The organism is Streptomyces sp. NPDC087263 (assembly GCF_044744645.1).
Lineage (GTDB): Bacteria > Actinomycetota > Actinomycetes > Streptomycetales > Streptomycetaceae > Streptomyces.
Window position 1 is genome coordinate 458,594 of sequence record NZ_JBIUYT010000008.1, and the last position, 57,362, is coordinate 515,955.

Annotated in this window: 51 protein-coding genes and 1 riboswitch; of the genes, 44 read left to right on the forward strand and 7 right to left on the reverse strand. The window is 70.5% G+C overall.

The window, feature by feature from the left end; translation table 11 throughout:
• Window positions 1–139 precede the first annotated feature (139 nt).
• Window positions 140–640 (reverse strand): transcriptional regulator BldD, encoded by a 501-nt coding sequence (gene bldD / locus ACIPC1_RS27185; RefSeq protein ID WP_067366005.1) that lies wholly within the window; start codon window positions 638–640, stop codon window positions 140–142.
• 244 nt (window positions 641–884) lie between these two features.
• Between bldD and pyrR the strand changes: the two genes are divergently transcribed.
• From pyrR to ACIPC1_RS27255, 14 genes are all read left to right on the forward strand, one after another.
• Window positions 885–1,475 (forward strand): bifunctional pyr operon transcriptional regulator/uracil phosphoribosyltransferase PyrR, encoded by a 591-nt coding sequence (gene pyrR, locus ACIPC1_RS27190; protein WP_402521296.1) that lies wholly within the window; start codon window positions 885–887, stop codon window positions 1,473–1,475.
• 92 nt (window positions 1,476–1,567) lie between these two features.
• The gene (locus ACIPC1_RS27195; protein WP_402521298.1) at window positions 1,568–2,545 is read left to right on the forward strand and encodes an aspartate carbamoyltransferase catalytic subunit; all 978 of its coding nucleotides are present in this window, start codon (window positions 1,568–1,570) and stop codon (window positions 2,543–2,545) included.
• A gap of 4 nt (window positions 2,546–2,549) precedes the next feature.
• On the forward strand, window positions 2,550–3,836 hold the full coding sequence (locus tag ACIPC1_RS27200) for a dihydroorotase (RefSeq protein WP_402521301.1): 1,287 nt from the start codon (window positions 2,550–2,552) through the stop codon (window positions 3,834–3,836).
• Window positions 3,833–4,420, forward strand: a complete 588-nt coding sequence (locus ACIPC1_RS27205; protein ID WP_402521305.1) for a hypothetical protein — start codon at window positions 3,833–3,835, stop codon at window positions 4,418–4,420. Before ACIPC1_RS27200 ends, ACIPC1_RS27205 begins: the two co-directional genes overlap by 4 nt.
• The gene (gene carA, locus ACIPC1_RS27210; protein WP_402521309.1) at window positions 4,417–5,553 is read left to right on the forward strand and encodes a glutamine-hydrolyzing carbamoyl-phosphate synthase small subunit; all 1,137 of its coding nucleotides are present in this window, start codon (window positions 4,417–4,419) and stop codon (window positions 5,551–5,553) included. The genes ACIPC1_RS27205 and carA overlap by 4 nt, the downstream gene beginning before the upstream one ends.
• A complete protein-coding gene (gene carB, locus ACIPC1_RS27215) occupies window positions 5,546–8,854 on the forward strand; it encodes a carbamoyl-phosphate synthase large subunit (protein ID WP_402521311.1) in 3,309 nt (1,102 codons plus the stop codon). Before carA ends, carB begins: the two co-directional genes overlap by 8 nt.
• A gap of 66 nt (window positions 8,855–8,920) precedes the next feature.
• Window positions 8,921–10,027, forward strand: coding sequence for a quinone-dependent dihydroorotate dehydrogenase (locus tag ACIPC1_RS27220; protein ID WP_402521313.1), 1,107 nt, complete (start codon window positions 8,921–8,923; stop codon window positions 10,025–10,027).
• Complete coding sequence (gene pyrF, locus ACIPC1_RS27225; RefSeq protein ID WP_402521316.1) at window positions 10,024–10,866, forward strand: orotidine-5'-phosphate decarboxylase; 843 nt, start codon at window positions 10,024–10,026, stop codon at window positions 10,864–10,866. The genes ACIPC1_RS27220 and pyrF overlap by 4 nt, the downstream gene beginning before the upstream one ends.
• A 309-nt stretch (window positions 10,867–11,175) precedes the next feature.
• Window positions 11,176–11,499, forward strand: coding sequence for an integration host factor (locus ACIPC1_RS27230; RefSeq protein ID WP_384389499.1), 324 nt, complete (start codon window positions 11,176–11,178; stop codon window positions 11,497–11,499).
• A gap of 37 nt (window positions 11,500–11,536) precedes the next feature.
• Window positions 11,537–12,094, forward strand: a complete 558-nt coding sequence (gene gmk / locus ACIPC1_RS27235; RefSeq protein WP_384389496.1) for a guanylate kinase — start codon at window positions 11,537–11,539, stop codon at window positions 12,092–12,094.
• Between the two features lie 36 nt (window positions 12,095–12,130).
• A complete protein-coding gene (gene rpoZ, locus ACIPC1_RS27240) occupies window positions 12,131–12,403 on the forward strand; it encodes a DNA-directed RNA polymerase subunit omega (RefSeq protein ID WP_003982715.1) in 273 nt (90 codons plus the stop codon).
• A 148-nt stretch (window positions 12,404–12,551) separates the two neighbouring features.
• Entirely contained in the window at window positions 12,552–13,754 is a 1,203-nt protein-coding gene (gene coaBC, locus ACIPC1_RS27245) for a bifunctional phosphopantothenoylcysteine decarboxylase/phosphopantothenate--cysteine ligase CoaBC (protein WP_402521322.1), read from the forward strand.
• A 351-nt stretch (window positions 13,755–14,105) separates the two neighbouring features.
• Entirely contained in the window at window positions 14,106–15,314 is a 1,209-nt protein-coding gene (metK, locus tag ACIPC1_RS27250) for a methionine adenosyltransferase (RefSeq protein WP_384389490.1), read from the forward strand.
• A 120-nt stretch (window positions 15,315–15,434) separates the two neighbouring features.
• Window positions 15,435–17,582, forward strand: coding sequence for a primosomal protein N' (locus ACIPC1_RS27255; RefSeq protein ID WP_402521324.1), 2,148 nt, complete (start codon window positions 15,435–15,437; stop codon window positions 17,580–17,582).
• Window positions 17,583–17,659: 77 nt separating this feature from the next.
• Here the strand turns inward: ACIPC1_RS27255 and ACIPC1_RS27260 are convergent, their stop codons facing one another.
• Window positions 17,660–18,208 (reverse strand): hypothetical protein, encoded by a 549-nt coding sequence (locus ACIPC1_RS27260; RefSeq protein ID WP_384389485.1) that lies wholly within the window; start codon window positions 18,206–18,208, stop codon window positions 17,660–17,662.
• Window positions 18,209–18,624: 416 nt separating this feature from the next.
• Here ACIPC1_RS27260 and fmt point away from each other — a divergent pair, with 416 nt between their 5' ends.
• Entirely contained in the window at window positions 18,625–19,557 is a 933-nt protein-coding gene (gene fmt / locus ACIPC1_RS27265; RefSeq protein WP_402521329.1) for a methionyl-tRNA formyltransferase, read from the forward strand.
• A gap of 359 nt (window positions 19,558–19,916) precedes the next feature.
• Window positions 19,917–21,341: an RsmB/NOP family class I SAM-dependent RNA methyltransferase gene (locus tag ACIPC1_RS27270; protein WP_402521331.1), complete on the forward strand. Its 1,425-nt coding sequence runs from the start codon at window positions 19,917–19,919 to the stop codon at window positions 21,339–21,341.
• A 278-nt stretch (window positions 21,342–21,619) separates the two neighbouring features.
• Here the strand turns inward: ACIPC1_RS27270 and ACIPC1_RS27275 are convergent, their stop codons facing one another.
• Window positions 21,620–23,791, reverse strand: a complete 2,172-nt coding sequence (locus ACIPC1_RS27275; RefSeq protein WP_402521333.1) for an MMPL family transporter — start codon at window positions 23,789–23,791, stop codon at window positions 21,620–21,622.
• Window positions 23,792–23,925: 134 nt separating this feature from the next.
• On the opposite strand from ACIPC1_RS27275, the gene rpe reads away from it, so the two are divergent.
• The 8 genes from rpe to ACIPC1_RS27315 all read left to right on the forward strand — a co-directional run bounded on the left by rpe (window position 23,926) and on the right by ACIPC1_RS27315 (window position 31,528).
• Window positions 23,926–24,612 carry a ribulose-phosphate 3-epimerase gene (rpe, locus tag ACIPC1_RS27280; RefSeq protein WP_385740903.1) on the forward strand — a complete coding sequence of 229 codons (687 nt, stop codon included), beginning with the start codon at window positions 23,926–23,928 and terminating at the stop codon, window positions 24,610–24,612.
• A gap of 78 nt (window positions 24,613–24,690) precedes the next feature.
• The gene (locus tag ACIPC1_RS27285; RefSeq protein WP_402521337.1) at window positions 24,691–25,734 is read left to right on the forward strand and encodes a sugar-binding transcriptional regulator; all 1,044 of its coding nucleotides are present in this window, start codon (window positions 24,691–24,693) and stop codon (window positions 25,732–25,734) included.
• Between the two features lie 149 nt (window positions 25,735–25,883).
• Window positions 25,884–26,540: a maleylpyruvate isomerase N-terminal domain-containing protein gene (locus ACIPC1_RS27290; protein WP_402521340.1), complete on the forward strand. Its 657-nt coding sequence runs from the start codon at window positions 25,884–25,886 to the stop codon at window positions 26,538–26,540.
• A gap of 135 nt (window positions 26,541–26,675) precedes the next feature.
• A complete protein-coding gene (locus ACIPC1_RS27295) occupies window positions 26,676–27,101 on the forward strand; it encodes a barstar family protein (protein WP_402521342.1) in 426 nt (141 codons plus the stop codon).
• A 168-nt stretch (window positions 27,102–27,269) separates the two neighbouring features.
• Window positions 27,270–28,709 (forward strand): GuaB1 family IMP dehydrogenase-related protein, encoded by a 1,440-nt coding sequence (locus ACIPC1_RS27300; protein WP_402521345.1) that lies wholly within the window; start codon window positions 27,270–27,272, stop codon window positions 28,707–28,709.
• A 120-nt stretch (window positions 28,710–28,829) separates the two neighbouring features.
• A complete protein-coding gene (locus ACIPC1_RS27305) occupies window positions 28,830–29,225 on the forward strand; it encodes a hypothetical protein (protein WP_402521348.1) in 396 nt (131 codons plus the stop codon).
• A gap of 373 nt (window positions 29,226–29,598) precedes the next feature.
• On the forward strand, window positions 29,599–31,065 hold the full coding sequence (locus ACIPC1_RS27310) for an amino acid permease (protein WP_402521351.1): 1,467 nt from the start codon (window positions 29,599–29,601) through the stop codon (window positions 31,063–31,065).
• Window positions 31,066–31,075: 10 nt separating this feature from the next.
• Window positions 31,076–31,528, forward strand: coding sequence for an Lrp/AsnC family transcriptional regulator (locus ACIPC1_RS27315; protein WP_365438506.1), 453 nt, complete (start codon window positions 31,076–31,078; stop codon window positions 31,526–31,528).
• Between the two features lie 89 nt (window positions 31,529–31,617).
• On the opposite strand, the gene ACIPC1_RS27320 is transcribed toward ACIPC1_RS27315, so the two are convergent.
• Entirely contained in the window at window positions 31,618–32,358 is a 741-nt protein-coding gene (locus ACIPC1_RS27320) for a GntR family transcriptional regulator (RefSeq protein WP_402521353.1), read from the reverse strand.
• Window positions 32,359–32,569: 211 nt separating this feature from the next.
• Between ACIPC1_RS27320 and ACIPC1_RS27325 the strand changes: the two genes are divergently transcribed.
• From ACIPC1_RS27325 to ACIPC1_RS27355, 7 genes are all read left to right on the forward strand, one after another.
• Entirely contained in the window at window positions 32,570–33,724 is a 1,155-nt protein-coding gene (locus ACIPC1_RS27325; RefSeq protein WP_402521356.1) for an ABC transporter substrate-binding protein, read from the forward strand.
• Window positions 33,721–34,617, forward strand: a complete 897-nt coding sequence (locus tag ACIPC1_RS27330) for an ABC transporter permease (RefSeq protein ID WP_402521358.1) — start codon at window positions 33,721–33,723, stop codon at window positions 34,615–34,617. The genes ACIPC1_RS27325 and ACIPC1_RS27330 overlap by 4 nt, the downstream gene beginning before the upstream one ends.
• Window positions 34,605–35,429 carry an ABC transporter permease gene (locus tag ACIPC1_RS27335; protein WP_384389450.1) on the forward strand — a complete coding sequence of 275 codons (825 nt, stop codon included), beginning with the start codon at window positions 34,605–34,607 and terminating at the stop codon, window positions 35,427–35,429. Before ACIPC1_RS27330 ends, ACIPC1_RS27335 begins: the two co-directional genes overlap by 13 nt.
• 4 nt (window positions 35,430–35,433) lie before the next feature.
• Window positions 35,434–36,525, forward strand: coding sequence for an ABC transporter ATP-binding protein (locus ACIPC1_RS27340; RefSeq protein WP_402521361.1), 1,092 nt, complete (start codon window positions 35,434–35,436; stop codon window positions 36,523–36,525).
• Window positions 36,526–36,584: 59 nt separating this feature from the next.
• Window positions 36,585–38,060 (forward strand): HAD-IA family hydrolase, encoded by a 1,476-nt coding sequence (locus ACIPC1_RS27345; RefSeq protein WP_402521363.1) that lies wholly within the window; start codon window positions 36,585–36,587, stop codon window positions 38,058–38,060.
• A 306-nt stretch (window positions 38,061–38,366) separates the two neighbouring features.
• Window positions 38,367–39,155 (forward strand): carbon-nitrogen hydrolase family protein, encoded by a 789-nt coding sequence (locus ACIPC1_RS27350; RefSeq protein WP_402521366.1) that lies wholly within the window; start codon window positions 38,367–38,369, stop codon window positions 39,153–39,155.
• Window positions 39,156–39,207: 52 nt separating this feature from the next.
• Window positions 39,208–40,902, forward strand: a complete 1,695-nt coding sequence (locus tag ACIPC1_RS27355) for a flavin monoamine oxidase family protein (protein ID WP_402521368.1) — start codon at window positions 39,208–39,210, stop codon at window positions 40,900–40,902.
• 17 nt (window positions 40,903–40,919) lie between these two features.
• Here the strand turns inward: ACIPC1_RS27355 and ACIPC1_RS27360 are convergent, their stop codons facing one another.
• Window positions 40,920–41,603: a DUF5995 family protein gene (locus tag ACIPC1_RS27360; protein ID WP_402521370.1), complete on the reverse strand. Its 684-nt coding sequence runs from the start codon at window positions 41,601–41,603 to the stop codon at window positions 40,920–40,922.
• Between the two features lie 173 nt (window positions 41,604–41,776).
• Between ACIPC1_RS27360 and ACIPC1_RS27365 the strand changes: the two genes are divergently transcribed.
• The gene (locus tag ACIPC1_RS27365; protein WP_402521447.1) at window positions 41,777–42,901 is read left to right on the forward strand and encodes a glycoside hydrolase family 6 protein; all 1,125 of its coding nucleotides are present in this window, start codon (window positions 41,777–41,779) and stop codon (window positions 42,899–42,901) included.
• Here ACIPC1_RS27365 and ACIPC1_RS27370 read toward each other — a convergent pair.
• Window positions 42,883–44,274: a uracil-xanthine permease family protein gene (locus tag ACIPC1_RS27370; protein ID WP_402521372.1), complete on the reverse strand. Its 1,392-nt coding sequence runs from the start codon at window positions 44,272–44,274 to the stop codon at window positions 42,883–42,885. The two genes, ACIPC1_RS27365 and ACIPC1_RS27370, sit on opposite strands and share 19 nt — an antisense overlap.
• Window positions 44,275–44,395: 121 nt before the next feature.
• Between ACIPC1_RS27370 and ACIPC1_RS27375 the strand changes: the two genes are divergently transcribed.
• Together ACIPC1_RS27375 and ACIPC1_RS27380 are read left to right on the forward strand one after the other, a co-directional pair.
• Window positions 44,396–45,661, forward strand: a complete 1,266-nt coding sequence (locus ACIPC1_RS27375) for an alginate lyase family protein (protein ID WP_402521374.1) — start codon at window positions 44,396–44,398, stop codon at window positions 45,659–45,661.
• A gap of 97 nt (window positions 45,662–45,758) precedes the next feature.
• Window positions 45,759–46,220, forward strand: a complete 462-nt coding sequence (locus tag ACIPC1_RS27380; RefSeq protein WP_402521376.1) for an acyl-CoA thioesterase — start codon at window positions 45,759–45,761, stop codon at window positions 46,218–46,220.
• Here the strand turns inward: ACIPC1_RS27380 and ACIPC1_RS27385 are convergent.
• Window positions 46,180–47,391 carry an MFS transporter gene (locus ACIPC1_RS27385; RefSeq protein WP_402521379.1) on the reverse strand — a complete coding sequence of 404 codons (1,212 nt, stop codon included), beginning with the start codon at window positions 47,389–47,391 and terminating at the stop codon, window positions 46,180–46,182. The genes ACIPC1_RS27380 and ACIPC1_RS27385 overlap by 41 nt on opposite strands.
• Window positions 47,392–47,529: 138 nt before the next feature.
• On the opposite strand from ACIPC1_RS27385, the gene ACIPC1_RS27390 reads away from it, so the two are divergent.
• The 10 genes from ACIPC1_RS27390 to ACIPC1_RS27435 all read left to right on the forward strand — a co-directional run bounded on the left by ACIPC1_RS27390 (window position 47,530) and on the right by ACIPC1_RS27435 (window position 57,213).
• On the forward strand, window positions 47,530–48,801 hold the full coding sequence (locus tag ACIPC1_RS27390) for an ROK family transcriptional regulator (RefSeq protein ID WP_402521381.1): 1,272 nt from the start codon (window positions 47,530–47,532) through the stop codon (window positions 48,799–48,801).
• 773 nt (window positions 48,802–49,574) lie between these two features.
• Window positions 49,575–49,705: riboswitch (FMN riboswitch) on the forward strand.
• A gap of 153 nt (window positions 49,706–49,858) precedes the next feature.
• Window positions 49,859–50,461 carry a riboflavin synthase gene (locus ACIPC1_RS27395; protein ID WP_384389423.1) on the forward strand — a complete coding sequence of 201 codons (603 nt, stop codon included), beginning with the start codon at window positions 49,859–49,861 and terminating at the stop codon, window positions 50,459–50,461.
• Entirely contained in the window at window positions 50,458–51,102 is a 645-nt protein-coding gene (locus ACIPC1_RS27400; RefSeq protein WP_402521385.1) for a nicotinamide riboside transporter PnuC, read from the forward strand. Before ACIPC1_RS27395 ends, ACIPC1_RS27400 begins: the two co-directional genes overlap by 4 nt.
• On the forward strand, window positions 51,099–52,388 hold the full coding sequence (locus ACIPC1_RS27405) for a bifunctional 3,4-dihydroxy-2-butanone-4-phosphate synthase/GTP cyclohydrolase II (protein ID WP_402521387.1): 1,290 nt from the start codon (window positions 51,099–51,101) through the stop codon (window positions 52,386–52,388). The genes ACIPC1_RS27400 and ACIPC1_RS27405 overlap by 4 nt, the downstream gene beginning before the upstream one ends.
• A 28-nt stretch (window positions 52,389–52,416) precedes the next feature.
• Window positions 52,417–52,902, forward strand: a complete 486-nt coding sequence (ribH, locus tag ACIPC1_RS27410; protein WP_402521390.1) for a 6,7-dimethyl-8-ribityllumazine synthase — start codon at window positions 52,417–52,419, stop codon at window positions 52,900–52,902.
• Between the two features lie 34 nt (window positions 52,903–52,936).
• Window positions 52,937–53,209: a phosphoribosyl-ATP diphosphatase gene (locus ACIPC1_RS27415; protein WP_402521392.1), complete on the forward strand. Its 273-nt coding sequence runs from the start codon at window positions 52,937–52,939 to the stop codon at window positions 53,207–53,209.
• 57 nt (window positions 53,210–53,266) lie between these two features.
• A complete protein-coding gene (hisG, locus tag ACIPC1_RS27420) occupies window positions 53,267–54,124 on the forward strand; it encodes an ATP phosphoribosyltransferase (RefSeq protein WP_384389411.1) in 858 nt (285 codons plus the stop codon).
• A 14-nt stretch (window positions 54,125–54,138) separates the two neighbouring features.
• Window positions 54,139–54,594, forward strand: coding sequence for a PH domain-containing protein (locus ACIPC1_RS27425; protein WP_402521394.1), 456 nt, complete (start codon window positions 54,139–54,141; stop codon window positions 54,592–54,594).
• 199 nt (window positions 54,595–54,793) lie between these two features.
• Window positions 54,794–56,119 carry a hemolysin family protein gene (locus ACIPC1_RS27430; protein ID WP_402521397.1) on the forward strand — a complete coding sequence of 442 codons (1,326 nt, stop codon included), beginning with the start codon at window positions 54,794–54,796 and terminating at the stop codon, window positions 56,117–56,119.
• Complete coding sequence (locus ACIPC1_RS27435) at window positions 56,116–57,213, forward strand: hemolysin family protein (RefSeq protein ID WP_402521399.1); 1,098 nt, start codon at window positions 56,116–56,118, stop codon at window positions 57,211–57,213. Before ACIPC1_RS27430 ends, ACIPC1_RS27435 begins: the two co-directional genes overlap by 4 nt.
• Window positions 57,214–57,362: the final 149 nt, after the last annotated feature.

Consider the following 57,362-nt stretch of genomic DNA (forward strand, 5'->3'; position numbering starts at 1 on the left):
GCGCGGGGGCCCCCGCGGCAGGGGGGCCCCCCCCGGCCCCCCCCCCCCGCCCGGGGCCCCCAAACCCGCCCGGGGGGGGCCCTAATGTTTGTTTCCCCCCCCCCCGGGCGCCACGTTTCTGCTCAAGTGTCGGTTGGGATCAGCCCTCGTCGTGGGAGACGGCGCGGCGCGCATCCGCGTCCAGGACGCCCCAGCTGATGAGCTGCTCGGTGAGGACCGAGGGCGACTGGTCGTAGATGACGGCGAGCGTGCGCAGGTCGTCCTGGCGGATCGACAGCACCTTGCCGTTGTAGTCACCGCGCTGCGACTGGATCGTCGCCGCGTAGCGCTGCAGGGGGCCTGCCTTCTCGGCCGGCACGTGGGCCAGGCGCTCAAGGTCCAGGACCAGCTTCGGCGGCGGCTCGGCGGCCCCGCCCGGAGTGGTGCCCGGCAGCAGCTCCTGCACCGGAACCCCGTAGAAGTCCGCGAGCTCGGCAAGACGCTGCACGGTGACGGCGCGGTCTCCGCGCTCGTACGAACCGACCACGACCGCCTTCCAGCGTCCCTGGGACTTCTCCTCGACGCCGTGGAGGGAAAGGCCCTGCTGGGTGCGGATGGCCCGGAGCTTGGCCCCGAGCTGTTTGGCGTATTCGCTGGACATATAGCTCCCCGGACGCTGTATCAACGTGCGGCTCGGCCGCGCGGCTGGTGACTCACTGTGAGGTTACGCAGCGTTACTCTCCCCCGTCAAGCCGAATGGTCCGGACCGACCCTTCTGTGGGAGTCACCGGCCATGGCTTGAAGGGGGGTGATCAGGCGCGTTGCCGGGCTGGTAGCGTGGATGGCGCAATTCCGACGTCCTTTAATGATCCGTCCCGTGAGGCGGAGAAGGAGGTCCGTTTCCTATGGACACCGAGCATGACAAGCAGCAGTACGAGACCGATGCGCGGCCCGTTCTCGAAGGCCCCGACATCGCGCGGGTGCTGACCCGCATCGCCCACGAGATCGTCGAGCGCGCCAAGGGCGCCGACGACGTGGTGCTTCTCGGCATCCCGACCCGGGGCGTCTTCCTCGCCCGGCGGCTCGCCGTGAAGCTGGCGGAGATCACCGGCCGCAAGATCCCGGTCGGCTCCCTCGACATCACCATGTACCGCGACGACCTGCGCATGCATCCGCCGCGCGCGCTGGCCCGCACCGAGATCCCCGCCGACGGCATCGACGGCCGCCTGGTCGTCCTCGTCGACGACGTGCTCTTCTCCGGCCGCACGATCCGCGCGGCGCTCGACGCGCTGAACGACATCGGCCGCCCGCGCGCCGTGCAGCTCGCGGTTCTCGTCGACCGCGGTCACCGTGAACTGCCCATCCGCGCCGACTACGTCGGCAAGAACCTCCCCACGTCGTTGCGGGAGACGGTCAAGGTCCAGCTCGCCGAGGAGGACGGTCGCGACACCGTGCTGCTCGGTGCGAAGCGGACCTCCACGGGCGGCGAGCAGTAGCCACGCGCAGGCGTACGTCCCTTTCGTACGCCCTCGCACAGCCGCGCGCCCGAAATCTCCCGCGAACTGAACTTCCTTACGGAGCCTGAAAGATGCAGCGTCATCTCATCTCGGCCGCCGACCTCACCCGCGACGACGCCGTCCTGATCCTCGACACCGCCGAGGAGATGGCCCGGGTCGCCGACCGGCCGATCAAGAAGCTGCCGACCCTGCGCGGCCGCACCGTCGTCAACCTCTTCTTCGAGGACTCGACCCGGACCCGGATCTCCTTCGAAGCCGCCGAGAAGCGTCTCTCCGCGGACGTCATCAACTTCACGGCCAAGGGGTCGAGCGTCTCCAAGGGCGAGTCCCTCAAGGACACCGCCCAGACACTCGAAGCCATGGGCGTCGACGCCGTCGTCATCCGGCACGGCGCCTCCGGAGCCCCCTACCGGCTCGCGACGTCCGGCTGGATCGACGCGGTCGTCATCAACGCCGGTGACGGCACCCACCAGCACCCCACCCAGGCCCTGCTCGACGCCTTCACCATGCGCCGTCGGCTCGTCGGGCGGGACGCGGGGATAGGGCAGGACCTGGCCGGCAAGCGGATCACGCTCGTCGGCGACATCCTGCACAGCCGCGTCGCCCGCTCCAACGTCGACCTGCTGCACACCCTCGGCGCCGAGGTCACCCTGGTCGCCCCGCCCACCCTGGTGCCGGTCGGCGTCGAGGCCTGGCCCTGCGAGGTCTCGTACGACCTGGACAGCACGCTCTCCAAGTCCGATGCCGTCATGCTGCTGCGTGTGCAGCGCGAGCGGATGAACGCGGCGTTCTTCCCGACCGAGCGCGAGTACTCGCGGCGCTACGGCCTGGACGGAGACCGCATGGCGCGGATGACGGAGCACGCCATCGTGATGCACCCCGGCCCCATGGTCCGCGGCATGGAGATCACCGCCGAGGTCGCCGACTCGGACCGCTGCACCGTCGTCGAGCAGGTCACCAACGGCGTCTCGATCCGAATGGCCGTCCTGTACCTGCTCCTTGGCGGCAACGAGCCCGCCGTCACCCACACCCGTACCGAGGAGAAGTAAGCACATGAGCAAGATCCTTATCCGCGGGGCGCGGGTGCTCGGCGGCGAGCCGCAGGACGTACTCGTCGACGGCCCGGTCATCGAGGCGGTCGGCACCGGGCTCTCCGACGAGGGCGCGGAGGTGGTCGAGGCCGAGGGCAAGGTGCTGCTGCCGGGGCTCGTCGATCTGCACACCCATCTGCGTGAGCCGGGCCGCGAGGACTCCGAGACCGTGCTGACCGGCACGCGGGCGGCGGCGAGCGGCGGCTACACCGCCGTGTTCGCCATGGCCAACACCTTCCCGGTAGCCGACACCGCCGGCGTCGTCGAGCAGGTCTACCGACTCGGCCAGGAGCATGGCTACTGCGACGTACAGCCCATCGGCGCCGTCACCGTCGGCCTGGAGGGCAAGAAGCTCGCCGAACTGGGCGCCATGCACGAGTCCGCCGCCGGGGTCACGGTCTTCTCGGACGACGGCAAGTGCGTGGACGACGCGGTGATCATGCGCCGGGCGCTGGAGTACGTGAAGGCCTTCGGCGGGGTCGTGGCGCAGCACGCGCAGGAGCCGCGGCTGACCGAGGGCGCCCAGATGAACGAGGGCGTCGTCTCCGCCGAACTGGGGCTCGGCGGCTGGCCGGCGGTGGCCGAGGAGTCGATCATCGCCCGGGACGTCCTGCTCGCCGAGCACGTCGGCTCCCGCGTCCACATCTGCCACCTGTCGACCGCCGGATCCGTCGAGATCGTCCGCTGGGCCAAGTCCCGCGGCATCGACGTCACCGCCGAGGTCACCCCGCACCACCTGCTCCTTACCGACGAGTTGGCGCGCACGTACAACCCGGTCTACAAGGTCAACCCGCCGCTTCGCACCGAGCGTGACGTGCTGGCTCTGCGGCAGGCGCTCGCCGACGGCACGATCGACATCGTCGCCACCGACCACGCCCCGCACCCGCACGAGGACAAGGACTGCGAGTGGGCCGCGGCCGCCATGGGCATGGTGGGGCTCGAAACCGCGCTGTCCGTCGTCCAGCAGACGATGGTCGAGACCGGACTGCTCGACTGGGCCGGCGTCGCGGACCGGATGTCCGCCAAGCCCGCCGAGATCGGCCGGGCCACCGGTCACGGCCGTCCCGTCTCGGCAGGTGAGCCCGCCAACCTCACGCTGGTCGACACGGAATACCGTGGGACCGTGGACCCCGCGGGCTTCGCCTCGCGCAGCCGCAACACCCCGTACGAGGGCCGTGAGCTGCCGGGCCGTGTCACGCACACCTGGCTCCGGGGCAAGGCCACCCTCGTGGACGGGAAGCTCGCGTGACACCTCAGATGATGATCGCCGCCGAACAGAAGTCGGCGGAAGTGACCGACTGGGCCGCCCGCGTCGGCTGGCTCGTCGGACTCGCCCTCTTCGTCGCGCTCCTCTACTGGCTGATGCGCGAGGGCTGGAAGTGGCGCGGCACCCTCCAGGGCGACCTGCCCGAGCTGCCCACCGCGCCGTCGGACCTCGGTCCGGTGAGACTTGAACTGACCGGTCGCTACCACGGCTCCACCACCGCCGGGCAGTGGCTGGACCGCATCGTCGCGCACGGCCTGGGCACCCGCAGCAGGGTCGAGCTCACGCTGACGGACGCGGGCCTTGACGTCGTACGCCCGGGAGCGGCCGACTTCTTCGTCCCGGCCGCGCAGCTCCGCGAGGCCAGGCTGGACAAGGGCATCGCGGGCAAGGTCCTCACCGAGGGCGGCCTGCTCGTCGTCACCTGGGCGCACGGCGACCGGCTGATCGACTCGGGGTTCCGCTCCGACCGCGCGGCCGAGCACAACGAATGGGTCGACACCCTGAACGACATGATCGACAAGAGCCACAAGGGCGACATGAGCAACGACACGGAAGGCGCACGATGACGACCTCCACCAAGGGAACCGTGAAGGTTCCCGCCGTACTCGTCCTGGAGGACGGCCGGGTCTTCCGCGGCCGTGCCTACGGGGCCGTGGGGGAGACCTTCGGCGAAGCGGTGTTCTCCACCGGCATGACCGGCTACCAGGAGACCCTCACCGACCCGTCGTACCACCGCCAGGTCGTCGTGATGACCTCCCCGCACGTCGGCAACACCGGCGTGAACGACGAGGACCCGGAGTCGCAGCGGATCTGGGTCGCCGGTTATGTCGTACGGGATCCCGCGCGCGTGTCCTCCAACTGGCGCTCCCGGCGCTCGCTGGACGAGGAACTGCGCAACCAGGGTGTCGTCGGCATCAGCGGCATCGACACCCGTGCCCTGACCCGCCACCTGCGTGAGCGCGGCGCCATGCGCGTCGGCATCTTCTCCGGCAACGCGCTGCCTGACGAGGGCACCATGCTCGCGGAGGTGCGGCAGGCCCCTGAGATGGTCGGCGCCAGCCTCTCCGAGGAGGTCGCCACCAAGGAGTCGTATGTCGTCCCGGCGATCGGTGCGAAGCGCTTCACCGTCGCCGCCCTGGACCTGGGGATCAAGGGCATGACCCCGCACCGGATGGCCGAGCGTGGCATCGAGGTGCACGTGCTGCCCGCGACCGCCACGGTCGAGGATGTGTACGCGGTGAATCCGGACGGCTTCTTCCTCTCCAACGGCCCGGGCGACCCGTCCACCGTGGACCTGAGCGTCGTCAAGGCGGTGCTGGCCCGCAAGACCCCGCTCTTCGGCATCTGCTTCGGCAACCAGATCCTGGGCCGCGCGCTCGGCTTCGGCACGTACAAGCTGAAGTACGGCCACCGCGGCATCAACCAGCCGGTGCAGGACCGTACGACCGGCAAGGTCGAGGTCACCGCGCACAACCACGGCTTCGCCGTCGACGCGCCGCTCGACAAGGTGTCCGACACCCCCTACGGCCGCGCCGAGGTCTCCCACGTCTGCCTGAACGACCAGGTCGTCGAGGGGCTTCAGCTGCTCGACCAGCCGGCCTTCAGCGTCCAGTACCACCCCGAGGCGGCGGCGGGCCCGCATGACGCGGCCTACCTGTTCGACCGCTTCGTAGAGCTCATGGAGGGCCAGCGTGCCTAAGCGCACCGATATCCAGTCCGTCCTGGTCATCGGCTCCGGCCCGATCGTCATCGGCCAGGCCGCCGAGTTCGACTACTCCGGCACCCAGGCGTGCCGCGTCCTGCGCGCCGAGGGCCTCAGGGTCATCCTCGTCAACTCCAACCCGGCGACGATCATGACCGACCCGGAGATCGCCGACGCCACCTATGTCGAGCCGATCACCCCGGAGTTCGTCGAGAAGATCATCGCCAAGGAGCGGCCGGACGCGCTGCTGCCCACCCTGGGCGGCCAGACGGCCCTGAACACCGCCATCTCCATGCACGAGCAGGGTGTCCTGGAGAAGTACGGCGTCGAGCTGATCGGCGCCAACGTCGAGGCGATCAACAAGGGCGAGGACCGCGAGCTCTTCAAGGGGGTCGTCGAGGCCGTCCGCGCCAAGATCGGGCACGGCGAGTCCGCCCTGTCCGTGATCTGCCACTCCATGGACGACATCCTCAAGGGCGTGGAGACGCTGGGCGGTTACCCCGTCGTCGTGCGGCCCTCCTTCACCATGGGCGGCGCGGGCTCCGGCTTCGCGCACGATGAGGAGGAGCTGCGCCGGATCGCGGGGCAGGGCCTCACGCTTTCGCCGACCACCGAGGTGCTCCTGGAGGAGTCCATCCTCGGCTGGAAGGAGTACGAGCTGGAGCTGATGCGCGACAGACACGACAACGTCGTGGTCGTCTGCTCCATCGAGAACTTCGACCCGATGGGCGTGCACACCGGCGACTCGATCACCGTCGCGCCCTCGATGACGCTGACCGACCGCGAGTACCAGCGGCTGCGCGACATCGGCATCGCGATCATCCGCGAGGTCGGCGTCGACACCGGCGGCTGCAACATCCAGTTCGCGGTGAACCCCGAGGACGGCCGGATCATCGTCATCGAGATGAACCCGCGTGTCTCGCGTTCCTCGGCCCTGGCCTCCAAGGCGACCGGCTTCCCGATCGCCAAGATCGCGGCCAAGCTCGCCGTCGGCTACACGCTCGACGAGATCCCGAACGACATCACGGAGAAGACCCCGGCGTCCTTCGAGCCGACCCTCGACTACGTCGTCGTCAAGGCCCCGCGCTTCGCCTTCGAGAAGTTCCCGAGCGCCGACTCCACCCTCACCACGACCATGAAGTCGGTCGGCGAGGCCATGGCGATCGGCCGCAACTTCACCGAGGCACTCCAGAAGGCGCTGCGCTCGCTGGAGAAGAAGGGCTCGCAGTTCACGTTCGTGGGCGAGCCCGGTGACAAGGCTCTCCTGCTGGAAGAGGCGGCCCGGCCGACCGACGGGCGTATCAACTCCGTCATGCAGGCCATCCGCGCGGGCGCCACTCCCGAGGAGGTCTTCGAGTCGACGAAGATCGACCCGTGGTTCGTGGACCAGCTGTTCCTGATCAAGGAGACCGCGGACGAGCTGGCGGCCGCCGACAAGCTGGATCCCCAGCTGCTGGCCGAGGCCAAGCGGCACGGCTTCTCCGACGTCCAGATCGGTGAGATCCGCGGGCTGCGCGAGGACGTCGTCCGCGAGGTGCGGCACGCGCTCGGCATCCGTCCGGTCTACAAGACGGTCGACACCTGCGCCGCCGAGTTCGCGGCCAACACGCCGTACTTCTACTCCTCCTACGACGAGGAGACCGAGGTCGCCCCACGTGTGAAGCCCGCGGTCATCATCCTGGGCTCAGGACCCAACCGCATCGGCCAGGGCATCGAGTTCGACTACTCCTGCGTCCACGCCTCCTTCGCGCTGAGCGACGCGGGCTACGAGACCGTGATGGTCAACTGCAACCCGGAAACGGTGTCGACCGACTACGACACCTCCGACCGCCTCTACTTCGAGCCGCTGACGCTGGAAGACGTGCTGGAGATCGTCCACGCGGAGACGCTGGCCGGCCCGGTCGCGGGCGTGATCGTGCAACTCGGCGGCCAGACCCCGCTGGGCCTGGCACAGGCCCTCAAGGACAACGGCGTCCCGATCGTGGGCACTTCGCCCGAGGCCATCCACGCCGCCGAGGACCGCGGCGCCTTCGGGCGGGTCCTGGAGGAGGCCGGCCTGCCGGCTCCCAAGCACGGCACCGCCACCACCTTCGCCGGGGCCAAGGCCATCGCCGACGAGATCGGCTACCCCGTCCTGGTGCGGCCGTCGTACGTCCTCGGCGGACGCGGCATGGAGATCGTGTACGACGAGACACGGCTGTCCTCCTACATCGCCGAGTCGACCGAGATCAGCCCCTCCCGTCCGGTGCTGGTCGACCGGTTCCTCGACGACGCGATCGAGATCGACGTCGACGCCCTGTACGACGGCGAGGAGCTGTACCTCGGCGGCGTCATGGAGCACATCGAGGAGGCCGGTATCCACTCCGGCGACTCGGCGTGCGCGCTGCCGCCGATCACCCTCGGCGGGTTCGACATCAAGCGGCTGCGAGCCTCGACCGAGGCCATCGCCAAGGGCGTTGGCGTACGCGGACTCATCAACATCCAGTTCGCGCTGGCCGGGGACATCCTGTACGTCCTCGAAGCCAACCCGCGTGCCTCGCGCACCGTCCCCTTCACCTCGAAGGCGACCGCGGTACCGCTGGCGAAGGCCGCCGCCCGCATCTCGCTCGGCGCGACCGTCGCCGAACTGCGGGCCGAGGGGCTGCTGCCCGCCAACGGTGACGGCGGCACGCTGCCGCTCGACGCGCCGATCTCCGTCAAGGAGGCCGTCATGCCGTGGTCGCGCTTCCGCGACATCCACGGGCGCGGCGTCGACACGGTGCTCGGCCCGGAAATGCGCTCCACCGGCGAAGTCATGGGCATCGACTCGGTGTTCGGCACGGCGTACGCCAAGTCCCAGGCGGGCGCGTACGGTCCGCTGCCGACCAGGGGCCGCGCCTTCATCTCCGTCGCCAACCGCGACAAGCGCTCAATGATCTTCCCGGCGCGTGAACTGGTCGCCCACGGCTTCGAATTGCTCGCCACATCCGGTACGGCCGAGGTGCTCAGGCGCAACGGCCTCAACGCCACGGTCGTGCGCAAGCAGAGCGAGGGCGTGGGTCCCAACGGCGAGAAGACCATCGTCCAGCTCATCCACGACGGCCAGGTCGACCTCATCGTCAACACGCCGTACGGCACCGGCGGCCGCCTCGACGGCTACGAGATCCGTACGGCGGCCGTGGCGCGGTCCGTCCCGTGCCTGACGACGGTTCAGGCGCTCGCCGCCGCCGTCCAGGGCATCGACGCACTCAACCGCGGTGACGTGGGCGTGCGTTCATTGCAGGAACACGCCGAGCATCTGACCGCGGGCCGCGACTAGCAGCCCTGAGGGGGACACCGGAAACGGTGTCCCCCTCTTCATGAGGCCCTTCATGAGGACATGATCATGTACAGGATTTTCTTCCGGCTCGTCTTCCAACGGATGGACCCGGAGCAGGCCCACCACCTGGCCTTCCGCTGGATCCGCCTCGCCGCCCGCATCCCGGTGCTCCGCACCTTCGTCGCGGCTGCCCTCGCGCCCCGCTACGACGAACTGCGCACGGAGGCGTTCGGGCTGCGGATGCACGGCCCGTTCGGGCTCGCCGCCGGCTTCGACAAGAACGCCGTCGCCATCGACGGGATGTCGATGCTCGGCTTCGACCACATCGAGATCGGCACCGTCACCGGGGAGCCGCAGCCCGGCAACCCCAAGAAGCGGCTGTTCCGGCTTGTGCCGGACCGGGCGCTGATCAACCGTATGGGGTTCAACAACGAGGGCTCCGCGGCCGTCTCCGAGCGCCTGGCGGCCCGTACGCCCGTCTTCAGGACCGTCGTCGGCGTCAACATCGGCAAGACCAAGGCCGTCCCCGAGGCGGAGGCCGTCGGTGACTACGTGAAGTCGACCGAGCGGCTGGCCCGCCACGCCGACTACCTCGTGGTCAACGTGAGCTCGCCGAACACCCCCGGCCTGCGCAACCTCCAGGCCACCGAGGCGCTGCGGCCACTGCTGAGCGCCGTCCGTGCGGCCGCCGACCGCGCGGTCACCGACCGGCGGGTGCCGCTCCTCGTCAAGATCGCGCCCGACCTCGCCGACGACGACATCGACGCGGTCGCCGACCTCGCCGTCGAACTCGGCCTGGACGGAATCATCGCCACGAACACCACCATCGCGCGCGAGGGACTCGGTCTGAAGTCCCAGCCCTCCCTGGTCAAGGAGACCGGCGGACTCTCGGGAGCGCCGCTGAAATCGCGCTCCCTGGAGGTGCTGCGCCGCCTCTACGCGCGCGTGGGCGACCGCATCACCCTGGTGGGCGTCGGCGGCATCGAGAACGCCGAGGACGCCTGGCAGCGCATCCTGGCCGGCGCCACGCTGGTCCAGGGCTACAGCGCCTTCATCTACGAGGGCCCCTTCTGGGGGCGCGCCATCCACAAGGGGCTCGCCGCGCGCCTCCGTACGAGCCCGTACGCCACTCTCGCCGACGCCGTCGGCGCCGACGTGAGGAAGTCCGCATGAGCCTGGAACCCTTCGGTGCACGTCTTCGCCGTGCCATGGACGACCGTGGTCCGCTGTGCGTCGGCATCGACCCGCACGCCTCGCTGCTCGCCGACTGGGGCCTCAGCGACGACATCGCGGGCCTGGAACGCTTCAGCCGCACCGTCGTGGAGGCGCTGGCCGACCGGGTCGCCGTCCTGAAGCCGCAGAGCGCGTTCTTCGAGCGCTTTGGGTCGCGCGGCATCGCCGTCCTGGAGAGGTCGGTCGAGGAGGCGCGGGCGGCCGGTGCGCTGGTCGTGATGGATGCCAAGCGCGGCGACATCGGCTCGACCATGGCCGCGTACGCGGAGACCTTCCTGAGCAAGGACGCGCCCCTGTTCTCGGACGCGCTGACCGTGTCGCCGTACCTGGGGTACGGCTCGCTGAAGCCCGCCGTCGAACTGGCCCGCGAGAGCGGCGCCGGTCTCTTCGTCCTCGCGCTCACCTCCAACCCGGAGGGCGGCGAGGTGCAGTACGCGGTCCGTGCGGACGGCAGGAACGTCGGAGCGACCATGCTGGCCCACCTCGCCGCCGAGAACGCGGGAGAGACGCCTCTGGGCTCCTACGGTGCGGTGGTGGGCGCCACGCTGGGCGACCTCTCCTCGTACGACCTGGACATCAACGGGCCGATCCTCGCGCCCGGGATCGGCGCTCAGGGGGCCACCGCGGCCGATCTCGCGGGTGCCTTCGGCGCGGCGGTGCGCAATGTCGTCCCGAATGTCAGCCGGGGTGTTCTGCGTCACGGTCCCGACGTCGTCGCGCTGCGGGAGGTCGCTGAGGGCTTCGCGGAGGAGATCAGGGCCGCTGTGGGGGGCGCCTGAGCCGTCCGAAGTCCTCGCGGCGGTCCTTGGGAGTGCGTTTAGGTGCCTCGGAGGCACTCCGACGAGGGTCTTCGGAGGGTGCCGAGCCTGAATACATCCTCAAATCCGGGGCGATATGTCGGAAATGTTCGACTCCGGAGAGGCTGACCAGGACTTTTCCGCTGTTCTCGCTGACTCTGGCGCACTTGCCCGCTAGTCTCCGACGCAGAGGGAGCGGGCAAGCGTGTTGCTCGTAGCTCCCCAGGTGTGGGGCGACTAGGTTCCTCACCGGTCCGTATCCGACAGTTCGACATCCGAGGTGACGTAGGCGTGGCTCTTCCGCCCCTTACCCCTGAACAGCGCTCAGCCGCGCTCGAAAAGGCCGCCGCGGCTCGCCGGGAGCGGGCCGAGGTCAAGAATCGACTCAAGCACTCCGGCGCCTCCCTTCACGAGGTCATCAAGCAGGGCCAGGAGAATGACGTCATCGGCAAGATGAAGGTCTCCGCTCTCCTGGAGTCCCTGCCGGGCGTGGGCAAGGTCCGCGCCAAGCAGATCATGGAGCGACTGGGGATCTCCGAGAGCCGTCGTGTACGCGGCCTCGGTTCGAACCAGATCGCCTCCTTGGAGCGTGAGTTCGGCGGCGCGGGCGCCTGAGTTCTGGGCACCCCGTGATTGCTGGAATAATCGCTGCATGAGTGAACGTCCGCGGCTGACCGTGCTCTCCGGCCCCTCAGGGGTCGGTAAGAGCACGGTCGTCGCTCATATGCGCAAGGAACACCCCGAGGTCTGGCTCTCGGTGTCGGCGACGACCCGTAAGCCGCGCCCCGGTGAGAAGCATGGAGTCCACTACTTCTTCGTCAGTGACGAGGAGATGGACAAGCTGATCGCCAACGGTGAGCTGCTGGAGTGGGCCGACTTCGCCGGCAACCGTTACGGGACGCCGCGTGCGGCTGTTCTGGAGCACCTGGAAACGGGTGTGCCGGTCCTCCTGGAGATCGACCTCCAGGGCGCCCGACAGGTCCGCGAGTCCATGCCGGAGGCCCTGCTCGTGTTCCTGGCCCCTCCCTCCTGGGAGGAACTGGTGCGCAGACTCACCGGCCGGGGCACCGAACCGCCCGAGGTGATCGCGCGCCGTCTGGAGGCCGCCAAGATCGAACTGGCGGCCGAGACCGAGTTCGATGTCACCCTTGTCAACACCTCCGTCGAGGATGTAGCGCGTGAGCTGCTAGCCTTGGTCGAAGTTGTTTGATCTTTCAGGTCTTTTTCCCTTTTCGGAAGGCAGAGCGTGTCCTCTTCCATCACCGCTCCCGAGGGCATCATCAACCCTCCGATCGACGAGCTCCTCGAGGCCACCGACTCGAAGTACAGCCTGGTGATCTACGCGGCCAAGCGCGCCCGCCAGATCAACGCGTACTACTCGCAGCTCGGTGAGGGTCTCCTTGAGTACGTCGGTCCCCTGGTGGACACCCACGTCCACGAGAAGCCGCTTTCTATCGCCCTGCGCGAGATCAACGCGGGCCTGCTGACGTCCGAGGCCGTTGAGGGCCCCGCTCAGTAGCCGTTGTTTTCATCGTTCTCATCGTTCTTCGTCATCCCAGGCCTGGCAGCGCGACTGTCGGGCCTGTGGTGTGTCATGGAGTCGTTCGGCTCGGATTTTTCGGCTCGAGTCGTTCGGCGTCGTACGTTCTCGAGTGTGGGGAGACCCGGTGGACAAGCCCAAGGTCGTGCTGGGGGTCAGCGGTGGCATCGCCGCGTACAAGGCCTGTGAGCTGCTGCGCAGGCTGACCGAGTCCGGTCATGACGTACGCGTCGTACCGACAGAGTCCGCCCTGCACTTCGTCGGCGCCGCCACCTGGTCCGCCCTCTCCGGCCAACCGGTCGCCACCGAGGTCTGGTCGGACGTCCACGAGGTGCCGCACGTCCGCATCGGCCAGCACGCCGACCTGGTCGTCGTGGCCCCGGCGACGGCCGACCTGCTGGCCAAGGCGGCCCACGGCCTCGCCGACGACCTCCTCACGAACACCCTTCTCACCGCCCGCTGCCCGGTCGTCTTCGCGCCCGCCATGCACACCGAGATGTGGGAGCACCCGGCGACACAGGAGAACGTGGCGACGCTGCGCCGCAGGGGCGCCGTCGTCATCGAGCCGGCCGTGGGGCGGCTGACCGGCGTCGACACCGGCAAGGGGCGGTTGCCCGACCCCTCGGAGATCTTCGAGGCCTGCCGACGGGTGCTCGCACGGGGCGTGGCCGAACCGGATCTCGCCGGCCGTCATGTCGTGGTCAGCGCGGGCGGCACCCGCGAGCCGCTCGACCCCGTCCGCTTCCTCGGCAACCGCTCCTCCGGGAAGCAGGGCTACGCCCTCGCCCGTACGGCGGCCGCGCGGGGCGCCAGGGTCACACTGATCGCCGCCAACACCGGACTGCCGGACCCGGCCGGGGTGGACGTCGTACAGGTCGGAACCGCCGTGCAGCTGCGCGAGGCGGTGCTGAAGGCGGCCCCGGACGCCGATGCGGTGGTCATGGCCGCGGCCGTGGCGGACTTCCGCCCGGCGACGTACGCGACCGGAAAGATCAAGAAGAAGGACGGCCGGGAGCCGGACCCGATCGTGCTGGTCCGCAACCCGGACATCCTCGCCGAGATCTCGGCGGACCGGCCCCGTCCCGGCCAGGTGGTGGTCGGTTTCGCCGCCGAGACGGACGACGTACTGGCCAACGGACGTACGAAACTCGAGCGCAAGGGCTGCGACCTCCTCGTGGTGAACGAGGTGGGGGAGCGGAAGACCTTCGGTGCCGAGGAGAACGAGGCCGTGGTGCTCGGCGCCGACGGCAGCGAGACCCCGGTGCCGTACGGGCCGAAGGAGGCGCTGGCCGACATCGTGTGGGATCTGGTGGTGCCCAGGCTCGGGTAATGGTGGCGCCCCGGCTCGGGTAATGGTGGCGGCCCGGTTCGAGTGGAGGTGGTTGCCCCGGTTCGGGTGAAAGGGGAACATCTCAGTCACGTGAAATCTCAGCCACGGGGGAACGCCACAATTGCCTCAACAGGCGCCACAAGACGCGCAAAAACGGGCGTGGCGACCCTGGCGGAGACCGAGCGTCATAGCGGAGAATGCCCGTGCCGCAGGTCACAGCGCTTCCGCGAAGCGAGACAGATGGGCCTATAGGCGAGTGCGACCGATAAACTGTTCGCGGACGACGCCGGGCGCAGCCCCCGGCCGTCCACCAATGATCAGCCAGCAGCCGCTGCAACCTCAGGGAGCGTTGTGTCCCGTCGCCTGTTCACCTCGGAGTCTGTGACCGAGGGTCACCCCGACAAGATCGCTGACCAGATCAGCGACACCATTCTCGACGCGCTTCTGCGCGAGGACCCGAAGTCCAGGGTCGCCGTGGAAACGTTGATCACGACCGGCCTGGTGCACGTGGCCGGAGAGGTCACCACCAAGGCGTACGCGCCGATCGCGCAGCTCGTCCGCGACAAGATCCTCGAGATCGGGTACGACTCCTCGAAGAAGGGCTTCGACGGCGCGTCCTGTGGCGTTTCGGTGTCCATCGGCTCGCAGTCGCCCGACATCGCGCAGGGCGTCGACACGGCGTACGAGAAGCGGGTTGAAGGCGATGAGGACGAGCTCGACAAGCAGGGCGCGGGCGACCAGGGCCTGATGTTCGGCTACGCGACGGACGAGACGCCCGCGCTGATGCCACTCCCGATCCACCTCGCGCACCGCCTCGCGCGCCGCCTCTCCGAGGTCCGCAAGAACGGGACGATCCCGTACCTGCGCCCCGACGGCAAGACCCAGGTCACCATCGAGTACGACGGCGACAAGGCGGTCCGTCTGGACACGGTCGTCGTCTCCTCGCAGCACGCGTCGGACATCGACCTGGAATCGCTGCTGGCCCCCGACATCCGCGAGTTCGTGGTCGAGCCGGAGCTGAAGGCCCTCCTGGACGACGGCATCAAGCTGGAGACCGAGGGCTACCGTCTCCTGGTCAACCCGACGGGCCGCTTCGAGATCGGCGGCCCGATGGGCGACGCCGGCCTGACCGGCCGCAAGATCATCATTGACACGTACGGCGGCATGGCCCGCCACGGCGGCGGTGCCTTCTCGGGCAAGGACCCGTCCAAGGTCGACCGCTCCGCCGCGTACGCCATGCGCTGGGTCGCCAAGAACGTCGTCGCCGCGGGCCTCGCCACCCGCTGCGAGGTCCAGGTCGCGTACGCCATCGGCAAGGCCGAGCCCGTCGGCCTCTTCGTCGAGACCTTCGGCACCGCCAAGGTCGACGCAGAGAAGATCGAGACCGCCATCACCGAGGTCTTCGACCTCCGCCCGGCGGCCATCATCCGCGACCTCGACCTGCTGCGCCCGATCTACGCCCAGACCGCCGCGTACGGCCACTTCGGACGCGAGCTGCCCGACTTCACATGGGAGCGGACGGACCGTGTGGAAGCGCTGCGCAAGGCTGTTGGCCTGTAAGGCTGGTTGTGCGGCGAGGCCCGGCCCCCTTGGGGGGTGCCGGGCCTCGGTGTTTCTCGGTGGTTCATCACCATCTCGGGGCACGCGGCGCTGTCAGTGGGGTCTGGTAGGAATGTTGCTGTGAGCAGCGCGGATGGGGATGGTGAAGGTGGTGCGGAGGGTGCGCCGCCCGAGCAGCTTGCGTTGATTCGGGAGAGTGTGCGGAAGGCCGCGGCGCCCAAGGCGAAACCGCGGACGTGGCGGGGGGCCGCGCTTGCCAAGGAGCTGCCTGTCGCGCGTGTGCTCGTCGACAAGGGCGTGCTGCATCTCGACCGGTACTTCGACTACGCCGTGCCTGAGGAGCTCGATGCGCAGGCGCAGCCCGGCGTGCGGGTGCGGGTGCGGTTCGGGGCCGGGCGGCATCGGGTGCGGGAGGGGCGGCGTGAGGGCGGGGGGCTGATCGACGGGTTTCTCGTCGAGCGGCTTGCCGAGTCGGAGTACGCGGGGCCCTTGGCCGCGCTGGCTCAAGTCGTTTCGCCCGAGCCGGTGTTGAGCGCGGAGTTGCTGGGGCTCACGCGCGCGGTCGCCGACCGTTATGCGGGCAGCCTCGCCGATGTACTGCAGTTGGCTGTCCCGCCGCGCAACGCTCGGGCGGAGGGCAAGGCTTCGCCTGCGCCGCTGCCGGTTCCCGGGGTGCCCGAGGTGGGGTCCTGGGCGCGGTACGGGCGGGGGGCGGCCTTTCTGGAGGCGCTCGCGGCGGGGGGAGCGCCGCGTGCGGTGTGGAATGCGCTGCCCGGGCCCGGTTGGGCCGAGGAGCTGGCGCGGGCCGTGGGTGCGACGCTCGCCTCGGGGCGGGGCGCGCTCGTGGTCGTGCCGGACGGGCGGGCCGTCTCGCGCGTCGATGCCGCGCTGACCTCGCTGCTGGGGGAGGGGCGGCACGCCGTGCTGACCGCGGAGGCCGGGCCGGAGAAGCGGTACCGGGAGTGGCTTGCCGTGCGGCGTGGGTCCGTACGGGCCGTCGTGGGAACCCGGGCCGCCATGTTCGCGCCCGTGCGGGATCTGGGACTCGTCGCCATCTGGGACGACGGGGACGGCAGCCACAGCGAGCCGCACGCGCCTCAGCCACATGCGCGAGAGGTGCTTCAGCTGCGGGCCGCTCATGACAAGTGTGCCTTTCTGCTGGGGAGTTGGAGCTGCACGGTCGAGGCCGCGCAGCTGGTCGAGAGTGGCTGGGCGCTGCCGCTGGTCGCGGAGCGCGAGCAGGTGCGGGGGGCCGCGCCGCTGGTGCGGACCGTGGGGGACGGGGATCTCGCGCGGGACGAGGCGGCTCGGGCCGCCCGGTTGCCCACGATCGCCTGGCAGGTGGTGCGGGAAGGGCTGCGCCACGGGCCGGTGCTGGTGCAGGTGCCGCGGCGGGGTTACGTTCCGCGGATGGCCTGCGCCCAGTGCCGGGCCGCCGCGCGGTGCCGGCATTGCGCGGGGCCGCTGGAGTCACAGGACGCGGGGGCGCTGCGGTGTACGTGGTGTGGGCGGGACGAGGCGGCCTGGCACTGTCCCGAGTGCGGTGGGTTCCGGCTGCGGGCACAGATCGTGGGCGCGCGGCGGACCGCGGAGGAACTGGGACGGGCGTTTCCGGCCGTCCCCGTGCGGACGTCGGGGCGGGAGCAGGTCCTGGACACCGTGGCGGGTGCGCCCGCGCTCGTCGTGAGCACGCCGGGGGCCGAGCCCGTCGCCGACGGGGGATACGCGGCCGCGCTGCTGCTCGACGGTTGGGCGATGCTCGGGCGGCCCGATCTGCGGGCCGGTGAGGAGGCGCTGCGGCGCTGGATCGGCGCGGCTTCGCTGGTGCGTCCGCAGAGCGCCGGGGGGACCGTGGTCGTCGTCGCCGAGCCGACGTTGCGGCCCGTCCAGGCGCTCGTACGGTGGGATCCCGTCGGGCACGCCGTCCGCGAACTCTCCGAGCGCGCCGAGCTCGGGTTTCCGCCGGTGTCGCGGATGGCGGCCGTGTCCGGTACGCCGGAGGCGCTGGCGGGGTTCCTCGCCGCGGCCGAACTGCCCGCAGACGCCGAGGTGTTGGGGCCCGTGCCGATGCACGTCACGGAGGTGGGGCGGCCTCGGCGGGTCGGGGGGCCGCCCCCGGGCGAGCACTGGGAGCGGGCCCTCATCCGGGTGCCGCCCGGCAGCGGGGCCGCGCTCGCCGCGGCGTTGAAGACCGCACAGGCGACGCGGATGGCTCGTGGGGGGAGCGAGCCCGTACGGATTCGGATCGATCCGCCGGACATCGGGTGAGCGTGTGCCGGGAAGGGGCGTCGGTTTGGGCTGCCTCCCAGGCCTGGTGGCGCCGGGAGGCAGACGGGGACAGGGGGTCAGCCGTTGCGCGGCCCCGGGAACGCGGTGGGCCGCACTTCCTCACGGAAAGTGGAGCTGCCCGCCGTCGGCTGGGTCGGCATGGAGCGGGCGGCGGGAACCGTCGGTACCGGCACCGTGGGGATGCCGGTGTTGACGGCGACGGTGTGGTTGCCCGCAGGCTCCGTGGCGCGCTCCGCCTCCGCGGCGGCCTGCGCGGTGGCCCGGCGGGCGCCGTAGCGGCGGTGCACCGCCTGCTTGGTGACCCCGAGGGCCGAGCCCACCGCGTCCCACGAGAAACCCAGTGAGCGGTCGAAGTCCACGGCGGCCGTGACCAGGGTCTCGACGCTGTCCCGCAGCTCCTGGGCGAGGCGGACGGTCGGGGCGGGGGCGCGTCCGTAGACGACGAAGCCCGCGGAGGGGCCGGAGCGGCGCGGGCGGTAGACGTTGCCCAGCTGGGCGGTCAGCGTGCGCAGTGCGTCCACCTGCCGGCGGACCCGCTCGATGTCCCGCACCAGCAAGTGCAGGCTGGCCCGAGCCTGGGCGTCGTGGGTTGCGTGGTCGGCCATGAACAAGCCTCTCGAACAGGCGTTGAAAAGGATCGGGCCGCGATTGCGGCCCGTTGTGTCAACTCTTTCTTGACCAACGCGTTGAGGGGTGAGTGGTAACGCTGCGGGGGCGTAAGGGCATATGCACGGGGCGCGAGGTGGGACGTACGCCCCCGGTGGATTGTTGACCCGTCAAGGGACTTTGCTCGGCACGTGTGTTCCCTCCCGGACTGCCTGTGCGAGTGGGCTGTCGGGTGCGGTATCTCCTGCGCGAGTCGGCTGACGCCTCGCGGGAGCGGCGCGTCCAGCGCGGGGCGGGCGCCCCCGCGCACCCGAGCGCCCGCCCCGCATAGACTGGTGCGCTGCCTCGCAACCCGCCGCTCCCCGCGGGTGTGCAGGGTCTGAAGTGCTCCCGTCCGAGAGGTCAACCGCCACCCATGAAGCTGGTCTTCGCAGGTACCCCCGAGGTCGCCGTTCCCGCTCTGGACGCCCTGATCGCCTCCGGGCGGCACGAGGTGGCCGCCGTTGTCACGCGGCCCGACGCGCCGGCCGGGCGGGGGCGTCGGCTTGTCGCGAGTCCGGTCGCCGAGCGCGCGGAGGAGGCCGGGATCGAGGTACTGAAGCCGGTGAAGCCGCGGGACGAGGAGTTCCTGGCGCGGCTTCGGGAGATCGCGCCCGACTGCTGTCCCGTTGTCGCGTACGGTGCGCTGCTGCCCCGCGTCGCGCTGGACATCCCGGTCCACGGGTGGGTCAACCTGCACTTCTCGCTGCTGCCCGCCTGGCGCGGTGCCGCACCCGTGCAGCACTCGATCATGGCGGGGGACGAGATCACCGGCGCCTCCACCTTCCTCATCGAGGAGGGGCTCGACTCCGGACCCGTCTACGGGACCGTCACCGAGGAGATCCGGCCCACCGACACCAGCGGGGACCTGCTCACCCGGCTGGCCTTCGCCGGTTCCGGACTGCTTGCCGCGACCATGGACGGGATCGAGGACGGCAGCCTGAAGGCCGTCCCCCAGCCCGCCGACGGCATCACCCTGGCGCCGAAGATCAGCGTCGAGGACGCCCACGTCGACTGGTCGGCCCCGGCGCTGCGGGTCGACCGGGTCGTCCGCGGCTGCACCCCCGCGCCCGGTTCCTGGACCGTCTTCCGGGGCGAGCGGCTCAAGCTCATCCAGGTCGCCCCCGTCGCCGACCGCACCGACCTCGCCCCGGGCGAGCTGTCCGTCGGCAAGAACAACGTGTATGTGGGGACCGGTTCGTACGCCGTCGAGCTGCTGTGGGTCCAGGCCCAGGGCAAGAAGCCGATGCGCGCCGCCGACTGGGCGCGCGGCGTGCGCATCGCCTCCGGGGAGCGGGTCGGGGCCTGACTTGGCACCCGCTGGGACACCGAGGCGGGTCCTGGCATCACCCACGCTGGGACACCGAGGCGGGTCCTGGCATCACCCACGCTGGGACACCGAGGCGGGTCCTGGCGCCACCCCCGCCGAGACGCCGAGACGGGTCCTGGCGCCACCCCCGCCGAGACGCCGAGGCGGGTCCTGTCATCACGCCGAGACAGCAAGGCCGGTCCTGGGCACCGCCCCAAGGTGCCGAGGCGGGTCCTGGCACCACCCCGAGACGCCGAAGTGGGACCTCGCATCATCCCGAGACACCGTCGGGGTCCGGCGTCAGCCCCGCGGCGTACGCTGGTAGACGCACCTTTTCCCGAATCCGGAGCACCTTTTTCGTGAGTGAGCAGTCCCGTCGGCCGCGCAAGCCCGGCAAGCCCTATCGCCGCCCCCAGAAGGACCCCGTCCGCATGCTCGCCTTCGAGGCGCTGCGGGCCGTGGACGAGCGGGACGCGTACGCGAACCTCGTGCTGCCCCCGTTGCTGCGGAAGGCGCGTGAGAAGGGCGACTTCGACGGGCGGGACGCCGCGTTGGCCACCGAGCTGGTGTACGGGACGCTGCGCAGGCAGGGGACGTACGACGCCGTCATCGCCGCGTGTGTCGACCGGCCGCTGCGCGAAGTGGATCCGCCGGTGCTCGATGTGCTGAGCCTCGGTGCTCATCAGCTGCTCGGCACCCGCATCCCCACCCACGCCGCTGTCTCCGCCTCCGTCGAGCTCGCCCGCGTGGTGCTCGGCGACGGACGGGCCAAGTTCGTCAACGCCGTCCTGCGGAAGATCTCGCAGCAGGATCTCGACGCATGGATCGAGCAGGTCGCGCCGCCGTACGAAGACGACCCCGAGGACAATCTCGCCATCGTTCACTCGCACCCGCGGTGGGTCGTCTCGGCACTGTGGGATGCGCTCGGCGGAGGCCGCGCAGGGATCGAGGATCTGCTCGAGGCCGACAACGAGCGGCCCGAGGTGACGCTCGTCGCCCGCCCGGGGCGGTCCACCGCCGGTGAACTCCTCGACGTGCTCGGCGAGGAGTCCGCGCTGCCGGGGCGCTGGTCGCCGTACGCCGTACGGCTTTCCGAGGGCGGCGAACCGGGTGCCATCGACGCCGTACGGGAAGGCCGTGCCGGTGTGCAGGACGAGGGCAGTCAACTCGTCGCGATCGCCCTGGCGAACGCACCGCTCGACGGGCCCGACAAGGTATGGCTGGACGGGTGCGCCGGCCCCGGTGGCAAGGCCGCCATGCTGGCCGGGCTCGCCGCCGAACGCGGTGCCCTGCTGCTCGCCTCCGAGAAGCTGCCGCACCGCGCCGGTCTTGTGGCGAAGGCGCTCGCCGGGAACCCCGGGCCATACCAGGTCATCGCTGCCGACGGGACCCGTCCGCCGTGGCGGTCCGGCACCTTCGACCGCGTGCTCATGGACGTGCCCTGCACCGGGCTCGGCGCCCTGCGTCGCCGTCCCGAGGCCCGCTGGCGGCGGCGCCCCTCGGACCTGGAGGGCTTCGCGCCGCTCCAGCGCGGGCTGCTGCGCACGGCGCTCGACTCCGTGCGTGTCGGCGGCGTCGTCGGTTACGCGACCTGCTCGCCGCACCTCGCCGAGACCCGCGCCGTGGTCAACGACGTGGTCAAGCAGCACGCCGCCGAGCTCATCGACGCCCGCCCGCTGCTGCCCGGCGTACCGGCCCTGGGCGACGGTCCCGACGTACAGCTGTGGCCGCATCTGCACGGGACGGACGCGATGTATCTGGCGTTGATCCGCCGGACCGGATGACCGTGTGAACCTTCCGTCCGGTCAATCCCGGGCGGAGAGCAGCTCCCCTTCCCCGGTTCGTTCCGCTCGTGCCGGTGGGCCGGTCCGTTGCCGGACGGTGAGGGCGATGAGGGCGGCGGTCAGGGGTGCGGCGCTGAGGGTCGGGCCGAGCGCGTATCCGTCGGGACACCTGTCCCCAGGGAGTGCGCCGTTCGTCGACGGGCTGCTCGCACAGGCCACGTCGACCGCTCCCCGTGGCACGGGCTGAGTACGGGCGCGGGAGACGTCGGCGGAGTGACCTAGTCCGGCCGCGAGGCCGGTTGCGGCGCCTCCGAGGGTGCCACCGCGGGCGGCGGCTCTCCGCCGTCCTCGTGCGCCCGCCGGTGCGGCCACCACACCTTCGGTCCCACGTCCAGGAACAGGGACGTGACCAGCACCGAACGCACGATGAAGGTGTCGAGCAGGACGCCGAGCGCCACAGTGAAGCCGAGCTCCGCGAAGGCCACCATCGGCAGCGTGCCCAGCGCGGCGAAGGTGCCCGCGAGGACCAGGCCGGCGGAGGTGATGACCGCGCCGGTCGCGGTCAGGCCCGTCACCACGCCCTTGCGGGTGCCGTACCGGTCCGCCTCCTCACGGATACGGGTGGTCAGGAAGATGTTGTAGTCGATGCCCAGGGCGACCAGGAAGACGAAGACGAACAGCGGGAAGTCCGTCGACTCGCCCGCGTAGTCGAAGATGTGCCGGAACGCCAGAGCGCTGATGCCGAGCGCCGCCGCGAAGGACAGCACCACCGTTCCGATGAGCAGCAGGGGCGCTATCAGGGCGCGGAGCAGCGCGCACAGGATCAGCAGGACCACGACCAGCACCAGCGGGATGATCAGGATGTTGTCGTGGGTCGTCGCCTTGTCCATGTCGAGCAGGGACGCGGTGCCGCCGCCCACCCGGGCGTCGGCGTCGGGGACTGCGTGGACGGCGTCCCGGACCCGCTCCACCGTCTGTTTCGCGGCCTCGCTGTCGGCGGGGGCGGTCATGGTGGCCTCGTAGAGGACCTTGCCCTCGAACTCGGGTTTCGTGCCGGGTGGCAGACCGAGGGAGTCCGCTGCGACACCGGAGGTGGCGGTCACCGCCCGGCCGACCTCCTCGGCCTGGGCGCGGTTGCTGACGATGACGAGCGGATCGCCGCTGCCCGCGGGGAAGTAGCGCGCGGACACCTCCTGGCCGACGATCGAGTCGGGCTTGCCGGTGAAGGCGTCGGCGTTGCTGATGCCCTCCGCGCGCAGCTGGATCAGACCCAGCGAGAGCAGGACGAGCGCCGCCGCCGTGACGCCCCAGATCAGGCGCGGGCGGCGGGCGATACGGCCTCCCATGCGTGCCCAGACGCCCCGCTCGGTCGGATCGGCGGAGCCGAAGTGCGGGATCACCGGCCAGAAGATCCAGCGGCCGAAGATCACCAGCAGGGCGGGGAACAGCGTCACCATGGCGACCAGCGCGACCGCGACACCGATCGCGGCGACCGGGCCGAGCCCGCGCGTCGAGTTCATCTCGGCCGCCAGCAGCACCAGCATGCTCAGGACGACGGTGGCGCCCGAGGCCAGCACGGCGGGGCCCGCGCGGTGCAGGGCCAGCGCCATGGCCTCGTGGCGGTCCTCGTGGCGGCGCAGTTCCTCCCGGTAGCGGGCGACCAGGAGCAGGGCATAGTCCGTCCCCGCGCCGAAGACGAGCACCGTGAGGATCCCCGCGCTCTGGCCGTTGACCGTCAGGCCCGCGTGCTGCGCGAGGAAGTAGATCAGCGCCTGCGCGGTGAACAGCGCGGCGATCACTCCGAGCAGCGGGACGATGATCAGGGTGGGACTGCGATAGGTGAGCAGGAGCATCACGATGACGACGCCCAGCGCGGAGAGCAGCAGGGTGGAGTCGATGCCCTCGAAGGCCTTGGAGAAGTCCGCGGACGTACCGCCCGGGCCGGTGACGTGCACCGCCAGCCCCTCGCCGCCCTTGCCGGTCACGTCACGGATCGAGTCGACCGCGGGAGCGATCTCCTCCCAGCCCTTCTCGTCCATCGTGATGGGGACCAGGATCTGGGCCGCGCGCGGTCCGGTCTCCCGGTCGTAGACCGGTCCCCGGGTCTCCGCGCCGCGGATGCCGTGCGCGGTCAGCTGCTTGATCCGGGCCGCGTCCTCGGTGATCCGCGTCCGGTCCTGCGCGGTGAGTCCGTCCGCGCGGGCGTACACGACGACGGCGGGGATCTGCTCCGGCCTGAAGTCCTCGGAGATCTGCAGGACCTGGGTGGACTCGGCGGAGCCGGGCAGCCAGGAGGCGGCGTCGTTGTCCTGGGCGTCGGTGAGCTTCTGGGCGAACGGTGCCGTGAGGACCAGCAGCACCAGCCACAGGCCCACCACCGCCCACTTGCTGCGCCGACCGCAGACGAGCCAGGCGATTCCCCGCCGTTGCGTTACCTGTCGGTCCGTCATGGCCGCCCCCGTAGCCCTGTATGGAGCCTGTGGGCCGCCCAGCATGGCATGTGGCGCCGTGGCACAACATCCGCAGAACGGCCTAGGTCTGGACCGAGGCGAGCAAGGGGCCCGGAGCATGGCAGTCTTGGAGCATGGCCGTGCAGATCAACCCCAGCATCCTGTCCGCCGACTTCGCCCGCCTTGCCGAGGAGGCAAAGGCGGTGGAGGGGGCCGACTGGCTCCACGTCGATGTCATGGACAACCATTTCGTACCGAACCTCACGCTGGGTGTGCCGGTCGTAGAGTCCCTGGCCCGTGCGACGGACACGCCGCTGGACTGCCATCTGATGATCGAGGACGCCGATCGGTGGGCACCTCAGTACGTAGAAGCGGGTGCCGGTTCCGTCACCTTCCATGTGGAGGCGGCCGCCGCGCCGGTGCGGCTCGCCCGCGAAATCCGTGCCATGGGTGCCCGTGCCTCCATGGCGCTCAAGCCCGCGACGCCGATCGAGCCGTACGAGGATCTGCTTCCCGAGCTCGACATGCTGCTGATCATGACGGTCGAGCCGGGATTCGGCGGTCAGGCCTTCCTCGACATCATGCTCCCGAAGATCCGGCGCACTCGCGAGTTGATCAGCAAGCACGGTCTTGAACTCTGGCTCCAGGTCGACGGCGGAGTTTCGGCGTCGACGATCGAGCGATGCGCGGAGGCCGGAGCGGACGTTTTTGTCGCCGGATCGGCCGTGTACGGGGCATCCGACCCGGCCCAGGCGGTACGTGCATTGCGCACGCAGGCTCAGGAGGTGACGGCCCAGGCATCGTGGGCTTGCGGACACTGACCGAAGGGAACGTGAACGCCGCCCATCTGGGCTGATCAAGTACGCCGGATCTGCGAGGATGAACGGCGAATCCAGAGTGTGAACAGCAGTGAGGAGATCGCCGTGTCGGGTATGTCGACGGGCCGGTCAGCCATGCGGATGGGACCCGCAGAGCTGGTGCAGGCGGCGGCCATGGCCCGCCGCTTCTACCTCGAGGGCAAATCCAAGATCCAGATCGCCGAGGAGTTCGGCGTCAGCCGCTTCAAGGTGGCCCGGGTCCTGGAAACCGCTCTCGAGCGGGATCTCGTGAGGATCGAGATCCGCGTCCCCGCAGAGTTGGACGCGGAGCGCTCGGACGCGCTGCGCGCCCGTTACGGCCTGAGGCACGCGGTCGTGGTGGAGTCCCCGGCCGAGGCCCAGGAGTCGCCCGACCCCGAGAACCTCGGCGAGGTCGCCGCGGATCTGCTCGGCGAGCTGGTCAACGAGGGCGATGTGCTCGGCCTCGCCTGGGGCCGCTCCACCATCCACATGGCGGCGGCCCTCGACCGGCTCCCGCCGTGCACGGTGGTGCAGCTGACAGGGGTGTACGACGCCGGGACCGCCGAGCGCGGTTCGGTGGAGGCGGTACGGCGTGCCGCCCAGGTGTCGGGCGGCGACGCCCACCCGATCTACGCGCCGATGCTGTTGCCCGACGCGGCGACCGCGGCCGCGCTGCGCAGCCAGACCGGGATCGCCCGTGCCTTCGAGTACTTCGACAAGGTCACGGTCGCCTGTGTGTCCATCGGTTCCTGGGAGGCGGGTATCTCGACGGTGCACGACATGCTCACCGAGGAGGAGCGCGCCCACTACGCCACCCTCGGGGTCGCCGCGGAGATGTCCGCGCATCTCTTCGACGCCGAGGGGCGCCGGGTCGGGCGCGACCTGGGCGAGCGCTGCATCACCGTCGAGACGGACCGGCTGCGCCGTATCCCCGAGGTCGTCGCGATCGCGGGCGGTCAGCGCAAGGGCGCGGCGATCGACGCGGTGCTGCGGTCCGGGCTGGTCACCAGCCTGGTGACGGACACGTCCGCCGCGGACTACCTGATGACGGCGGGAACGACACCGCGTCCGGCGCTGAACCGAGAGGATCCCGACGGGATCTGACGGCTTGTACGAGGCATCGCGCGCGGGGTGGCCACGGGACCGACCCTCCCTGCGCGCGGGGAGGGTCGGTCCGGCCTCCTCCCGACGCTGGCGGCCGGTTGTTCCGCACCCGCTTGTCCGCCCTTACCGCGCCGCACTACCTTGCCGATGTGGATCTCTTCTCACGCTCCTGGGCAGCGTTGCGCGCGGCGGTCGCCGAGCTCCCGGACGAGGACTTCGCGCTGCCGTCCGGCTGTACCGGCTGGCTCGTACGGGACCTGGTGTGCCACCTGGTCATCGACGCCCAGGACGTCCTGATCACTCTCGTGACTCCCGCCGAGACGGAACCGACCCGCGACGCGGTCACCTACTGGGAAGTCACCGGAACGCCGCCGACCGGTGACGACCCGCTCGACGCGCTGACCGTACGGCTGGCCGCCGCGTACCAGGAGCCCTGGCTGCTCAAGTTCCACCTCGACGACGTCGGCTCCGCCGCAGGCCGCGCCGCGGAACTCGCCGACCCGGGCCGGCTGGTCGGCACCCGCGGCGAGGTTCTCACCACGGGCGACTATCTTTCCGCGTACGTCCTGGAGTGGACGCTGCACCACCTCGACCTGGTCGCACACTTCCCGGATGCGGCCGGCCCGCCCGCGGAGGGGCTCGCCCGGACCCGCGAGCTGCTGGAGAAGATCGCCCCGGCCCCGTTCCCCGCGTCGTTCTGCGACAAGGACGCGCTGTTGGTCGGCACCGGACGGCGTGCCCCGACCGACGCGGAGACGGCCGAACTGGGCGAGCTGGCGGCGAAACTCCCGCTCGTCCTCGGATAGACGCCGAACAGCCGTGGACGGCGAGGCCAAAACTCCCGGCGACAGCGATCGGAAAGCGTGCCGCATTGTCAGCGGGCGGGGCGGCGAGATCTACTACACCGATGATCACAACGAATCAGTCAGGCCGGTGCTGACATGACGGACAACCCGCTCGCGCCGGTGCTCGAAGGAAGCGCACCCTCCGGTGTCCTCTCCTGGCCCGCCCAACTGCCCGTGGAGCGTGCTCTCGAAGCCGCGCGGAACGCCGGCTGGGAGACCGCGGTCCTGGACCTCGCCGGCGTCTCGGACAAAACCGGGCTGATGGCGGCATGCGCCACCGCACTGCGCCTGCCGGACTGGTTCGGCGCCAACTGGGACGCCCTCGCCGACTGCCTCGGCGACCTCGGATGGTGGCCCACTCCGCACGGCCGGCTGATCCTCGTACAGGACTGGCAGGAGTACGCGGCGGCCTCGGCCGCGGACTGGCGTGTGCTCCAGGAGATCTTCGCCGACTCGGCTGCCCACTGGCGCGGGACGGACACCCCGCTGGCCGTGGTGATGGCACTGGCGGAGCCCCGGTAGCGAGCGGCCCCCGGCCTGCTGTCGGAGGAAGTCACCAACCGGCACACCCCTGTCTGGAGGATCGGCCCGGGCGGCATACACACCGCGTCATGGGAGAATGAAGTACGTGCTCTTCCCCCTGGCTGACCTGTCCGGGGGCCACCTCTGATCGACCGGGATGTGCAGCACGTGCGTTTCCTCAATGACATCCAGCCCCCGTACGACCTGACGTACGACGACGTGTTCATGGTGCCCAGCCGCTCCGCGGTCGGCTCACGTCAGGGTGTGGACCTCGCTTCCCCCGACGGCACGGGCACCACGATCCCGCTGGTCGTCGCCAACATGACGGCGATCGCGGGCCGGCGGATGGCCGAGACCGTCGCCCGTCGCGGCGGGCTCGTGGTCATTCCCCAGGACATCCCGATCGAGGTCATCACCGAGGTCGTCTCCTGGGTCAAGGGACGCCACCTGGTGCTCGACACCCCGATCATCCTCGCCCCGCACCAGACCGTCGCCGACGCGCTGGCGCTGCTGCCCAAGCGCGCGCACAACGCGGGCGTCGTCGTGGACGAGGAAGGCCGCCCCGTCGGCGTGGTCACCGACGCCGACCTCACCGGTGTCGACCGCTTCACCCAGTTGTCCGAGGTCATGTCCAGGGACCTGCTTCTCCTGGACGCGGACATCGAGCCGCGTGAGGCCTTCAACAGGCTGGACCACGCCAACCGCCGCTACGCCCCCGCCGTCGACAAGGACGGCAGGCTCGCGGGCATCCTCACCCGCAAGGGCGCCCTGCGCGCCACGCTCTACACGCCGGCCACCGACGCGAACGGCCGGCTGCGCATCGCCGCCGCCGTCGGCATCAACGGCGATGTCGCGGGCAAGGCCAAGCAGCTCCTCGACGCGGGCGTCGACACGCTGGTCATCGACACGGCCCACGGGCACCAGGAGTCGATGATCAGCGCCCTCAGGACGGTGCGCGCGCTCGACCCGCGGGTGCCGATCGCGGCCGGCAACATCGTCGCCGCGGAAGGCGTGCGCGACCTGATCGAGGCGGGCGCGGACATCATCAAGGTCGGTGTGGGCCCCGGCGCCATGTGCACCACCCGGATGATGACCGGTGTCGGCCGACCGCAGTTCTCGGCGGTGAAGGAGTGCGCGGCCGAGGCCAAGAAGTACGGCAAGCACGTGTGGGCCGACGGCGGTGTACGGCACCCGCGCGACGTCGCGATGGCGCTGGCTGCGGGTGCGTCCAACGTCATGATCGGCTCGTGGTTCGCGGGCACGTACGAGTCCCCGGGCGACCTTCAGCAGGACGCCGACGGACGTCCGTACAAGGAGTCGTTCGGCATGGCGTCCGCCCGCGCGGTGAAGAACCGCACCAGCGACGAGTCGTCGTACGACCGCGCCCGCAAGGCGCTGTTCGAGGAGGGCATCTCCACCTCGCGCATGTTCCTCGACCCGTCCCGCCCGGGCGTCGAGGACCTGATCGACTCGATCATCGCGGGCGTCCGCTCCTCCTGCACCTATGCGGGTGCCAACTCCCTGGAGGAGTTCGCCGAGAAGGCGATCGTGGGTATCCAGAGCGCGGCCGGCTACGCCGAGGGCAAGCCGCTGCACGCCAGCTGGTAACGGCGCGCTTCCTCGTTCTCGTCCGGCCTCCGTGGTGCGACCGCGGGGGCCGTCGGCGTTGGGCCTCCCTCTGCGTCAGGCCATCTTGACGTCAGGCTTGCTTGACGCGACGCTGAGTGTATGACGACACCACAGAGCATCGAGCCGCAGTACACCCTGCTGACCGCCGTGGCCCGTCTCGACGAGCTGCGTGTACGGGAGTCGCTCGCCGGAGCCGGGAGCGACGCCGAGGCGCTCGACCGGGCGGGGCTCCTGGAACTTCTCGCGCTGAGCGAGGTGGTGGCCCGCAAGGCGGCGTACGGGCGTCAGCTCACCGTTCGTGCGGCGCGCGAGGCCGGTGCCTCCTGGTCGCAGATCGGCGCGGCCCTCGGCACCAGCAAGCAGGCCGCCTGGGAGGCGCACACGCGCTGGATCGACGGGCAGGCGGCGTCGTACGGGCAACCCGGGCAGCTGGGCTTCGACGAGGACGACGCGGCACGGGCGCGGGCCGTCGCGGGCGGGCCGGAGGAGGGCTGACCGCGGTGCGCGCTCATCGGCCTCGCGGAGCCCGACCCGGGACTCGAAGGCGCCCCCGCTCATCGGCTTGCGTAGCCACGCCCAGGGGCTGAAGAGGGCTGGCGTTCACCGGCTCGCGGGGCCGCGCGCAAGGGATGAAAGGCGCTCCGCACAGCCATCGAAAGGCCCCGCGCAACGAACACCCGCCGGACTGCGATGAACGCAATGATCTTGCGGAGGTGCGCAAGGTTGCTGCATTACGCCCGTGAAGCCCGGGCTCGTAGGGTCAAGCGCTGTACTTAGCGTGGCGGGGACTCCGCTCGGCGGGTCCCTGCTGTCAGGGGTGCCGCCCGTTCCCGCCTCTTCCGGCAGGCAGCGATGAAGGAGCCAACGCGTGCTCGACCAAGGCGCACCCCCGCAGTCCCGCCCCTCGTCCGCCCCGCCGTCCCCGGGCATCGGCGCACGCCTCATGCGCCGCAAGCCGGTGGAACGCCTGGTCGCCGAGGGCGGCCAGGGTGAGGGAGGGTCGCTTCGACGCTCGCTCGGGCTGTGGCAGCTGACCATGATCAGCATCGGTGCCACCCTCGGCACCGGCATCTTCGTGGTCCTCGGGGAGGCCGTCCCCAAGGCCGGCCCCGCGGTCACCCTCTCCTTCGTGATCGCCGGCCTCACCGCGCTGTTCTCCGCCTTCTCCTACGCCGAGCTGGCGGGCACCATCCCGGTCGCCGGGTCCTCGTACTCGTACGCGTACGCAACGATGGGCGAGCTGATCGCCTGGATCTGCGGCTGGTGTCTGGTCCTGGAGTACGGCGTGTCGGTCGCCGCCGTCGCCGTCGGCTGGGGCGAGTACCTGAACGAGCTGCTCGACGGGACCATCGGCGTCACCATCCCGGACGCGCTCTCCGCGCCGCCCGGCGACGGGGGCATCTTCAACCTGCCCGCGCTGATCGTCGTCCTGCTCGCGATGGCGTTCCTGCTCGGCGGCGCCCGGGAGTCGGCCCGCGCCAACACGATCATGGTCGTGGTGAAGATCGCCGCCCTGCTGCTGTTCTGCGCGATCGGCATCCAGGGCTTCCGGTCCGGCAACTACGAGAACTTCATGCCGCTCGGCATGGCGGGTGTCAGCGCCGCCGGGGCGACGCTCTTCTTCTCGTACATCGGCTTCGACGCCGCCTCCACGGCCGGTGAGGAGGCGAAGAACGCGCAGCGCGACCTGCCCCGCGCGATCATGCTCTCGCTGATCATCGTCACGGCGCTGTACGTCCTGGTCGCGGCCGTCGCCGTCGGCGCGATGCCCTGGCGGCGGTTCACCGACTCGGAGGCCGCGCTCTCCGGGATCATGGAGGACGTCACGGGCGACGCCCTCTGGGGCACGCTGCTCGCCGCCGGTGCCGTCATCGCCATCGCCAGCGTCGTGCTGACCGTGCTCTACGGCCAGACCCGCATCCTCTTCGCCATGTCCCGCGACGGACTCGTGCCCAAGGTCTTCTCGCGCGTTCACCCGAAGAGCGGTGTGCCGCGCGCCAACACCCTCATCGTGTCGGTGTTCTGCGGAGTGCTCGCCGCCGCGATCCCACTCGGTCAGCTCGCCGACGCCACCAGCATCGGCACGCTCTTCGCCTTCGCGCTGGTCAACATCGCGGTCGTGGTGCTGCGCCGGACACGTCCGGACATGCCGCGTACGTTCCGGGTGCCGCTGTCGCCGGTGCTGCCCGCGCTGGGCTTCGCGTTCTGCGTCTGGATGATGGGCAGCCTCGACACCGTGACCTGGGTGGTCTTCGGGGTCTGGATGGCCGTCGGGCTCGTGTTCTACTTCAGTTACGGCTACCGCCGGTCCCGTATCGCCACCGTAGAGAAGTGAACCACCCGCAGTGCTGAACAATCTCGACGAACGCATCGTGCACGCCCTCGCCGAGGACGCGCGGCGCTCCTATGCCGACATCGGGCAGCAGGTCGGTCTGTCCGCGCCCGCCGTGAAGCGCCGGGTGGACCGGCTGCGTTCCAGCGGGGCCATCACGGGGTTCACCGTGCGGGTGGATCCGGCCGCGCTGGGGTGGGAGACCGAGGGGTTCGTCGAGATCTACTGCCGGCGCAACACCTCGCCGGAGACCATTCAGCGGGGCCTTGAGCGGTACCAGGAGGTGGTGGCCGCGTCCACGGTCACCGGGGACGCGGACGCGGTGGTGCAGGTCTTCGCCTCGGACATGCGGCACTTCGAGCGGGTGCTTGAGCGGATCGCGGGGGAGTCGTTCGTGGAGCGGACGAAGTCGGTGCTGGTTCTGTCGCCTCTGCTGCGCCGATTCTCTTCCGGGTCGCCCACGTAGTCGCTCCGCTGGGGGCGAGTGGGGGCTGGTCGCGCAGTTCCCCGCGCCCCCGACGGGGCGCTCCTGCTCGGGGCGCTTCCAAGTCGCTGCTACTCCGCTGTCTTCCTCGCCAGCGCGTTGTTTCCTATCGAGTTGTGCACGCTGAAGCTCACCGCGTCCGAGCGGTAGCGGTCGTCGGACCACTCCACCGGGCGGCCTTCGCGGGTGGTGGTGATGCGGCGGACCCGGAGCAGGGGGCTGGTGCGCCGGACGTCGAGGAGGTCGGCGTCCTGGGCGCCCGCCGCCACCGCGTCGATGAGGTGCTCACCGTAGGCGAAGACCAAACCCGTCTCCTCGAAGAGGCGTTGGGTGACGGAGGGGCAGTCGGGCTCGATGGCCTCGACGGCGGGGGAGATCCAGTCCGCGTAGACGGTCCGCTCCAGGAGGACCGGCTCGCCGTCCAGGCCACGGACGCGGAGCACATGCAACACGCTGGTGCTCTCGCGCAGTTGGAGCCGTACGGCGTCCTCCGCCGTCGCCGGGCGGTACTCCTGCGTCACCACCTCGCCGGTGGCCTCCCGCCCCATCGCGCGCGCCCACTGGGCGAAGCTGCGCAGCTCGGCGAAGCTCTGGCTGCGGCGGCCGGCCAGGATCACGCGGCGGGCGCCCTGGCGTGAGCCGATGAGCCCCTCGGCGGTCAGGGCCGCGACCGCCTGGCGGACCGTGCCGCGCGAGACGGCGTACTGCGCCGCGAGGTCCGTCTCCGCCGGGAGCAGACTGCCGACCGTGTACTCCTCGCGGTCGATCGCCCGCCGCAGCGCCTCGGCGATCTCCTCGTGTCGCGCCGGCATGCTTCCCCTCTGATCAGGTGTCTGTGCACAGAGTAATCACCCTAGTCCAGGTGCGGAACTGACCCGTGTGGGTGGGGATTGTCCAAGGAATCAGGGGTCAGGGTTATTCCAGTGTTTACGAACAGGACATCATCGGCGGGCCTACTGAGGCCAACTTGTTCAGACAAGTTATCCGTTCCACCACACCCTCGTGCGTAATCCTGGAGTGACCGTGTCCGTGTTCCTGCCGAGGACCGCAGTCCTCACCGGCGGCCTTGCCGTCGTCGCCGCACTGGCCCTGAGCGCCTGTGGCGCGGCCCCCGAAGAGTCGACCACCGCCGACGGCAAGAGCGCGGCCACCGCGACCTCGGCCGACGCCTTCGGCGGCCTTGACGCCCTGGTGACGGCGGCGAAGAAGGAGGGCACGCTCCAGGCCATCACCCTGCCCCGCGACTGGGCCAACTACGGCGCCCTCATCGACGGCTTCGAGAAGAAGTACGGCATCAAGGTCGAGGTCGAGAACCCGGACGGCTCCAGCCAGGACGAGATCAACGCCGTCACCTCCCGCAAGGGCCAGGACCGCGCCCCCGACGTCCTCGACCTCGGCAGCTCCTTCGCACTGAGCGCCGCCCAGCAGGGGCTGCTCGCGCCGTACGAGGTCGCCTCCTTCGGCGACATCCCCGAGGGCCAGAAGGACCCGAAGGGCCAGTGGTACAACGACTACGGCGGCTACATCTCCATCGGCTGCGACGCCAAGCGCGTCAAGACCTGCCCGACCACCCTCAAGGACCTGCTGAAGCCGGAGTACAAGGGGCAGGTCGCCCTCAACGGCAACCCCACCAAGTCGGGGTCGGCCTTCGGCGGCGTGTACGCGGCAGCCCTCGCCAACGGCGGCTCCTTCGACGACATCCAGCCCGGCCTGGACTTCTTCGCCGAGCTGAAGAAGAACGGCAACTACACGCCGGTCGAGTCGACCCCGGCCACGGTCGAGAAGGGCGAGACGCCGATCAGCATCGACTGGGACTACCTGAACGCCGGTTACGCCGCGGAGTTCCAGTCCAAGGGCGTCGACTGGAAGGTCACGGTCCCGGAGGACGGCAAGTTCTCCCAGTACTACTCCCAGGCCATCAACAAGGACGCCCCGCACCCGGCGGCCGCCCGCCTGTGGGAGGAGTACCTCTACAGCACCGAGGGCCAGAACCTCTGGCTCGAAGGGTTCGCCCGCCCGGTCCTGATGACCTCCATGGAGAAGGCCGGCACGCTCGACAAGACCGCCGCCGCCAAGCTCCCCGAGGTCTCGGGCACGCCGACCTTCCCGACCGAGGACCAGCAGGCCAAGGCCAAGGAAGTCCTGGCCCAGGGCTGGGGCAAGGCCGTTTCCGGATGACCGCCACTCTTCCCCCGGTCGACGTGGTGCCCGCCGCTTCCTCGAAGCGTGGGCGCCGCGTCGGCGGCTGGCTCCCCGTTGCCCCGCTGCTGGTCTTCGTGGCGATCGCCTTCGGGATCCCCGCCCTGGCCATGCTGAACGGCGCCTTCACCGTCAAGGACCAGGCCACCGGCGCCACTTCGTACAGCGCGGCCAATCTGACCGACTCGCTTCAGGGCGCCTACTTCACCGCCCTGGTCGGCAGCGTCAAGCTGTCCGCCGTCTCCGCGGGCATCGCGACCGTCCTTGGACTGCCGCTCGCCCAGGCCGTGGTGACCTCCCGCTTCCGCGCGCTGCGCGAGGCCGTGCTCACCGCATCGGGCGTGCTCGCCAACTTCGGCGGTGTCCCACTGGCCTTCGCGTTCGTCGCCACCCTCGGCAACGCGGGTGTCCTGACCCGGCACTTCGGCCTGACCGACAAGGGCTGGAGCCTCTACAGCTTCTGGGGTCTGGTCATCGTCTACCTGTACTTCCTGATCCCGCTGATGGTCCTCACCATCACGCCCGCCCTCGACGGACTGCGCTCCCAGTGGCGCGAGGCCGCGCAGAACAACGGCGCCACCTCCGTGCAGTACTGGCGGCACGTGGCTCTCCCCGTCCTCGCGCCCTCGCTGCTCGGCGGACTCGTGCTCCTCTTCGGCAGTGCCTTCGCCGCGTACGCCACCGCGGCGGCCATGGTGGGCAGCTCGGTCCCGCTGGTCACCCTGCAGATCGCCGACGCCATCTCCGGCAACGTCCTGGTCGGCCAGGAGAACGTGGCGCTCGCCCTCAGCCTCGACATGGTGCTGATCGCGGGCGTGGTGATGGCCGTGTACCTGCCCCTGCAACGACGGAGCGCGCGATGGCTCGCCTGAACCTCTGGCGGTGGGTCGTGCTGGCCCTCGCCGCGCTGTACTTCCTGGTGCCGCTTGCCGCGTCCGTGATCTTCACCGTGGACGTGCCGGGGCAGGGGATCACCTTCGACGCGTACAGCCAGATCGTCTCCACCGAGGGCTTCACCTCCAGTCTGCTGCTCTCCCTTGAACTGGCCCTCGCCACCATCGCCGTGGTGCTGCTGCTGATGGTGCCCGCGATGGTCGCGCTGCGACTCGGCGCGCCCCGGCTGCGGCCGGTCGTCGAGGTGGTGTGCTCGCTGCCGCTGGTCGTCCCGCCGATCGCGTTCGTCGCCGGGATCTCCACGGTCCTCAAGTGGGGCCCCGAACACCTCTCCCGTACGCCGCTGTTCCAGACCTTCGTGGCGATCCAGAACCCGAGCTTCCCGTTCGTCCTCGTCCTCGCGTACGTCGTGATGGCGCTGCCGTTCGTGTACCGGGCGCTGGACGCCGGACTGCGGGCCGTCGACGTACGCACGCTCGTCGAGGCCGCCCGCAGCTGCGGCGCGCCCTGGCCGCAGGCGTTGGTCCGGGTCGTCCTGCCCAATCTGCGTGGGGCGCTGCTCAACGCCTCCTTCCTCACACTCGCGCTGGTCCTCGGCGAGTTCACGGTCGCGCAGCTGCTTGGCTTCCAGCCGTTCGCCGTGTGGATCTACAGCGTCGGCGGCTCGCAGGCGCAGCTGTCCGTCGCGGTGTCCGTACTCAGCCTGCTCGTCACGTGGGCGCTGCTGCTCTCGCTCGCCGTGTTCGGCGGCCGCTCCCATAAAGCATCCGCTTCGGCCTCCCGGGGATGAACCCATGACTGTCACCACCCTTCAGAAAACGTCCGAGAAGGCCGAGAAGGCCGCCACCGTCGAATTCCGGGGCCTGCGCCGCGAGTTCGGATCGACCGTGGCCCTCGACGGTCTCGACCTCACCGTGCAGCCCGGTGAACTCCTCGCCCTGCTCGGTCCGTCCGGCTGCGGCAAGACCACCGCCCTGCGCATGCTCGCCGGGTTCGAACATCCCGACTCCGGCGAGGTGTTGGTCGACGGCGAGGACGTCACGCGCGTGCCCGCGCACCGCCGCGACGCCGGGATGGTCTTCCAGTCGTACAGCCTCTTCCCGCACCTGAGCGCGTTGGACAACGTGGCCTTCGGACTGCGGATGCGCAAGGTCCGTACGTCCGAACGGCGGTCCCGCGCTGCCGAGTTGCTCGACCTGGTCGGCCTCGCCGACAAGGGGGAGAACTTCCCCCACCAGCTCTCCGGCGGCCAGCAGCAGCGCGTCGCGCTGGCCCGCGCCCTCGCCCTGCGCCCGCGGGTACTGCTGCTCGACGAGCCGCTCTCCGCCCTCGACGCCAAGGTGCGGCTCAGCCTTCGTGAGGAGATCCGCCGGCTTCAGCAGGAACTCGGCATCACCACACTGTTCGTGACACACGATCAGGAAGAGGCCTTGTCCATGGCGGACCGCGTCGCCGTGATGCGGGCCGGACAGCTCGAACAGTGCGCCACGCCCGCCGAGTTGTACGGGCGGCCGGCCACCCCGTTCGTCGCCGAGTTCGTCGGCACGATGAGCCGGATTCCGGGACGCCTGGTCGGAGGACTGGTCGAGTTGCTCGGGCAGCGGCTTCCGGTCGACGGAGAGGCGCCCGTCGTGGCGGAGGGGGATGTGGTGGATGTGCTGGTTCGCCCCGAGGCCGTACAGGTGCGGGCGGACGACGCGGGTGACGCCCAGGTCGTCGCGACCGCGTTCCTCGGGGCGGCCACCCGCGTCACCGTGCGGCTCGCCGACGCCACCGAGGTCAAGGCCGATCTGCCGACGCACGAGGCCGCGGCGCTCGGATCAGGGGCGGCCGTGACGGTGAGCCTGCCGGAGCGGCCGGTGCTGGTCGCCGCGCGCGCCAACTGAACCACCCCCGGTCGAGCCCACCCCCACGGGCCCCAGTTGAGTGAAGGAAAGAGAGTTCCGTGAACCACCGCACCACCCCCCAACTCACCCTCCAAGCCGTCCTGTTCGACATGGACGGCACGCTCGTGGACACCGAGCGGCTGTGGTGGGCGGCGGTGGAACAGGTGGCTGACGGGCTCGGGCGAAGACTGACAGGGGCCGACCAGCCGGAGGTGCTCGGGCACCCCGTCGAGTACACCGCGGCCTGGCTGGGCGGGATAACCGGGACCCCGGCGGAGGCGGTCGCCGCCGAGCTGCACCGGGAGTTCGCCGACCGCGTCCGCACCGGCATCGTGCCCCGCCCCGGCGCGCTCGCCCTGCTCGACGCCCTGGCCCGTGACGGCGTACCCACCGCCCTGGTGACCGCGTCGCCGCGTGCGGTCGCCGACACCGTCCTCGAAGCCCTCGGCGCCGGGCGCTTCGCCGTCTCCGTCACCGCCGACGACACCGAGCACACCAAGCCCGCCCCCGATCCCTACCTCGCCGCCTGTCGCGCCCTCGGCGTCGACCCCGCCGCCTGCGTCGCCGTCGAGGACACCCAGACGGGCGTCAGCTCCGCCGAGGCCGCAGGCTGCGCCGTGCTCGCGGTGCCCTCGCTCGCGCCGATCGGCCCCGCCCTTGGACGTACCGTCCTCAGCAGCCTGGAAGAGGTGACCCCGGCGCGGCTGCGGGCCCTGGTCGCTCCGACCGAGCTGCGGGTGATGAGCTGGAACCTCTGGTACGGCGGTACGAAGGTCGACGACCACCGGGAGAAGCAGCTCAAGGTCATCGCGGAGACGGGCGTGGACGTGGTCGCCCTCCAGGAGACGTACGGCAATGCGGCGCAGGAACTCGCCGACGCGCTCGGCTGGCACCACCACCGGGCCGGCGACAACCTCGGCATCATCAGCCGGTACCCGATCACCGCCCGCCTCGGTGACCCGGACGTCGGCTTCTACGGAGGCACCGGGGTGCGGATCCGTCTCGACGGCGGGCAGGAGGTGGCCGTCTGGAGCGCCCACCTCGACTACACGCCGTACGGGCCGTACGAGGCGCGCTTCGACGGGCTTCCGGCGGGTGAGCTGATCGCCCACGAGGGTGTGCGGCTTGCCCAGATGCGGGAGATCCTCCGCGGGATCGCGGAAACCTCGGATGTCGGTACGCCTGTGCTTCTGCTGGGGGACTTCAACGCTCCTTCGCATCTGGACCGGCCCGATGTCGAGTGGCCTGTCACGAAGGCGGCGGAGGAGGCGGGGCTGCGTGACTCGTATCGCGAGGTTCACCCCGATCCGGTGCGGGATCCCGGGCATACCTGGTCTCCGATACATGCCGAGCATGAGGACGGGAGCGGGCGGGCCGAGCCGCAGGATCGGATCGACTACGTGCTGTATCGGGGGCTGCGGGTGATCGACTCCCGGACCTTCGTGTGCGGTTCGCCGCGGGCGTGGCCCGACGTGGCGGGTAACGCCTGGCCTTCGGACCATGCGGCGGTGATCACGACGTTCGGGGTGGGGTAGGGGTTTCCTCGCCCCCTCCGCCCCTTCCCGTCCCACTCCTGGGGGCTGCCGCCCCAGACCCCCGCTGTCGCGCTGAACGCGCTCGTCCTCAAACGCCGGACGGGCTAAAAATCTATGGCGCCCCAGGAGCAAGGGACGGGGCGAAAAACACCTCACCCACCCCCGCGCAACGAATCGCCGCCACGCCCACCCCCCACGCAACGATTCGTCCGCGCACGCGCAACGGCTCCGCCTTGTCCCCTGAGCACCCCCGCCCGTACGGTCTATGAGGCCCCCCAAACCCCTCCGTACCGGCAAGGAACACGCATGCGCACAGCCCTGCTCCAGAGCTCCGGCCGCCCCGGGTCGGTCGTCGGGAACCTGAAGGTCCTCGACGAAGCCGCGGGCCGTGCCGCGGCGGCGGGAGCCGGGCTGCTCGTGGCTCCGGAGATGTTCCTGACCGGATACGCGATCGGCGACGACATCGCCCGCCTCGCCGAGGCCGCCGACGGCCACTCCGCGGACGCGATCGCCGAGATCGCCGAGCGCCACGGCGTGGCCCTCGCGTACGGCTACCCCGAGCGCTCCGGGGAGGCGGTCTTCAACTCGGCCCAGTTGATCTCCGCGGACGGCGCCCGTCTCGCGAACTACCGCAAGACCCACCTCTTCGGCTGCTTCGAGCAGGCCCACTTCACGCCGGGGGAGCAGCCGGTGGTGCAGGCCGAGCTCGACGGGCTGCGGGTCGGGATCATGATCTGCTACGACGTGGAGTTCCCGGAGAACGTCCGGGCGCACGCCCTCGCCGGCACCGACCTCCTGCTGGTGCCGACCGCGCAGATGCACCCGTTCCAGTTCGTCGCCGAGTCGGTCGTGCCGGTGCGCGCCTTCGAGAACCAGATGTACGTCGCGTACGTCAACCGGACAGGCCAGGAAGGGGAGTTCGACTTCGTCGGGCTCTCGACGCTGGCCGGCCCCGACGGGGTTGCCCGGGCCCGCGCGGGCCGCGCCGAGCAACTGGTCCTCGCCGACGCCGACCCCGTCCTTCTCGCGGCCTCGCGCGAGGCGAACCCGTATCTGAAGGACCGCCGCCCCGGCCTCTACAGGTCCCTCGTCTGAGTCCGAGCCTCGCCTTCCCCCGAAAAGCTTTCGCGCAAGGAGTCCGTACCCCATGACGTCCACCGTGCCCAACGCCGTCCAGCACGCCGACGTGCAGCAGCCGCCGATCACCATGTTCGGCCCGGACTTCCCGTACGCGTACGACGACTTCCTCGCGCACCCCGCGGGCCTCGGCCAGATACCCGCGACCGAGCACGGCACGGAGGTCGCGGTCATCGGCGGCGGGCTGTCCGGCATCGTGGCCGCCTATGAGCTGATGAAGATGGGGCTCAAGCCCGTCGTCTATGAGGCCGACCGGATCGGCGGACGGCTGCGGACGGTGGGCTTCGAAGGGTGCGATCCCTCGCTCACCGCCGAGATGGGCGCGATGCGCTTCCCGCCCTCCTCCACCGCCCTTCAGCACTACATCGACCTGGTGGGTCTGGAGACCCGGCCGTTTCCCAACCCCCTCGCGGAGTGCACGCCCTCGACCGTCGTCGACCTCAAGGGCGAGTCGCACTACGCCGAGACGGTGGACGACCTGCCGCAGGTCTACCGCGACGTCGCCACCGCCTGGAACGCCTGCCTCGAAGAGGGCGCCGACTTCTCCGACATGAACCAGGCCATGCGTGAGCGCGACGTGCCGCGCATCCGCGAGATCTGGTCCCAGCTGGTCGAGAAGCTCGACAACCAGACCTTCTACGGCTTCCTCTGCGACTCGGAGGCCTTCAGGTCCTTCCGGCACCGCGAGATCTTCGGTCAGGTCGGCTTCGGGACGGGCGGCTGGGACACCGACTTCCCGAACTCCATCCTCGAAATCCTGCGCGTCGTCTACACCGAGGCCGACGACCACCACCGCGGCATCGTCGGCGGCTCCCAGCAGCTGCCGCTGCGGCTGTGGGAGCGCGAGCCGGAGAAGATCGTGCACTGGGCGTACGGGACGTCGCTGGCCTCGCTGCACGGCGGCGCCCCGCGCCCGGCCGTGACCCGCCTGAACCGCACGTCCGGCAACCGGATCACCGTGACGGACGCGAACGGCGACATCCGCACCTACCCGGCGGCGATCTTCACCGCCCAGTCCTGGCTGCTGCTCTCGAAGATCGCCTGCGACGACTCGCTCTTCCCGATCGACCACTGGACGGCGATGGAGCGGACCCACTACATGGAGAGTTCGAAGCTCTTCGTGCCGGTCGACCGGCCGTTCTGGCTCGACAAGGACGAGCACACCGGGCGTGACGTGATGTCCATGACGCTCACCGACCGTATGACACGCGGGACTTACCTCCTGGACGAGGGTCCGGACAGGCCCGCCGTCATCTGTCTCTCGTACACCTGGTGCGACGACAGCCTGAAGTGGCTGCCGCTGTCCGCGAACGAGCGGATGGAGGTCATGCTGAAGTCGCTCGGCGAGATCTACCCGAAGGTCGACATCAGGAAGCACGTCATCGGCAACCCCGTGACCGTGTCCTGGGAGAACGAGCCCTACTTCATGGGCGCGTTCAAGGCGAACCTGCCCGGCCACTACCGTTACCAGCGGCGCCTGTTCACCCACTTCATGCAGGACGCGCTGCCCGCGGACAAGCGGAGCATCTTCCTCGCCGGCGACGACATCTCCTGGACCGCGGGCTGGGCGGAGGGCGCCGTGCAGACCGCGTTGAACGCCGTCTGGGGCGTCATGCACCAGCTGGGCGGCTCGACCGACCCGACCAACCCCGGGCCCGGCGACGTCTATGACGAGATCGCGCCGGTGGAGCTTCCGGAGGACTGACGTCGCGGGCCGGCTGATCAGTCCGGCAACGGCGTCAGCAGCATCCGTCCGGCGAAGCCCACCGCGGTGTCGAGGCGGTCGGCCAACTCCTCGGCGAGATCCGGGAGCCCGCGCAGCGCCCACAGCGCCCGGGCGGCCGACCAGGTGGCCTCGCGGGCCCGGTCCAGGCTCCACGCGCCGAGCAGATGAGTCAGCGGATCGGCGATCTGGAGGAGGTCGGGACCCGGCATCAGCTCCTCGCGGATGCGCTCCTCCAGCGCGACGAGGAGATCGCCCACGCGGTCGAACTCGTCCTCCAGCTCGGCCGGTTCGCAGCCGAGCGTACGACAGGCGTCCACGACCGCGAGCGCCAGATCGTGTCCGATGTGCGCATTGATGCCCGCGAGCGCGAACTGCAACGGACGTACACCGGGATGCCGCCGGAACTGCAGCAGCGGCCGCCAGCAGGCGGGCGGATCTCCCTCCTCGGCCACCCGCAGATAGCGCTCCGCGAACCGCACGTCCAGCGTGATCGCGGCCGCCGGGTCCGCGAACTCCCCGGTGTCCAGGCGCCGGCCGACCTCCTCGGTGACGGCGAGGTAGACGCGGTTGAACACCGCGATCCCGTCCCGCTCAGGGAGGGCCGCGTCCAGGGTGCGCATCCGGGAGACGACTGTGTCCACGGTGTACACGGGATGGGTGAAGTGCTCCAACAACGCCATGGGGGCAGCGTCCCAGTCCTAGGCTGGCCGGAGTACCGCCGGGCCGGACGCTTCCCCAGAACGGGGGAACACGTCCGTGGCGGGAGTGGGGGGAGCAGTACGTGTCAGGCTCACGTGCCCAGCGAGCGGTCACGCGCAGGGCCGAGCGCAGGCGGGCCGTCCGACGCGGTGCCATGGTCGCGGCGGCCTCGGTCGTGGTCGCGGTCGGCAGCGTCACGGGGATGCTGTCCGCACTCGGCGACGGCCGCCCGTCCGACGACGCCAAACCTCTGGTGACCCGCGCGCCCAGCCTCCTGCCGCTGCCCGCCGTACCGACTGCGTCGCCGACCAGGACCTCGGCCTCACCGTCAGCGTCCCCGTCGAGGTCGTCCCCGTCACCGAAGCCGAGCCCGAAGCCCTCCGCCGGCAAGGAGAAACCCGCGACCGTGGCCGCCTCCGCCGGGCTCTACCGCCATCCCGAATCCCAGGTTCTCGACTGGGTCGCCGCCCATCCGGGTGACTCCCGGCGCTCGGTGATCGAGTCCCGGATAGCCGATCGACCGGCTGCCGTCTGGTTCGCCGACTTCACGCCGTCCACCATCACCGCGCGGGTCAGGGCGGTCACCTCGGGCGGCGCCGCGCAGGGCCGGGTCCCGGTCGTCGTGGCCTACACGATCCCGGGGCGCGACTGCGGCGGTGCCTCGGAGGGCGGGGCACCCGACCTCGACGCGTACGACGACTGGATCGACAACTTCGCGGCAGGGCTCGGCTCCCGCGAGGTCATCGTCATCCTGGAGCCCGATGCGGTCGCCCAGGCCGACTGCCTCTCCGCCGGCCAACGCGCCGACCGCTTCGCCTCGTTGGCCCGCGCCGGCCGCGTCCTCAAGGCCGCCGATCCCCGGGCCCGCGTCTACTACGACGCCGGCCACTCCGCCTGGAATCCGGCCGCCGCCCAGGCCGCCCTCCTCAAACAGGCGGGTGCCGCCTCGGCCGCCTCCTCCGACGGCATCTTCACGAACGTGTCCAATTTCCACCGTACGAGCACGGAGATCACGTACGCCCGAGAGGTGCTGTCCGCTCTCGGCGGCCCGGCGAGTCTGGGCGCTGTCATCGACACCAGCCGGAACGGCAACGGCGCCCCGGCCGACGGCGAGTGGTGCGATCCGGCGGGCCGCAGGATCGGACAGGCGCCGACCCTGAACACCGGAGAGGCACGGATCGACGCCTACCTGTGGGTGAAGCTGCCGGGCGAGTCGGACGGTTGCAAGGGTGTGCCGGGGACCTTCTCGCCCTCGTACGCCTACGACTTGGCGACCTGAGAGTCCTCGTCGTAGGACGAGGTGCCCTCGTCGAGCAGCGGCTCCTGTGTCTTGAGGTGAGGCGGAGCCAACGCCCGCAGTGCGTGGTAACCGATGATCACGACGAGGGTGCCGAGGGCGATGCCGCTCAGCGAGAAGGTGTCCGTGAAGGTGATGGTCACGTTGCCGACGCCGATGATGATGCCCGCGGCGGCCGGCACCAGGTTCAGTGGATTGCGCAGGTCCACCCGGGCGTTGAGCCAGATCTGGGCGCCGAGCAGGCCGATCATGCCGTACAGGATGACGGTGATGCCGCCGAGCACGCCGCTCGGGATCGCCGCCACGATCGCGCCGAACTTGGGGCAGAGGCCGAAGAGAAGGGCGAAGCCCGCGGCGGCCCAGTAGGCGGCCGTCGAGTAGACGCGGGTCGCGGCCATCACGCCGATGTTCTCTGAGTAGGTGGTGTTGGGCGGGCCGCCGACCGCGGTGGAGAGCATCGACGCGACGCCGTCCGCGGAGATCGCGGTGCCCAGCTTGTCGTCCAGCGGGTCGCCGGTCATCTCGCCGACCGCCTTGACGTGGCCCGCGTTCTCGGCGACCAGCGCGATGACGACGGGCAGCGCCACGAGGATCGCCGACCACTGGAAGGACGGGCCGTGGAAGGTGGGCAGGCCGATCCAGTCCGCCTTGCCGACGGCGGAGAGGTCGAGCCGCCAGTGTTCGGTGAGCCTGCCGCTCGCGTCCACCGAGTGGATGCGGCCGAAGATCCGGTCGAGGGCCCAGGAGAGCCCGTACCCGAAGACGAGGCCCAGGAAGATCGCGATCCGTGACCAGAAACCACGCAGGCAGACGACGGCCAGAGCGGTGAACGCCATCACAAGGAGCGCCGTCCACTGGTCCTGGGGCCAGTAGGTGGACGCGGTCACCGGCGCCAGGTTGAAGCCGATCAGCATGACGACCGCGCCGGTCACGATCGGCGGCATCGCGGCGTGGATGATCCGCGCGCCGAAGCGCTGTACGGCCACGCCCACCAGGAACAGCGCGACGCCCACGACGAACACCGCGCCGGTGACCGTCGCGCTGGTGCCGCCCTGCGCGCGGATCACCGCGGCGACGCCCACGAAGGAGAGCGAACAGCCGAGGTAACTGGGCACGCGGCCGCGGGTCGCCAGCAGGAAGATGACGGTCGCGACGCCGGACATCATGATCGCGAGATTGGGATCCAGGCCCATCAGGACGGGTGCGACGAAGGAAGCCCCGAACATGGCCACCACGTGTTGGGCTCCCAGCCCGAACGTGCGAGGCCAGGAGAGTCGTTCGTCGGGACGGACGACCGCTCCGGGGGCGGGCGTGCGCCCGTCGCCGTGCAGTTTCCAGCGCACACCGAGGTCCATGGAGAGGCTTCGCTTTCTCTGTACGTGAATCTGTCCGGACCATTGTCATGGCTAGCCAGCGGCCCTACGCTCGCACGGTCCCACTCATGAACTGCATTCACGTTTATGATCGGAGTGACTGATGAGTGCAAGCCCTCGACTGGGCGTGCTCCTTGCGGCCGTGGTCACCTTGGCGGCCGTCGTCGCCCCCTCCGCGGTGGCCCAGGCCGCGCCGAAGGCGTCGAAGACCGCGGTCCTCGACGGGGCCCGACTGGAGCAGACAAAGGCGCGCCTGGACCACGGCGATCCCCAACTACGGCGCACCGTCAAGAACTTGACGGCCCGCGCCGACAACTGGCTGGACCAGGGCCCCTGGACGGTCGTCGACAAGCCGAGACCCGCCCCCGGCGGCGACGTCCACGACTACCTCAGCCAGGCCCCCTACTGGTGGCCCAGCCAGCCCAGGACCGCCGACAACCCCTGGGGTTGCCCCTACGTCCAGCGTGACGGCCAGCGCAACCCCGAGGTCGACACCGGCACGGACCGGCAGGACGTCGAGAAGGTCTTCGACTCGACGTACGACCTCGCGCTGGCCTGGTACTACACCGGCAAGAAGCAGTATGCCGAGAAGGCCGCCGCCGTCCTGCGCACCTGGTTCCTCGCCCCCGGCACCCGGATGAACCCGAACCTGAACCACGGGCAGTTCATCCCCTGCAAGTACGACGGCCGGGCCATCGGCATCATCGACTTCTCGCAGTCCTACACAAGCGTCCTGGACGCCATCGCGATCCTGGACACGGGCGCCCCCGGCTGGTCGAAGACCGACCGCTCCGAAATGCTCGCCTGGAACACCGGCTTCCGCGACTGGCTGGCCGACAGCGCCTTCGGCAAGGAGGAGGGTGCCGCCAAGAACAACCACGGCACCTTCTACGACATGCTGCTCGCCGGTCTGGCGTACGCGACCGGCGACAAGGATCTCGCGCGAAAGACCGTCCTGGACGCGCGCGCCAAGCGGATCGACCCGCAGATCGCCGCCGACGGCAGCCAGCCCCAGGAGCTGGCCCGCACCCGCAGTTGGCACTACTCGACCTTCGACCTGGTCGCCTACACCCGGCTCGCGGCGATAGGCCAACACGTCGGCGTGAACCTGTGGTCGTACAAGGGGCCGGACGGCCAGAGCCTGTTCAAGGCGGTCGACTATCTGCTGCCCGCCGCGACCGGGGCTGCGCCGTGGGCCTACCCCGAGCTGGAGTTCTACCGCTTCGCGGCGAGCGACGTCGTGCGCGCGGCGGCCGACGCCGGTGACAAGGCCGCGCGAGCGGCGGTGCCGAAGCTCGAAACGCCGCCCGGCGGGGACCTGTGGGCGCTGCGTCCCGCCGCCGAGCAACTGGACTCGATCACGGGCTGAGCCTCCACCGTGCGGGCCCCTGAGCAGGGGTTCCTGAGCGGTTGCTTAGGATGGGGTGACCCCACCGCCCCGTCCGGCACCCTCAGGAGCCCCGCCCGTGACAGCCGAAGCCCCGACAGCCCCCGCTCTCGCATACGGGCGGCTCATCCCCGTCACCGTTCACTTCGACGACCTCGACGCGCTCGGACTGCTCCACAACGCCCGCTACCCGGTGATGGCCGAGCGAGCCTGGACGGCCTTCTGGAACGAGCGCGGTTTCCGCGGCTTCGAGGGCGACTGGGAGGCGGCGGGCGACTTCTGCAACGCGGTGAAGGAGCTGCGGATCAGCTACGACGCCCCGGTGCAACGGCCGGGCGCGTACGCCGTCCACCTCTGGCTGGAGCGGCTCGGGAACACCGGACTGACGTACGGCTTCCGCTTCTGCTCGGGCGATGGCGCGCTGACGTACGCGCACGGCACGCGGGTCCTCGTCAGGCTGGACGCCGGGACGCTGCGCCCGACGCCCTGGAGTGACCGGTTCAGGGCCGTGGGCCGGGAACTGCTGCGGCCGGCGGACTGACCTTCGGGCGGTCCCGGTCGCCGGTGCGCAGCACACCCGCGAAGGCGGCGACCCCGCCCGCCAGCACCGTCACCAGACCGAACGACACCATCAGGCTCGTCGCCTGTGCCAGCGTGCCGATCGCGCTCGGCGCGATCAGGCCGGAGGTGTACGTGATGGTGGCGACGCCCGCGATGGCCTGGCTGGGGTTGGGGCCGCTGTGACCCGCTGCCGCGAAGCACAGCGGGACCACGGCCGCGATGCCGAGCCCGAGCAGTGCGAAACCGGTCATCGCGACGGCGGGATGGTCCGCGACGACGATGAGCAGCCCGCCGAGTACGGCCAGAACGCCGCTCGCCCGGACGGTACGTACCGCGCCGAAGCGGTTCACCACCGTGTCGCCCACGAGCCGGGCCACCGCCATGGTCAGCATGAAGCCGGTCGTCGACGCCGCGGCGAGACCGGCCGAACTGCCCAGCTCGTCCTGTAGGTACACCGCCGACCAGTCGAGGCTCGCGCCCTCCGCGAACACCGCGCAGAACCCGATTGCACCGATCAGCAGCGCCGACCGTGGTGGCAGCGCGAACCGCGGCGGCGGCTCCTCGTCCTCGGCGGCCTGCAGATCGAGCACCCAACGGCAGGCGACCAGACCGAGGACGGTGAGGGTCGCGGCAGCCAGCGCGTGGTGCACGCGCGCGTCCGATCCCAGGTGGGCGGCGAGCGTGCCCGCCGCCGAGCCGGTCAGGGCGCCCGCGCTCCACATGCCGTGCAGGCTGGACATGATCGACTTGTTGAGCCCGCGCTCGACCTCGACGCCCAGTGCGTTCATGGCGACATCGGCCATGCCGGCCGTGGCGCCGAAAGTGAACATCGCCAGGCAGAGGCTGAGCAGGTTCGGCGCCTGCGACGGGAGAAGCAGGGCAAGAGTCCAGAGGGCGAGCAGGCCGCGCAGGGCCGTGCGCGAACCGAAACGGTGGCTGATCCGGCCGGCCAGCGGCATCGAGACGGACGCGCCGAAGGCTCCGAAGGCGAGTGCGAACCCCAGCTGGCCGGTGCTGAGCCCCGCATGGTCCTGGATCCACGGCACGCGGGTCGCGAAGGACCCGGTGACCGCGCCGTGCACCGCGAACACGGCGGCCACGGCGTACCGCGCGCGCTTCAACTCGCGCATGTCGTAGACCACTTCACTCATGGTGCCGCTGCCCCTCCCGGACGTCCTCCCCGCACTGTTGGCGTAAACTATCAGGAACCCTGCCTGATAAATAGAGAATTTACGGCCGGGGAACCGGACAGGGGCTCCGCGCCCTCGCTGATCTGGAAGGATCCCGGCATGCCCGCATCTCCGAGCACCGCCCGGGCCATCAACGACCGGCTCGCCCTGCAACTCATGCAGCAGGAGGGCCCTTTGACGGCAGGGCAGTTGAAGCAGCTCACCGGACTGTCCCGGCCCACCGTCGCCGACCTCGTCGAGCGCCTCACCGTCGCCGGGCTGATCGCGGTGGTGGGGGAGTCGGGGTCGCAACGGCGCGGCCCGAACGCGCGGTTGTACGGGATCGTCGCCGACCGAGCGCACCTGGCCGCCCTCGACGTCCGCACCGAGGGCGTCTCCGTCGTCGTCTCCGACCTCCTCGGCACCGAACTCGCACGGGCGTCGGTGCCCATCGCGGACGACACGGGCACCGGGCCCGCCGTCGAGCAGGCGGTCGCGCTGGTGGAGCGCACCGCCAAGGAGGCGGGGGCCGAGCGGCTGCACACCGTCGGTATCGGCGCCCCCGGCCTCATCGACCCCGTCACCGGCGAGCTCCGTGACTCCACCGGCCTCCCCGAGTGGCACCGCAGGCTCGTCGCCGCCCTTCAGGAGCGCTTCCCCGCCGCTCGCGTCCTGGTCGAGAACGAGACCAACCTCGCCGCCCTCGCCGAGCAGCGCGACGGAGCCGCCCGTGACCGTGACACGTTCGTTCTGCTGTGGCTCGGCCACGGCACCGGCGCGGCCGTCGTCCTCGACGGCGCCCTTCGCCGCGGTGCCTCCGGCGGTACCGGCGAGATCGGCTTCCTGCCGGTACCGGGGACCGCGAAGCTGCCGTCGGCGACGGACTGCGACGGCGGCTTCCACTCCCTCGCCGGGGCGGTGGCGATCGCGGGGCTCGCGGCGGAGTACGGCGTCGTGGCGGACGGGATGCCGCATGAGCCGCATGCGGCGGCGCTGGTCAGGGAGGCGGTGGGGTCTGTCGCGGACGCCGGGGTGGGCACGCGTGTGAGCGGGAGCGGGACCACGGGTGCGGGTGCGGGTCGGGGTGGCGGTGGGGCGGTTTCGGGAACCGCCGCCTCCCGTTTCCTCGATGCCCTCGCCGACCGGCTCGCCATCGGTGCCGCTTCCGTCGTCGCCGTGCTCGACCCCGGTTGTGTCGTCCTGGGCGGCGAGACCGGGCAGGCGGGTGGGGGCGTGCTCGCCTCGCGCGTCGAGGAGCGGCTCGCGCGGATGTCACCGTTGCCTGTGGAGGTGCGCGCGAGTGCGCTGGGCGGGAGCGCGGTGCTGCGCGGCGCGCTGCTGACCGCGCGCGAGGGCGCCCAGGACGAGTTGTTCGCGCCGCCGGGTCGGTAGGGGTTCGTGGCGCCCGGCCCGGTGGGGCTGGCGCGCGGCCCGGGTCGGTGGGGGTTCGTGGCGCCTGGCCCGGTAGGGCTTGCGCGCGGCCCGGGTTGGTGGGGGTTGCCGGGTCGGTACGGGTTTCGCGTCGCGGGGCTGGCGGGGGATTCGTATCACCGGGTTGGTGGGGAGCCGGGTCGGTGGGGGTCGCCGGGTCGGTACGGGTTCCGTGCCGACCCGGCCGGTGGGGGATTCGTACCACCGAGTCGGTAGGCGTTCTGTGCCGTCGGGCCGCTACGGTTTTCACGCCGCCGGGCTGGCGGGGGCACCGGGGCACCGGGGCTCCAGTGGCCCCGTGCCGCAGGGCCGCCAGGTTTTTTCGCGCCCTCTGTCCCGGGCCCGGTGGGGCTCGCCATCACAGCGTCAGGGCGACGGCTCGGGCGGCCCGGACGGGTCGGATTGAAAGGCCCGGCGGCGGGGCAAGGGCCTCCGTCACCGCCGCCGGGCCGCTCGGGGGGCGGATGCGACACGTCGTGAACGCTCAGCCGGTATCGCCGAGCCATGATCGCGACCCTAGGAGGACTAGACCAGTGAGGTCAATAGGTATGGACCAGCCTCGGCCCTGCGGGGTGTCCCAGAGGGCCAAGCACGCGCGGTACCAGCCGAGTTGACCGGTCTTGTCTCCCCTTGTGTCTCCTCGGAAGTCCATCGACACGGCCTGTGAGTCAGCCCACAGTTGCTCGCCCGCATGGGCGTCGATCAGACGTGGCACACTGGCCATGTACCAGAAGCAGCGCACTCCGGGGTCGGTGAAAGTCCGAACCGGCGGTTACAGTCCGCGACCCGGTCGCTTCCAGCGGCCGGTTGACCAGGTGAAATTCCTGGACCGACGGTTAAAGTCCGGATGGGAGGCAGTGCGCGGCGGGCGGGCATTCGTGCGCGCTGCCGTTTGTTTCGACTTGTCCTGACGGGACGAGTCCCATTCGGCATCGTTCCCGGTGTCGCAGTCCGTTTCATTCTGTCGTCATCGACAGGCCCCGGAGTCCGTGCCCTATGAGGCAGGAGGACCCGGGAAGTGTTCACCGGAATCGTCGAAGAGCTGGGTGAGATCACCGCCGTCGAGAACCTCGGCGACGCCTCACGCTTCCGACTTCGTGGCCCTGTAGTCACCGAAGGTGCGCAGCACGGCGACTCCATTGCCGTCAACGGCGTGTGTCTCACGGTCGTCGAACACGAGGGCGACGAGTTCACCGCCGACGTCATGGCGGAAACCCTGGACCGCTCCAGCCTCGGCGCCCTGTCCGTAGGCTCCCGCGTCAACCTGGAGCGCCCCACCGCGGTGGGCGCACGCCTCGGCGGGCACATCGTGCAGGGCCACGTCGACGGCACGGGCGCGGTCCTCGCACGCACGCCGTCCGAGAACTGGGAGATCGTGAAGGTCTCGCTCCCCGCGGACCTCTCCCGCTATGTGGTCGAGAAGGGCTCCATCACGGTCGACGGCATCAGCCTGACCGTCGTCGAGGCGGGCCCCGACTACTTCACCGTCAGCCTCATCCCCACCACCCTCGCGCTGACCACGCTCGGCCTCAAGCAGCCCGGCGACCCGGTCAACCTCGAGGTCGACATCATCGCCAAGTACGTGGAGCGCCTCCTCGGCAGCAAGGAGGCCACGCGGTGAACTGGCTCAACTCCGAGGCATTCACGCTCTTCGGCCAGCACATCAAGTGGTCGGACATGATCGGCAACACGATCGGTCTGATCGCCCTCGCGCTCGGCTGGCGCCGCTCCATATGGACCTGGCCGGTGCAGTTCCTGTCCGGCGTCATCCTCCTCGCGGCGTTCGCCACGGCGCACCTGTCCGGCAGCGCCGGCAAGCAGGTCGTCGTCATGGTCGTCGCCGCGTGGGGCTGGTGGCAGTGGAACCGCGGCAAGGGGCAGGCTCAGGACGGCTCCATCGCCGTACGGTTCGCCACCTGGCGCGAGCGCGGTGCGCTGCTCGGTGCCGCCGCCATGGGCACCCTCGCGGTCGGCCTCCTGTTCAAGGCGTACCCGACCCTCTCCTGGGACCCGTGGCCGGACGCCTACATCTTCGTCGGCACCATCGTCGCCATGTACGCCCAGGCCCGCGGCATGGTCGAGTTCTGGTTCGCCTGGCTGCTGGTCGACCTGGTGGGCGTCCCGCTCAACTTCGCCAACGGCTTCGCCTTCTCCGGTTTCGTCTACGTCCTCTACGGCGCGCTCGTCCTGTGGGGCATGCGCGACTGGTGGCTGCGCTCCCGCAAGGCCGGGCAGCCCGTCCTGGAAGGAGCCCCGGCATGACGTCAGCGCCGGTTTGGTACAGCAGGGACAATATCGAGGACTTCGCCCTCGACCCCGTCGAGAAGGCGATCGCCGACATCGCGGCCGGCCGCCCGATCGTCGTCGTCGACGACGAGGACCGGGAGAACGAGGGCGACCTCGTCATCGCCGCCGAGAAGGCGACCCCCGAAATCGTCGCCCTCATGATGAGCGAATGCCGCGGCCTGATCTGCGCCCCCATGGAGGGCGACGAACTCGACCGGCTCCGGCTCCCGCAGATGGTCGACGACAACACCGAGTCGATGAAGACGGCGTTCACCGTGTCGGTCGACGCGTCCGCCGCTCACGGTGTGACCACCGGCATCTCGGCATCCGACCGTGCCACCACTCTTCGGCTCCTCGCTGGCGGCGGCGCCAAGGCGGACGACTTCGTCCGCCCCGGCCACGTCTTCCCGCTGCGCGCCAGGCCCGGCGGAGTCCTGGTCCGCAACGGCCACACCGAGGCGGCCGTCGATCTGGCACGCCTTGCCGGCCTGCGCCCGGCCGGCGCGATCGTCGAGATCGCGGGGGAGGACGGCCGTATGCTCCGCCTCCCCGAACTGATCCCCTTCGCCCGCAAGCACGGCCTGACGATCATCTCCATCGAGGACCTGATCGCCTACCGGCGCGCCGCCGAGCCCACCGTCCGCCGCGAGGCCAAGACCCAACTGCCCACCGCCTTCGGCGAGTTCACGGCGTTCGGCTACCGCTCCACCCTCGACGGAGTCGAGCACGTCGCCCTCGTCCACGGAGACATCGGCGACGGCGAGGACGTCCTCGTCCGCGTCCACTCCGAGTGCCTCACCGGCGATGTCTTCCACTCGCTGCGCTGCGACTGCGGCCCCCAGCTCCAGACCTCCATGGAGCGCATCCAGGCCGAGGGCCGGGGCGTCGTCGTCTACCTGCGCGGCCACGAGGGGCGCGGCATCGGTCTCCTGTCCAAGCTGCGCGCGTACGAGCTCCAGGAGCGCGGCCGGGACACTCTCGACGCCAACCTGGAGCTGGGCCTGCCCGCCGACGCCCGCGACTACGGCGCGAGCGCCCAGATCCTCGAGGACCTCGGGGTGACCAGCGTCCGTCTGATGACCAACAACCCGGACAAGACCGACGCGCTCGTCCGGCACGGCCTCAAGGTCACCGGCCGGGAGCCGATGCCCGTACAGGCGGGCGAGCACAACCTCCGCTACCTGCGCACCAAGCGGGACCGGATGGGCCACGACCTGCCCTGGCTGGACACGGCCACCGTGTCGGCCTGCAGCAACCAGTAAAAGCACAAGAACAGCACTGAGGAGAGACGTGAGCGGCAAGGGTGCACCTGAACTGTCCGTACGCAACTGCGGCGACCTGCGCGTCGCGGTCATCGCGGCACAGTGGCACGAGAAGGTGATGGACGGCCTCGTCGACGGCGCGCTGCGCGCCCTGCACGAGCTGGGAATCGACGAGCCGACCCTCCTTCGGGTCCCCGGCAGCTTCGAGCTCCCGGTCGTCGCCAAGGTCCTCGCGGGCCGCGGATACGACGCCATCGTCGCGCTGGGCGTCGTCATCCGCGGCGGTACCCCCCACTTCGAGTACGTGTGCCAGGGCGTCACCCAGGGCCTCACCCAGGTCTCCCTCGACACCGGCGTCCCCATCGGCTTCGGCGTGCTGACCTGCGACACCGAGGAACAGGCCCTCGACCGCGCGGGCATCGAGGGCTCCCACGAGGACAAGGGACACGAGGCGGTGACGGCCGCCGTGGCGACCGCGGCCACCCTTCGCTCAGTATCCGAACCCTGGCGCTAGCGGATGCGCGTAAGCGCGTAGGGTGAGAACCACCATGTCCAATAAGACGTTCGAGGAGCTCTTCATCGAGCTCCAGCACAAGGCCGCCACCGGCGATCCCGCCACTTCGCGCACCGCCGAGCTGGTCGGCAAGGGTGTCCATGCCATCGGCAAGAAGGTCGTCGAAGAGGCCGCCGAAGTATGGATGGCCGCCGAGTACGAGGGCAAGGAAGCCGCCGCCGAGGAGATCTCGCAGCTGCTCTACCACGTCCAGGTGATGATGGTCGCGCGCGGGATCTCCCTCGACGACGTGTACGCCCACCTCTGAGCCGTAGCCCCGCCCCCGCACGTACGAACGAACCACCTAGCAAAGGAAGCCGACCTCATGCTGCGCATCGCCGTCCCCAACAAGGGTTCCCTGTCAGGACCTGCGGCGGAGATGCTGCATGAGGCCGGCTACCAGCAGCGCCGGGAGTCCAAGGAACTGCGGATCGTCGACCCGGAGAACGAGGTCGAGTTCTTCTACCTCCGCCCCCGCGACATCGCGATCTACGTCTCCTCCGGCCGCCTCGACATCGGCGTCACCGGACGCGACCTGCTCATCGACTCGGGCGCCGGCGCCGAGGAGATCCTCCCGCTCGGCTTCGCCCGCTCCACCTTCCGTTTCGCCACCAAGCCCGGCACGGCGAACTCCATCGAGGACCTCGCGGGCAAGACCGTCGCGACCTCGTACGAGGGCATCGTCGCCAAGCACCTCGCCGACCACGGCATCGACGCCTCCGTCGTCCACCTCGACGGCGCCGTCGAGACCGCGATCGAGCTGGGCGTCGCCGAGGTCATCGCGGACGTCGTGGAGACCGGCACCTCGCTGCGCAACGCGGGCCTCGAAGTGTTCGGCGACCCGATCATGAAGTCCGAGGCCATCGTGATCCGGCGGGTCGGAGCCGACGCCTCCGAGGACGCCGAGCCCAAGGTGCAGCAGTTCCTGCGCCGCCTCCAGGGCGTCCTGGTGGCACGGACGTACGTGATGATGGACTACGACTGCCGCGCCGAGCACCTGGAGAGGGCCGTCGCGCTCACCCCCGGCCTGGAGTCGCCAACCATCTCGCCGCTGCACAACGAGGGCTGGGTCGCCGTCCGCGCGATGGTGCCGGCCAAGGAGTCCCAGCGGATCATGGACGATCTGTACGAGCTCGGCGCACGGGCCATCCTGACCACGGCCATCCACGCCTGCCGGCTCTGAAGGACCTCACGACCATGTCCGAACTTCCCGCTCTGCCCGTCACATTCCGGCCGTCCCGAACCCGGGCCGTGCTGGTCAGCACCGGCGTGGCGATCGTTGTGGTCCTCACCACAGTCGTGATGCTCCTGGAGCAGCTCGGCCCGGGCGAAAAACTCAGCTTCATCTTCACCGGGGTCCTGATCTTCGGGGTGCTCCTGATGCTGGCCCGGCCCAAGGTCGTCGCCGACGAGAGCGGCGTCACCGTCGTCAATATCGCCAGCAGCAGGCGCCTGGCCTGGGCGGAGATCCTCCAGGTCAACCTGCGGCCGGGCGACCCCTGGGTGTTCCTCAACCTCAGTGACGGCACCAGTCTGCCCGCGCTCGGCATCCAGCCGGGCATCGCCAAACACCGCGCGATCGAGGACGCTCGCGCCCTTCGAGCCCTCGCCGAAGCCCGCTCCACGGGCCACCCCGAGGAACATCAGGGCTGACTCTCAGCCTTCCACCCTGCCGCACGGGCCCCTGTCTTGATTAATCTGTTGGCGGAGGCGTTTTCATCGCGCCTCCGCCGCTGATGTGCCAGCCGGTATTCAGAGGCCCCCAGCTACCCGAGGAGTGACTCCCTCCAGCGATGGACGGATCGTCCTGTAGTACCTGCGCCGCCCCCTTCCGACATATCGAGGCGGCGGCATGATCATCCCTCTGCTGCTCCTTGGGGCGGCATTCCTGCTCATTCTCGCCAACGGATTCTTCGTCGCGGCGGAGTTCGGCCTCGTCACGGTCGAGAAGCCCGACGCCGAGAGGGCGGCCGCCGAAGGCGACCGACGGGCTGCGACAGTCGTCAACTCGCTCAAGGAGCTGTCCTTCCAGCTCTCCGGCACCCAGCTCGGCATCACCATCACCTCACTCGTCGTCGGCATGCTCGCCGAACCGGCGCTCGCCGAGCTGCTGCACGGACCGTTCGCCGCGACCGGCCTTCCCGAGGGCGCCGTGCCCGGCGTCGCCGTGGTGGTCGGCATGCTGCTGGCCGCGGCCGTGCAGATGGTCATCGGCGAACTCGTGCCCAAGAACTGGGCCGTGTCCAAGCCCCTCCAGGTCGCCCGCTTCGTCGCGGGCCCGCAGCACATGTTCGCCCGCACCTTCCGCCCGGTGATCGCCGCACTCAACGCGGTGGCCAACCGGCTCGTACGAGCCCTGGGCGTCGAGCCCGCCGAGGAGCTGGCCTCCGCCCGCACCCCCGGCGAACTCATCTCCCTCGCCCGGCACTCCGCACAGGCCGGCGCGCTGGAGCAGGACACCGCGGATCTCTTCGTACGCACCATGTCGCTGGCCGATCTGACCGCGCAGCACGTCATGACGCCACGCGTGAAGGTCAGCGCCCTGCAGTCCTCGGCGACCGCCGAGGACGTCGTCAACCTCACCCGGGCCACCGGCCTGTCCCGCTTCCCCGTCTACCGCGAGCGGATCGACGAGATCGTCGGCATGGTCCACCTCAAGGACGCCCTCGCGGTGCCCTCGCGCGACCGGCTGCGGACCCCCGTCGGCCGGATCGCCCAGGCCCCGCTGCTCGTCCCGGAGACACTGCCGGTGCGGCCGCTCCTGGAGCAGTTGCGCAGCGAGCAGCCGATCGCCGTGGTCGTCGACGAGTACGGCGGCACGGCGGGCGTCGTCACCCTGGAGGACATCGTCGAGGAACTCGTCGGCGAGGTCCGCGACGAGCACGACGGACAGGATCTGCCCGAACTCGCGGCGGCGCCGCCCGAGGACGGAAAGCCCGCGTGGGAGGCCGACGGCAGCTGCCGGGTCGACGTCCTGAAGCGCATAGGCCTCGACGTGCCCGAGGGCCCGTACGAGACCGTGGCGGGCCTCGTCGCCGATCTGCTCGGCCGCATCCCGGCCGCCGGTGACCGGGCCGAACTGCCGGGCTGGCGGCTGCTGGTGCGCCAGGTCGGGCACTACCGCGCCGAACGCGTCCGCCTGGTGCGGACCGCGCCTGTCGCGGAGGCCGTCCGATGAGCGTGCTCCAACTCCTCTTCGCCGCCCTGCTGGTGCTCGCCAACGGCTTCTTCGTCGGCGCCGAGTTCGCGCTCGTCTCCGTACGGCGCAGCCAGATCGAACCGCTGGGGACCGCGCGGGCGCGACAGGTGCTGTACGGCCTGGAGCGACTGCCCCAGATGATGGCCGCGGCCCAGTTCGGCATCACCGTCTGCTCGTTGACGCTCGGCGCGGTCGCCGAGCCGACCGTCGCACAGCTCCTTGAGCCGCTGTTCGAGGCGGTCCACATGCCGCCCGGCGTGATCCACCCCCTCGGGTACGTCATCGCGCTCGCCTCGGTCGTCTTCTTCCACCTCGTCATCGGCGAGATGGTGCCGAAGAACCTGGCGATGGCCGCGCCCGAGAAGACGGCGCTGTGGCTCAGCCCGGGACTGGTCGCGTTCGCGCGGCTGTGCCGGCCGGTCACCGTCGGCCTCGGGGCCTGTGCGCGGGTGATCCTCAAGTTGTTCCGCGTGGAGCCCAGGGACGAGGTCGAGGCGGTCTTCACCAGCGAGCAGCTCAACCGTCTCGTCGAGGACTCCGGGCAGGCCGGTCTGCTGGACCCCGAGGAGCAGGAGCGCCTCGAGGACGCCCTGGAACTGGGCTCCCGCCCGGTCACGGACGTCCTCCTCGACTCCGGCTCCCTGGTGACCGTGGGCCCCTCGGTCACCCCCGGCCAGGTCGTCGCTCTCACCGCCCGCACCGGGTACTCCCGTTTCCCGGTGGTCGCGGAGAACGGCGCCTTCATGGGCTACCTGCATGTGAAGGACGTACTGGACCTGGAGGAGTCGGACCGTGCGGTGCCTCAGCAGAACTGGCACCACATGACGACCCTGCGGGCCGAACTCCCTCTCGACGACGCCCTCACCGTGATGCGCCGCGCCGCGACGCACCTCGCCCAGGTCGCCGACACGTCCGGCAAGGTCCTCGGCCTTGTCACGCTGGAGGACGTACTGGAACTCCTCGTGGGCGAGGTACGGGACCCGGCGCACCGGGAGGTTCCGGCGGCGCCGGTACGGGTCTCGGAACCGCGAGCGAGCGGGGCCCCGGAGGAGGCCCAGGCACTGGCGAGCTGAGCACCGGGTCGGGGGGGGGGGGGGGCGGCGGGGGGGGGGCGGGGGGGGGGGCGGGCCCCCCCCCCCCCCCCCCCCCCCCCCCCAAACCCCCCCCGGCCGGGGGGGGGGGGGGCTAATGGGGGGCGCACCCCCAACAGGACCCCCCCGCC

What these genes read in the sequence shown, in the direction of transcription:
- carA (WP_402521309.1), top strand. Translation starts at nt 4,417, where the DNA reads ATGACGACCTCCACCAAGGGAACCGTGAAGGTTCCCGCCGTACTCGTC.
- ACIPC1_RS27370 (WP_402521372.1), bottom strand. Translation starts at nt 44,274, where the DNA reads ATGGACCTCGGTGTGCGCTGGAAACTGCACGGCGACGGGCGCACGCCC.
- ACIPC1_RS27275 (WP_402521333.1), bottom strand. Translation starts at nt 23,791, where the DNA reads ATGACGGACCGACAGGTAACGCAACGGCGGGGAATCGCCTGGCTCGTC.
- ACIPC1_RS27260 (WP_384389485.1), bottom strand. Translation starts at nt 18,208, where the DNA reads ATGGCCGACCACGCAACCCACGACGCCCAGGCTCGGGCCAGCCTGCAC.
- rpe (WP_385740903.1), top strand. Translation starts at nt 23,926, where the DNA reads ATGGCCGTGCAGATCAACCCCAGCATCCTGTCCGCCGACTTCGCCCGC.
- ACIPC1_RS27350 (WP_402521366.1), top strand. Translation starts at nt 38,367, where the DNA reads ATGCGCACAGCCCTGCTCCAGAGCTCCGGCCGCCCCGGGTCGGTCGTC.
- ACIPC1_RS27330 (WP_402521358.1), top strand. Translation starts at nt 33,721, where the DNA reads ATGACCGCCACTCTTCCCCCGGTCGACGTGGTGCCCGCCGCTTCCTCG.
- ACIPC1_RS27425 (WP_402521394.1), top strand. Translation starts at nt 54,139, where the DNA reads ATGTCCGAACTTCCCGCTCTGCCCGTCACATTCCGGCCGTCCCGAACC.
- ACIPC1_RS27335 (WP_384389450.1), top strand. Translation starts at nt 34,605, where the DNA reads ATGGCTCGCCTGAACCTCTGGCGGTGGGTCGTGCTGGCCCTCGCCGCG.
- ACIPC1_RS27220 (WP_402521313.1), top strand. Translation starts at nt 8,921, where the DNA reads ATGTACAGGATTTTCTTCCGGCTCGTCTTCCAACGGATGGACCCGGAG.
- hisG (WP_384389411.1), top strand. Translation starts at nt 53,267, where the DNA reads ATGCTGCGCATCGCCGTCCCCAACAAGGGTTCCCTGTCAGGACCTGCG.
- ACIPC1_RS27305 (WP_402521348.1), top strand. Translation starts at nt 28,830, where the DNA reads ATGACGACACCACAGAGCATCGAGCCGCAGTACACCCTGCTGACCGCC.
- pyrR (WP_402521296.1), top strand. Translation starts at nt 885, where the DNA reads ATGGACACCGAGCATGACAAGCAGCAGTACGAGACCGATGCGCGGCCC.
- ACIPC1_RS27390 (WP_402521381.1), top strand. Translation starts at nt 47,530, where the DNA reads ATGCCCGCATCTCCGAGCACCGCCCGGGCCATCAACGACCGGCTCGCC.
- gmk (WP_384389496.1), top strand. Translation starts at nt 11,537, where the DNA reads ATGAGTGAACGTCCGCGGCTGACCGTGCTCTCCGGCCCCTCAGGGGTC.
- ACIPC1_RS27360 (WP_402521370.1), bottom strand. Translation starts at nt 41,603, where the DNA reads ATGGCGTTGTTGGAGCACTTCACCCATCCCGTGTACACCGTGGACACA.
- ACIPC1_RS27430 (WP_402521397.1), top strand. Translation starts at nt 54,794, where the DNA reads ATGATCATCCCTCTGCTGCTCCTTGGGGCGGCATTCCTGCTCATTCTC.
- ACIPC1_RS27375 (WP_402521374.1), top strand. Translation starts at nt 44,396, where the DNA reads ATGAGTGCAAGCCCTCGACTGGGCGTGCTCCTTGCGGCCGTGGTCACC.
- ACIPC1_RS27295 (WP_402521342.1), top strand. Translation starts at nt 26,676, where the DNA reads ATGACGGACAACCCGCTCGCGCCGGTGCTCGAAGGAAGCGCACCCTCC.
- ACIPC1_RS27385 (WP_402521379.1), bottom strand. Translation starts at nt 47,391, where the DNA reads ATGAGTGAAGTGGTCTACGACATGCGCGAGTTGAAGCGCGCGCGGTAC.
- ACIPC1_RS27320 (WP_402521353.1), bottom strand. Translation starts at nt 32,358, where the DNA reads ATGCCGGCGCGACACGAGGAGATCGCCGAGGCGCTGCGGCGGGCGATC.
- bldD (WP_067366005.1), bottom strand. Translation starts at nt 640, where the DNA reads ATGTCCAGCGAATACGCCAAACAGCTCGGGGCCAAGCTCCGGGCCATC.
- fmt (WP_402521329.1), top strand. Translation starts at nt 18,625, where the DNA reads ATGAAGCTGGTCTTCGCAGGTACCCCCGAGGTCGCCGTTCCCGCTCTG.
- ACIPC1_RS27415 (WP_402521392.1), top strand. Translation starts at nt 52,937, where the DNA reads ATGTCCAATAAGACGTTCGAGGAGCTCTTCATCGAGCTCCAGCACAAG.
- ACIPC1_RS27435 (WP_402521399.1), top strand. Translation starts at nt 56,116, where the DNA reads ATGAGCGTGCTCCAACTCCTCTTCGCCGCCCTGCTGGTGCTCGCCAAC.
- ACIPC1_RS27340 (WP_402521361.1), top strand. Translation starts at nt 35,434, where the DNA reads ATGACTGTCACCACCCTTCAGAAAACGTCCGAGAAGGCCGAGAAGGCC.
- ACIPC1_RS27405 (WP_402521387.1), top strand. Translation starts at nt 51,099, where the DNA reads ATGACGTCAGCGCCGGTTTGGTACAGCAGGGACAATATCGAGGACTTC.
- ACIPC1_RS27200 (WP_402521301.1), top strand. Translation starts at nt 2,550, where the DNA reads ATGAGCAAGATCCTTATCCGCGGGGCGCGGGTGCTCGGCGGCGAGCCG.
- ACIPC1_RS27355 (WP_402521368.1), top strand. Translation starts at nt 39,208, where the DNA reads ATGACGTCCACCGTGCCCAACGCCGTCCAGCACGCCGACGTGCAGCAG.
- pyrF (WP_402521316.1), top strand. Translation starts at nt 10,024, where the DNA reads ATGAGCCTGGAACCCTTCGGTGCACGTCTTCGCCGTGCCATGGACGAC.
- ACIPC1_RS27195 (WP_402521298.1), top strand. Translation starts at nt 1,568, where the DNA reads ATGCAGCGTCATCTCATCTCGGCCGCCGACCTCACCCGCGACGACGCC.
- ACIPC1_RS27365 (WP_402521447.1), top strand. Translation starts at nt 41,777, where the DNA reads ATGGTCGCGGCGGCCTCGGTCGTGGTCGCGGTCGGCAGCGTCACGGGG.